This window comes from Mesorhizobium sp. C395A (genome assembly GCF_030323205.1).
In the GTDB taxonomy this organism is placed as follows: Bacteria; Pseudomonadota; Alphaproteobacteria; order Rhizobiales; family Rhizobiaceae; genus Mesorhizobium.
On sequence record NZ_CP100473.1, the window covers coordinates 4359681 to 4416719 of the forward strand.

Sequence of the window (57039 nt, forward strand, 5' to 3'; positions counted from 1 at the left end):
CGCCGGCAGATCCTTTTCGGGGCTTTCGCGCCAGATGGCGCCCAGCATCTCGCAAAATTGGTAGGGCGCGCCTTCAACGCCGGTGTAGTGCGGGTGCGGATAGAAGGCGCCGGCGACTTCCCTCAGCACCTTGACGTCCTTGAGCACCGGGTCCGCGGCCGCCACCGTGGCCAGCCAGCGCGACAGATCGGCGCCGATCGCCATGTATTTGCCCGGCACGCCGCGCCACGCTGAGGTGTTGAGGACGGTCAGCGGCAGCTTGACGTGCAGCGCCTCGGGCCGTGCCACATTGGCAAGCGTGCGCAGCGACTGCAAGGGCAGGAACGGATCGCCGAACTGGCCAAGCGGCACCAGCCGGCCGGCGGCGATCTCGCTACCATATTGCGAGGCGATCATCGCCTGCCACTGCCAGGGGTGGACCGGCAGCAGCCTATGCGTCGATCGCGAGATCCCGGCGGCGCTGAAAGCCGCTTCGAGCCTTGCGCGCTCGTAGTCGCCGAGTGCGGCCTGCAGCAGCGCCTCTTCGTCGAGCCCGCAGTCAAGCGCCAGCAGGCAGCGATCGCTGGCGGCGGCAAGCCAGAAGAGCTGGAATGCGGTGGCCGATTCTGGCGCGTAGCGCTCGAAGTCGTCCCGTCCCCAGCCAAGCCGTCCCTTGTTGGCAGGGGCCTTCGGATGGCCGTCGAGCAATGCCTGCAACTCGGTATCCGGCAGCGCGGCTAGATCGGCGGCCGGTCGATTGCCGCGTGCCTTGGCGATCCGCATGTCGGCCATCAGCGTGTTGTAAAGCTCCTTCGCATAGGTGCAGAATGTTGCCGGCGACATGCCGAGCGTCTCGCGCGCGTCGGCGAAGAAGGCGACCGCATCGTCGACCGGCAGCTCGATGCCGGCGTCGCGAGTCAGCGTCTCCGGACGGACGGCGATCTGGCCCCACAGGCGCCGCGTCGCGGCAAAGCGATAGGTCACGCCGGGGCCGGGCGTCAGCTCCCATCGGCCGGGCGAAAGCTCGCGCGGCGACAGGCACTCCTCGAAGGTCAGTTCGGAAATGGCCTTGGCGACGGCGTCGCGGTTGATCGCGGCCCAGCGTGTCGCCTCCCCCGCTTTGGCAATCGGTTGCTGCACCGTCACAGCGGCACCTCGCGGAAGAAGCGCTCGCGTTCGCAGCAGACCAGCGCCGCGCGCTTGTGCGGGAAGTCGAACTCCTTGACTTTGTCGTAGGCGGCGCCGGCGCAATAGCTCAGCATCTTCTGGTGCGCGGCGCGTGGCTCGCCGACGACGCGCTGCGTGCGCGGCTCGTCGAGGAACAGATAGTGGGTGACGGAGCGGAACAGTGACAGCGTCTTCGGCCGGCCGAGATGGCGCATATTGCCGATCAGCCCATGCCAGCCGCGGTCCCAGTCGTGCGGCTCATAATAGGGCCCGAGCCGGTCCTCCTTGGCCCAGTAGAACTCGAAATAGCCGGTCGGCTCGCCGTCGAAGCTGGCGATGACGCCGAAAATATGCGGATCGCTTTCCTGCTCGGCGAGATATTTGTCGAGATCCTCATGGCTCTGGGCAAGTTCCCAGAAGAAGGCGACGCGGCCATCGTTCATCCAGCGATGGAAGAGGTCGAGATCGGTCCGGCGGTCGATCGGCCGCAGCGACACGGTGAGGCCGATTTCCGGAATCCAGCGTTCGTACATCGGGCCGCAGGGGCGCGGTTGGCGCAATGGCGGCAGCCGGTCTTCCGGGCCGATAGCGGTCGTCAATGCCGGATAGGTGACATGCGAGGCCTGGCTGCGCCACAGCAGCGGCAGCTGGCGCAGGACCGAGCGATGAATGACGGCGCGCTCCGGTTCGCCTGCGGCCGTCTCGGTGGCCAGCGCCGAAACCGGCCACAGCGTCTTGGCCGCCGGCAGGAAGGCGCGGTCGAAGGTAGGATGCAGGCACAGTGCCGCGTCGACGAGGCCCGCCAGGACCTGCGGCTGATCGAGACGGCCTCCCGTGAACGCGACGTCATCGATGAGCAGGCGGCCATCCGCGATGGAGATGCGGGCCTGTCCCACCGCTGTTCCCTCAGCGTTGACCAGGCTGACATGGCCATCGCCGGCACAAATGGCGAGCGGCTCCGCGGCCGAGGCCAGATGCTGCCATCCTTCGTTGCCGGCGACGGTGGCGGGTGACCAGTTTTTCGCAGCCTCGATGTTCATGCGTATTCTCTCACATACAGGGGGTTGGGAAGCTCGACGTAACCGGCCAGCGGATCGGTCACCTCGGTGTTCTCATTGATGTCGCGCAGCGCGATCAGGAAATTGCCCTTGGCAGCCAGCGTCGGCGCGTTGAGCAAATAGTCGACGCAGGACCGGTCAGCCATCGGCGTGGCGGCCAGCCGCTCGAGCGAGCGGCGGAATATCGCCAGCAGATCGTCTTCGTTGGTGAGGCCAGCGGCGGCAAGGGCTGCGACGGCGGCGAAAGCGCCATTGACGACCAGATAGTAGCCGAACAGCTTCGCGGCCGCTTCCGCTGGGAAGACATGATCGCCCGCCTGACCGGCCTCGGGCAGGAATTCGCGCAGCCTGGGCAGGAATTCCTCGACATAACCGGTGCCCTGGCAGTCGCGAAAATAGAGCGCATTCGGCCAGCCGCCGGCGAGACCGACGACGAGGTTCTGCTGATGGGCGCCGAACAGCAGGCCGAATTCCGAGAAGGCAACGATAAACGGCTCGATGGCAGCATGAAGGAAACGCTCGAACCACAAACGCGCCGTTTCCTCGACAGGTCGCTTCTCGTCGCGGGCGATACGGTGGACCAGGTCGGACAGATGGCTTTCGGTACGGCCGGGATGGCGCTCGCAAAGCGCGCCGAGAACGGCAGCCGACGGATTGCCCGTGCCGCGAAACGGATTTTCGCGAAACGAGACGATGGTATCCGTCATCAGCCGGCCGTCTTCGTCACGCAGGCCGAACCAGGCGGGCTCACCCAGCACCGTCATGGTCGGGCAGCGCCGCTGCAAGGCATAGCCGAGCTTGCCCTTGACCAGCCGGTGCACCGAAAGGCCGCGCCGGCACTCATGCTCCTCGACGATGCGCCTGGAATTGGTCAGGCGCAGGCTGAGCGAGAATTTCAGCATCCACTCGGCTTCAGCTGAATGAACCGTGCGCAGCGAGGTCGTGGCCCGCCACGCTGGTCCGCCGAGCCCAACATCAACGATACGGCCGGCGCGAAACAGGCGCTCGACGGGGTCTTCCAGCACGAGCCGTACGGCCTGCCACGGATGCATCGGAACGAGAACCTTGCCCTGTTGCTTGCCAGCCCGAGCAAGCAGCTGCGGATCGCTGGCGGCAAGCCCGCGGACCATCTCGGTGACATCTAGCGGCTCGACGCTGCCTCCAGTGAGGATGGTCGGGTCGACGGCCCACCAGCGCAGTTTGAACGCATTGCAGTATTCATGCCCGAAGCGCGCGGAATCCGTGTGCGTGAACTCTTCGCGACTCATCGGCGCCGGATGCACGGCATGGCCGAAGCGCAGGGCGCTTTCGGCATCGATGAAATCAGGATCGCCTTCGGAGAAGGGCCGCGACGATCCACGCGCCGCAGTCGCGTCAGCGATTGCGGCGATGCTGGCCAGGCTGCGGCGCAGGAAGGTCAGTCGGCTTTTCGCTGTCGCCCGGCCGGCAATGTCGGGATCCGCCAGGATCAGCGCCAAAAGGCTGAAAAGGTCGATCTCGGTCGCTTCGCCATCGGCCCCCTCGTTACTAATATCGAGGCGCCAGAGCGGCATCGCTAAATCGTGGTAACCGACCTTCGAGCGATGCCGCGCTTCGACGAGCACCGCCGCGCGCGAGGCAGGGAAATTCAGACGCAGCACGGCTGCCTGCGGCCGAAACAGCGCGGTTTGCCTGGCGTCGACGAATTCCCAGCCATTCCATTCCCGCAGCAACGCGTTGAGTAACGGGCTTAATGCAGAGGAAGATTCTGGTCCTACTTGTTCCATGTGCATCTCGATAAATCCTAATAATACTGCAGATTACATCTATAAGTCGTCGTCTTTAAACATTTATGTTGATTAACTATTATAAACAAGAAATAAGCTTGGTCTTATGACGACCGGTATGAAAAATCGATCTTCGCTTCTGCGCCGCCTGGCGATCGCGGTCTCGGCAATCGGCTTCGGCCAGTCGGCCTTCGTATCGCTCGTTCCCCTGGTGATGGAGCGGCTGAGGCTCGACACGTTTGCCATCGGCGCGGCAACTGCTGTCGGCGCGGCGGCCTTTCTGGTCGGCTCGCCGCTGTGGGGTCGCATGGGCGAGCGGCTTGGCCATGCCAGGCTGCTGCGCTTGCTCGGCCTCGCCATGCTGGCCGGCCAGGCGGTGTTCGCCATTCTGCTGATAGCCGGCACGGGAGCCGCGCTGGGCATCGCTTTGCTGATGCTTTCGCGAACCGTGTACGGTTTTGCCGCGTCCGGCGTCATGCCGACGGCGCAGGTCTGGGCCAGCCGCTCGGTTGCCGATGACAGGCGACAGGCCGCGCTGGGACTGCTTGGCGCCGGCGTCAGCATGGGGCGGCTGGCCGGCGCGCTGGCGGCAACGGCTGCCGTCCTGTCGCCGCTGCTGCCGCCCATCCTGTTCCTGTTCAGCCCGCTGTTGCTGTGGCTCGCGCCGGGCAAAGGGGAAGCCGGCGGACGGAGCGACGGCAAGGCAGCCGACGTCGGCCGTGGAATATCGCCCTTCGATCGCCGCGCTCTGCCTTGCCTGGCGATGGGCTTGTGCCTGACGCTCGGCTTCGGACAGGTGCAGATGATGCTCGGCCCGATGGCCCAGCAGCGTTTTGGCCTTGGTGCGACGCAGGCCACGACGGTGACCGGCCTGGCCCTGATGCTGGTCGCCATCGTCATGGTTTTGGTCCAGGGACTGCTCATGGCGCGCCTGCGGCTGGCGGAGCGCAACAGCGTCGTCGTCGGCTGTCTCATGGTTTGCGTCGGCATGACGGCGCTGGCCGTCACGGCCAGCCATGTTGCCTCGGCAGCGTCTCTGGTGGTGGCGGCGGCCGGCATTGCCCTGGCGACACCCGGCTACACCGCCTGGCTGATGAAGCGCCTGGAGCCCGGCGAGCAGGGCGCGGCGGCCGGCTGGCTCACCAGCACCCATGTACTCGGCCAGAGCATCGGCGCATTGGCCGGCGGCTTTGCCTTCACGCTCTGGCCCTTTGCGCCGCTGGCCGACTGCGCGGCGCTGGCGCTGGCCGCTGCCTGTCTCGCTGCCATGGTTCGCAAGCACTAGCCAAACCGCGCTCATTCGGCGACCTCCGGCAGCGGCTGCATCGGAGTACCCGGCTGGGCTTTTGCGGCATCGGCGAAATGGGCATTCAGCATGCGATAGGTCGCCACCACGGCGACGCCCGACAGCACTGTCGCCAGGGTGAACAGCGCGGAGTAGCCGAGCATGTCGGCGAGGCGGCCGGCCAGCATGGAGCCGACGAGATAGACGATAAGCTGGGCGCAGGACAGGATGGTGAAATCGGTGCCGGGTTGGTCCGACGACGTGACGGACATGAACAGGCTGTAGAGCGCCACGATCTCCATGTAGCGCACCAGCGTCTGCAGGAACGAGGCGCCGAAGATCGGCCAGAAGCCGGCGATAGCGCCGAAAGCGTGCAGCGCGAAGATCAGGAAGCAGATGGTGCGCAGCGCGCCGAGCAGGCCGAGCACCGAGGCGGCGCCGCGCTTGTGCAGCAGCCACGCCGCCAACGCCGAGCCGCCAAGCCCGACGGTGAGCGCAGCACCCCCCGAGAGATAACCGATGATGTCGAGCGGCACGCCGGCATCGACGAGATAGGAGCCTTCCATCGACTTCACCAGCCCCTCGCTGGCGCGGTAGATGAGCGCGATCCACAGGATCTGGCGTGCCTCGGGCCGGCGCAGGAAACGCATGATCGAGGGGCGGTCGATGGCCGCCTGCAGCGCGCTGGCGACGGGATCGGTCTCGCGCATGGCGAAGGCGGCGACCAGCGGGATGATGGACAGCGCGGCCACCATGGCCACCATGGTTTGCCAGCCGGCATGATGATAAGCCAACAGGCCGAGCGTGCCGCCGAGAACGACGCCGAGCGCGACGGCGCCGCCCTGGATCGCATTGCCGATCGGCCTGTCCTTCGGGTCGAGATATTTGGCCGCGTAGCCGTCGGTGGCGATGTCCTGGGTCGACATCAACAGGCTCACGACAAGGCCGACGGCAAAGATACCGGCGACATCGGTCGGCTCGATCCAAAGCATGGCGGCGATGCCGGCGATGACGCCGATCTGGGTGATGATGACCCAGCCGGCGCGATGGGCGCGGGCCATTGGCCGAAAGCGGTCGACCAGCGGCGCCCATAGGAATTTCAGCACCAGCGGCAGCATCAGCAGCGCCATCATGCCGATGGCGGTGCGCGACACGCCTTGCTCGCGCAGGATCGGCGGGATCGCCGCGGCAAACAGATAGCTCGGGATGGCCTGCGCCAGATAAAGGCAGGCGAGAACGACGAAAAGCCGCAGGCGCGAAAGCCCGGCGGGCGCCGGCCGGTCTGCGTCGGCGCTCATTTGACATAGTCCTTCGGTGCGTAACCGTTCAGGAAGGCGCCGGCCTCCGCCCGGCTGCGGGTGACGAGCACTGGAAAGCCGAACAGGCTTTGCCAGACGCGCTGCATGTTCTCGTCGGCGGCGGGGCGCACCAGCGCACAGGCGCGGCAGGCTTTTTCGAGCTGCTCGCGTTCCGCCTTGTACCAGAGGTTTTGCGCCTTGCGCTGGGCGTCGCTCAGCGCGATCTCGATGCGGATATCGACCAGGAGCACGAACGGCTCCCGTTCCTGCGAAAGGCGGCCGAGCGCCTCGATATAGCGCGCGCCATCCGCCGGATCGGCTGGCGCTTCTGCCAGCAGCGAGACCAATGCACCGTTTCGTTGGAGAGACACCGCCACCGCCGCCCCTCAGAATGTGATCTGGTAGGACCACGCAACCGAACGTCCCAGACCCGGAACGTCGGCGCCGCGGGTCGCCGATGCGGAAGGGTTGATGTAGTAGGTGTCGAACACATTGCGCACGGCAAGGTTCAGCACGCTTTCATTGCCGAACGTCTTCGAGACGGCGAGATTGACCAGTGCTGCACCGTCCAGTTCCTGGGTGGCGATGCGGTCGCGTCCGGAAAACAGCTCCAACTCGCTGCGCAGGGTCAGCTCGTTCTCGAAACGGGTGGTGAGATAGACCAGGCCCTTGTAGGTCGAGGGGACACGGTTGTTCGGCAGATACTCGTTCGCTTCGATGTGGCCGTCGCGATCCGCGTCGTATTTGCCTTCGACATAGCCGACCGATCCGCCCAGCGTGAACATGCCGCTGAGGTCTGCCTCGAGATTGGCTTCGACGCCCCAGATACGTTCCTTCTGCTGCGATACCCGGTTGTTGACGATGTCGTAGCTGACGCCGTTGTCCGAGGTCGACAGATAGGTGCTGACGCCGCCGCGATAGTCGCCCCAATCGCCGCGCAGACCGGCTTCCCAGGTGTTCACCAGCTGGGGTTCAGGCGCGATATCGGCATAGCTGATCGCGTAATCCGGCGCGTTGGTGCACGGCAGCAGCGGCCGGATGGCGGTGCCATAGGCGTCGCAGGTTTCGGCGTTGGAGTTCAACCCGGCCCGGCGGGTGAAGCCGCCAATGTCGGTCAGGCTGTAGCCTTGCGAGAAATTGCCGAAAAGCTGCATCCTTTCGGTCAGATCGTAGACGGCGCCGGCGTTGAAGGTGACGGCGTCGTAGTCGAACGAGCCGCCGGTCACCTGGATCGCCGGCAGGCCGATAATGTTCCGGCCTAGCAGAACGGCAGCGGCAGGCCGGGTGAAGTCTTCAACGTTGAGATAAAACTGGTCGTAGCGCGCGCCGCCGCTGATGCGAAAGCGATCCGTCACCGGAATTTCGCCCTGCGCAAACAAGGCGACCGAGTTCTGGGTCGTGGGCGAGATGGCCTCCTGACCGTTGGTCAGCTGCTGATCGGTGGCATCGAAGACGTAGTCGGCGCCCCAGGTCAGCGTGCTGCCCTGAGTGATAAAGTCCATCGGCGTGTTGACGGTCAGGTTGACGCCGCTGCGCCGCGATTGCAGCGCCGTCTGGTTGAAGTCGGCGGTCGGGTCCGTACCCGGCGGCAGGATCACCGGCCGCGTCGGGTTCGTCGGTAAATACACCTGGCTGTTGACGGCCGAGAATTTGGTAAAGGGCGACTGCTTGAAGATGTCGTTGTAGAACGCCTTGACCTCGAGGTTTCCGAGCGCGAAGTCGCTGTCGGTGTATTTGGCGGTCAGATATTTCGAATCTTCCTTCAGCGGCTTGCCTTCATAGGGATCGCCGAAATCCGGGGAGACGGGATTGGTCGTGTAATCGGTGAACCAGTCCGGCTTCTGGTTGGCATAGGTCCAGTCGACGCTGGCCTCGAAGCGCCTGGAATCGAACTGGTAGCCGGCCACGCCGAAGAGATTGCCCGTGCCGGTGCGGTCGCCGCCGCCTTGCCCAAGCATGGCGTCCGAAGCCATCTCGTTGCCGTGGCCGTCATAGGTGCGGCGCGACAGATCACCGGACGCCGAGAAGAAATAGTCGAAATCGCCTTTCTTGCCCTCGACCGAGACACTGGTGCTTGGCCCGGCCGACTTGCCGGGGTTTTCGGTGAAGGCGGTGACGCCGGTGCGCACCGTCACCTTCGGCTTGTCGCTGTCGCCGCGCTTGGTGATGAAGTTGATCGTGCCGCCGGTGGCGCCGGCGCCATAAAGGCTGGACGCGCCATTGATGACTTCGATGCGCTCGACCGAATTCAGGTCGATCATCGACAGGATGCGTGAGACGTCCCGCAGCGGTGTGTTGCGCGGCACACCGTCGACCATGATGAGAAGACTGCGCCCGCGGAAGGTTTCCGAAGCGCCGGAAATGGTCTGGTTGCGTGGCGCGTAGCCGGGGACGATGCGGCTGATCAGGGTCGCGGCGTCGATATTTTCCTGCGCGGCTTCCTCGACCTGTTCCTGTTCCACGACCTGGACAGACTGAGCGACGCTGGAAATCGACCTTTCATTGCGGCCGGTGACCAGTATCTGATCGAGCACGGTGGCTCCCTGCTGGTCCGTCGGAGCGGCTTCCTGGGCAAACGCCGCGCCTGCCATAATCGACGAACCCAAAGCCGATGACCAAAGAAGCGTACTGAAAAATCTGCGCATGCTGCCCCCATCCATGCCCTGGTCCCCAGTGCCAGAGCGGAAAGGCCCAGTTATAATTCATGACAAAAGGAGACAACATTTATTTCATGAGTTCTTTGATCAGGATTGTTCCGCAACGGACGGGGGCTGTGCATATGAGCAGAACGTATTTTAGCGGGCGCTAAGATGTTGAGCTTTCTTGACAAAACGGCATAGGGCAGCCGGCGGCGTCGTCAGCCTTTGTGCTTACAAGAAGCTCTGCGGATCGATGTCGACCTGCACGCGAACCGAGCCGCGCTGCTTCGGCCCTTCGGCCAGCATGGTGCGGATGAAGCCTTGGATGTCGGCGCGCTTTTCACCCTGGATCAGCAAGCGGAAACGATGGCGCCCACCAAGCAGCGACAGCGGCGCCTCGGCCGGGCCGAGCACGAACAGGTCGCTGGCCTGGGGTGCTGCACGGCGCAGGCCGCGCGCGTGGCCTTCGGCCTCGGCCCGCGTCACCGCACTGACGATGACGCCGGCAAGCCTGCCGAAGGGCGGCAGGGCTGCCCGTTCGCGCTCAGTGATCTCGCGTTCGTAAAAGGCCTCGGGATCGCCCGAGACGATCGCCCGCATCACCGGATGGTCCGGCTGGAAAGTCTGCAGCAGGCCGAGGCTCTTCTTGCCGGTGCGGCCGGCGCGTCCAGTCACCTGGCTGAGCAATTGGAAGGTCCGTTCGGCGGCGCGCGGATCGCCATTGGCGAGGCCGAGATCGGCATCGACGACACCGACCAGCGTCATGTTGGGAAAGTTATGGCCCTTGGCGACCAGCTGGGTGCCGATGACGATGTCGGCCTCGCCATTGGCAATGGCCTCGAGCTCCAGACGCAGCCGGCGCACTCCACCCATCAAATCGGACGACAGGACGATCGTGCGCGCGTCGGGGAAATGCGCCACGACTTCTTCAGCTATCCGCTCGACGCCAGGCCCGCAGGCGACCAGATGGTCGAGCGTGCCGCATTCCGGACAAGCCTCCGGCCGCTTCTCATTGTGCCCGCAATGATGGCAGACGAGTTGGCCGCGAAAGCGGTGCTCAACCAGCCAGGCCGAACAGACCGGGCAGCCGAAGCGGTGGCCGCAGACACGGCACAGCGTCAGCGGCGCATAGCCGCGCCGGTTGAGGAACAGCAGCGACTGCTCCTTCTTCTCCAGCGTACGTTGCATCTGGTCGATCAGCAGCGGCGACAGAAAGCCGCCCCGGGCCGGCGGCGCGCGCCGCAGGTCGATCGTCTTGAGATCGGGAAGCGCGGCTTCGGCAAAGCGCGCCGACAGCACCGCCCTGCTGTAGCGGCCCTGCTGCGCATTGACCCGGCTTTCGACCGATGGCGTCGCCGACGCCAGCACCACCGGGAAGCCGCTGATATGGCCGCGCACCACCGCCATGTCGCGCGCATTGTAGAAGACGCGATCCTCCTGCTTGTAGGCGGGGTCGTGCTCCTCGTCGACGACGATCAGCCCGAGCTCGCGGAACGGCAGGAACAGCGCCGAACGCGCCCCGGCAACGACGCGCACGCCGCCTTCCGCCACCTGCCGCCAGACCTTTTCGCGCATTCGGGGCGGCAGGTCGGAATGCCATTCCGCCGGCTTGGCGCCGAAGCGCTGCTGGAAGCGTTCGAGGAAGGCATGCGTCAGCGCGATCTCCGGCAAAAGGATCAGCACCTGCCTGCCCTGGTCCAGGGCTGCCGCCACCGCTTCGAAATAAACTTCCGTCTTGCCCGAGCCGGTGACGCCGTCGAGCAGCGTGACGTTGAAAGCAGCGGCCGTGACATTGGCGCGCAGCATGGCGGCCGCGTCTGCCTGGTCCGGCATCAGCTCCGGCATGGCGTAGGAGGGATCGGGCGCGGCGACCACCGGTCGAGGCGGGATCATCACTGTCTCGAACACGCCTTGCGCCTTGAGCCCCTCGACCACCGTCGACGACACGCCCGCCGCGTGCGCCAGGCCGGATCGCGTCCAGGCAAGCCCCCCTTCCGCCGTCTCCAGCACGCGCGTCCTGGCATCCGTCATCCGGTCGGGCATGACGAGGGTCCGCTGCAGGCCCTCGATCCATGGTTCGGGATCGAACGCCTCCGGCGCGCGCAACAGCATGCGCGCCACCATGCCGGGCGGCGACAGCGTGTACTGCGCCAGCCAGTCGACAAAGCGGCGCATGCCGCGGTCGATCGGCGGGCAGTCGAAGACCTGTTCGATCGGGCGCAGCTTTTTGGCGTCGATATTCTCGACCGCACCATCCCAGACGATGCCGGCAACCTGGCGCGGACCGAGCGGCACGCGCACGATCGAGCCCGGCACCACGCGCACGCCGGCAGGCAAAGCGTAGGTGTAGGGCCGTTCGGCCGGCATCGGCACCAGCACCGGCGCGGCTGCGACAAAGGGCGAATCTTCGATCATCGGGCGTGACCTTGCCCCGACTTTGGTCTAGATCAAAGGGCAACCCCGAATGTGCATGGCATGCACATGGAAATCTTTCAGGAGACCCCCATGAAATTTTTTGTCGACACCGCTGACATCAAGGACATCAAGGAACTGAACGACCTGGGGCTGCTCGACGGCGTGACCACCAATCCCTCGCTGATCCTGAAATCCGGCGGCAAGATCGCCGAGGTCACCAAGCAGATCTGCGACATCGTCAAGGGCCCGGTTTCGGCCGAGGTCGTTGCGGTCGAATACAAGGACATGATGGCCGAGGCCAACATCCTGGCCAAGATCGCCGACAATGTCTGCATCAAGGTGCCGCTGACGCTCGACGGCCTGCGCGCCTGCAAGACGATCCGCACCGAGATGAACCGCATGGTCAATGTAACGCTGTGCTTCTCGGCCAACCAGGCGCTGCTGGCGGCCAAGGCCGGCGCCTCGTTCATCTCGCCCTTCGTCGGCCGCGTCGACGATACCGGCGCGGACGGCATGGAGCTGATCCAGGAGATCCGGCAGATCTACGACAATTACGATTTCGACACCGAGATCCTCGTCGCTTCGGTTCGCACCGTGAACCACGTCAAGCAGGCAGCCCTGATCGGCGCCGATGTCGTTACCGCGCCGGCCGCGACGCTGAAGGCGCTGGTCAAGCACCCGTTGACCGACAAGGGCCTGGATCAGTTCGCTGCCGACTGGGCCAAGACCGGCCAGAAGATCGGCTGAGATCGGGTTCGCTACAAAAAGGCCGGGAAACCGGCCTTTTTATTGCGGACTGCTAAAGTCGAGTTGGCAAGGCTAGGAAACGCTCAGGCCTTCTTGCCGTGCCTGACCAAGTCCTGGGCGACCGACAGGCTCACCATTTCAGCCAGTTCGCGTGCGGCGCGGTTCTCGGCGTCGAGCTGCGCCCGGTAGGAGGCGAACTCCTGCGTCGGCTTGTCGAAGGATGATGGGATCGACCGCTTGCCGGTGGCGATCACCACGCCGGTCCTGGCATCGGTCAGCACATAGTTTGCGGTCAGCGTCACCGTGCCTGCCGTCGGCTCGTCTTCGTCGGTCTGAATCTGCACCACCGCGGCCGATTCGACCAGTTCGGTGACACCGAGATCGAGCATGTAGACCGGTGCCGTCGTCTCGCCGGCACCCTGGCCGAAGGCGAAGATCAGATTGTTGCGGACCTGCTGGGCATAGCGGGTCTTGACCGGCTTGACCGCGATCGAGGCGAGCTCCGCCGACGCGCTGACAGTCGAGCCTGCCGTCAGCGGCGCGCTCGAATAGAGCGGCCTGACAGTGCAGGCCGAAACCAGCGTCATCGAGGCCACCAGCCCGCAGAGCGCGGTGCGGCGCAGCACATGCGTCGTCTTTCCGAAGTCAAGCCCCGTCTTTTTGAAATCAGGCAACGACATTGACGATCCTCTGCGGCACGATGATCACCTTGCGGGGCGCCTTACCTTCCAGCGCTTTCTGCACGAAGTCGAGAGCCAGAACCGCTTTTTCGACCGCACCTTGGTCCGCGTCGCGGGCAATTGTCAAATCGCCGCGCTTCTTGCCGTTGACCTGAACCGGCAGCACGATCTCGTTGTCGACCACCAGCGCCGGGTCGTAGACCGGCCATGGCCGTTCGGCGACCAGATCGGTGCCGCCGAGCGTGTGCCAGCACTCTTCGGCCAGATGCGGCATGACCGGCGCGACCACATGCACAAGGATCTCCACCGCCTCGCGGCAGGCGCCTTTCAGCGCCGCATCGGCCTTGCCCTCGGCAACGTCGTTGAGCGGCGTGTTCAAGGCATTGGCAAGTTCGTAGATGCGGGCGATGGCTCGGTTGAAGCCGAGCTTCTCGATATCCTCGCCGATCGCTTTCAGGATCTTGTGCGCGGCCTTGGAAACGGCACCGGCCTCGCCATCCTGCGCCGCCTGTGGCTTGACGCCATCGAGCGTCTCGGCGGCGATCGACACCAGGCGCCAGACACGCTGGATGAAACGGTGCGCGCCGGCGGCGCCATCGTCCGTCCACTCGACGTCGCGCTCGGGCGGCGAATCCGACAGCATGAACCAGCGTGCGGTGTCGGCGCCGTAGCCGTCGGTGATGTCTTCCGGGCTTACCGTATTCTTCTTCGACTTCGACATCTTTTCGAGTGAGCCGATCGCCGCCTCTTCGCCGGTGGCGATCTCGATGGCGCGGCGCTTGCCGCCGACATCCTCGATCCTGACCTCAGCCGGCGACAGCCAGCGGCCATTGTTCGACGCACCGCCGACGCGGTAGGTCTCATGCACCACCATGCCTTGCGTGAACAGGCCCTTGAATGGCTCGGCCAGGTCGAGATGCCCGGTCGCGCGCATGGCGCGGGTGAAGAAGCGCGAATAGAGCAGATGGAGGATCGCGTGCTCGATGCCGCCAATATACTGGTCGACGGCCAGCCAGTCATCGGCAGCCTTGGGCTCCGTCGGCTCATTGGCCCAGGGCGCGGTGAAGCGCGCGAAATACCAGGACGAATCGACGAACGTGTCCATCGTGTCGGTCTCGCGGCGCGCATCCTTGCCGCATTGCGGGCACTTCACATGCCGCCAGGTCGGGTGGCGGTCGAGCGGATTGCCGGGACGGTCGAACTCGATGTCGTCGGGCAGCTTGACCGGCAGATCGGCCTTCGGCACCGGCACGACGCCGCAATCCTCGCAATGGATCATCGGGATCGGGCAGCCCCAGTAGCGCTGACGCGAAATGCCCCAGTCGCGCAAGCGGAAGTTCACCTTGCGCTCCGCCATTGGCCGCCCGCCTATGGTCTTCTGCTCCAGGAGCTTTGCCACCTCGTCGAACGCCTGCTCCGGCTTCATGCCGTCGAGAAAGCGCGAATTGATCATCACGCCGTCATCGACATAGGCCTCTTCCGTGACCTGGAAGGTCTTGGCGTCGGCATCTTCCGGCATCACCACCGCGATCACCGGCAGGCCGTATCTGTTGGCGAAGTCGAGGTCGCGCTGGTCGCCCGACGGACAGCCGAATATGGCGCCGGTGCCGTATTCCATCAAAACGAAATTCGCGACGTAGACCGGCAGGGTCCACGAGTCGTCGAACGGATGCACGACGCGGATGCCGGTGTCGAAACCTTTCTTCTCGGCCGTCTCCAGTGCGGCCACCGACGTGCCCATATGCCTGATTTCGTCGATGAACTTGGCCAGATCGAGATTGGTCTCGGCGGCCTTCCTGGCCAGCGGATGGTCGGCGGCAACCGCCATGAACGACGCGCCGAAAATGGTGTCGGGCCTGGTCGTGTAGACCTCCAGTTCCTTCGCATCGCCAACCGGAGCGGCCAGCGGCCAGCGGATCAGCAGCCCTTCCGAGCGGCCGATCCAGTTCTGCTGCATCAGCTTGACCTTTTCCGGCCACTCGCCGAGACCATTCAGCGAGTCCAGCAGGTCCTGCGCGTAGTCGGTGATCTTGAAGAACCACTGCGTCAGCTCGCGCTGTTCGACCAGCGCGCCCGAGCGCCAGCCACGGCCGTCGATGACCTGCTCGTTGGCGAGCACCGTCATGTCCTCCGGGTCCCAGTTGACCTTGGAGGATTTGCGCGTCACCAGCCCCTTTTCGACGAAATCGAGGAACAGCATCTGCTGGCGGTGGTAATAGTCGACGTCGCAGGTGGCGAACTCACGCGCCCAGTCCAGCGACAGGCCCATCATCTTGAGCTGCTCGCGCATGGCGGCGATGTTGGCGTAGGTCCATTCCTTGGGATGGACCTTGTTCTGCATCGCCGCGTTTTCGGCCGGCATGCCGAAAGCGTCCCAGCCCATCGGGTGCAGCACGTTGAAGCCCTTGGCCCGCTTGTAGCGCGCCACCACATCACCCATCGTGTAGTTGCGGGTGTGGCCGATATGGATCTTCCCCGAGGGATAGGGGAACATCTCCAGCACGTAGTATTTCGGCTTTGGATCGTTGTTATGCGCTTCGAACAGCTTCTTTTCGGCCCAGGCCTTCTGCCATTTGGGCTCTGACGCGCGCGGATTGTATCGTTCGGTTGCCATCGGATGATTTTCACTTAAAAGCAGGCGCAGACCGCCGGACAAGGCCCGGTGGCCAAGGTAAATGTCGTCGCGGTGTTCACCATGGATTGCCGGACCCGTCAACTGCGGCGAGCCGGCCAAGATGATTAAAGAAAGGCAGGATATGGACATGGCCAGCGCCGTCGAACAGTTTTTCGCCGTCAAGACGAGGATCGCTGCCGCCGAGCGCGAGGCCGGCCGCGACGCCGGTTCGGTGACGCTGGTTGCGGTGTCGAAGACTTTTGAGGCCGACGTCATCCGCCCGGTCATCGAGGCTGGCCAGCGCGTCTTCGGCGAAAACCGCGTGCAGGAAGCGCAAGGCAAATGGCCGGCCTTGAAAGCGGAATTCCCTAATATCGAACTGCATCTGATCGGCCCGCTGCAGTCGAACAAGGCGAGGGAAGCCGTCGCTCTCGCCGACGTCATCGAGACCGTCGACCGCGAAAAGATCGCCACCGAACTCGCCAAGGAAATCGTGCGCCAGGGCCGCACGCCGAAACTCTACGTCCAGGTCAATACCGGCTCGGAGCCGCAAAAGGCCGGCATCGAGCCGCGCGACGCCGTCGCCTTCGTCGCCCGCTGCCGCGATGTCCATGGCCTCGCCATCGAAGGCCTGATGTGCATCCCGCCGGCCGACGAAAACCCCGGCCCGCATTTCGCCTTGCTGGAAAAGCTCGGCAAAGAGGCCGGGGTCGCAAAACTGTCGATGGGCATGTCCGGCGACTTCGAGACCGCCATAGCCTTCGGCGCCACCAGCGTCCGCGTCGGCTCGGCGATTTTTGGCGGCCGATAACCTCGGTGATCTCGCGGCCCTAACAGTAGCATTTGTTGCTGCATCGCTGCAGCGATGCTATATCTAGCCAAGCTAGCTAGGTATCTTCCATGAACTGGCATCTGCAGGACGCAAAAAACAATCTCTCGAAGCTGGTTCAGCAGGCTCGTGAAAAGGGCCCGCAGACCATCACCTTGCGTGGAAAGCCCGCTGCTGTCGTGTTGGCCGCTGAAGAATACGAAAGGCTCGTCGGCTCTAAGCCCTCACTTGCGGAATACCTTCTTTCCGGTCCCGAGTGGGACGACGACTTCGTCGAAGAGGTCAATCGCCGCTCCAAGGGGCCCGGCAGAGACGTGGACCTCTGATGTTTCTTCTGGACACGAACGTCGTGTCGGGTGCGCGAAAGCGAGAGGGGCCAGTGGCGGATTGGATAATCAAGCAAGAGCGCCAGTCTCTGTTTCTAAGCGTCATCACGCTCGGTGAAATCGCACGCGGAATCGAAATGAAGCGGCGAAACGACCCCGACACTGCAAACCATTTAGCAGCGTGGTTCCACGGTCTGCGCCACAGCTACGAAAACCGAATTCTCGGCATAGACGAGAGCATCGCTGCCCAATGGGGTCGCATCTCCGCGATCCGCACGCGCGGCGACGCAGATGGGCTTATAGCCGCGACGGCGCTCTTCCACGACCTCATACTGGTCACACGCAACGTCGCCGATTTTGACGATACTGGCGTCACAATGTTCAACCCTTGGGAAGCCTGACCCGCCTGTGTTGATCCGGTGTTGGGGTCGGCCGCAGGTTGAGCCAGAGCCGGCCCATCATTGCGCCACGACTGGAAACGAAACGCGCCGTTCCTATTTGCTTGGCGTCATCACCAATCTGCTGGAGCCACCATGCGCTACAATCAACTTGGAAATACGGGGATGTTCGTCTCGGAACTCTGCCTCGGCACCATGACCTTCGGCGCCGCGGGCGAGAATGCCCAATGGGGCCTGATTGCCAGCCTCGACCAGAAGGGCGTCAACGACATCGTTGCCCGTTCCATCGCCGCCGGCGTTAATTTCTTCGACACGGCCGACGTCTATTCATTCGGCCAGTCCGAACGCCTGCTTGGCCAGTCGCTCAAGGATCTTGGCGTCAAGCGCTCGGACGTCGTCATTGCGACCAAGGTGCATGGCGCCATGGGCCAGGGCCCGAACGAGCGCGGCTCTTCGCGCGGCCACATCATGGATTCGGTCGAGGGCAGCCTGGAGCGGCTGCAGCTCGACCATATCGATCTCTACCAGCTGCACGGCACCGACACGGTGACCCCCATCGACGAGACGCTGCGGGCGCTCGACGATCTCGTTGCCAGCGGTAAGGTCCGCTATGTCGGCGTCTCCAACTGGGCGGCTTGGCGCATCTCTAAGGCCCTCGGCATAGCCGAGCGCAAGGGGTTTTCCCGCTTTGAGACCATCCAGTCCTATTACTCGATCGCCGGCCGCGACCTCGAGCGCGAGATCGTGCCGCTGATCAACGAGGAAAAGCTCGGCCTGATGGTCTGGTCGCCAATGGCCGGCGGCCTGCTGTCGGGCAAATACGGCCCCGGCGCGCCCGGCAATGGCGAAGGCCGCCGCGCCGCCTTCAACTTCCCGCCGGTCGATGAGGACCGCGCCTGGGCGGCTGTCGCCGTGATGCGCGAGATCGCCCAGAAGCACGGCGTCAGCGTCGCCACGGTGGCGCTCGGCTATGTCCTGGCCAAACCTTTCGTCATGAGCGTCATCATCGGCGCCAGCCGCATGGAGCAGCTCGAGCAGAACCTAGCCGCGGCCGAGGTGAAGCTCGACGCCGACGATCTCGCCAAACTTGATGAGGTCAGCGCGCTGCCGGCCGAATATCCCGGCTGGATGCTGGAGCGCCAGGCCGCCGGTCGCCGCCCGGCGCCGTTCACGCCGAAGAAGTAGTCGCCGCCGGTTGGATGCTGGGGAGCCAAAGGGGCTCCCCAAAATCGTTCAGGCTCTGTTTTTGTTGAGCATGATCTTTTCCGAAAACCGGATTCCCCCTTTCGGGATCATGCTCCCATCCGAACGCTCTCGACCAGAAAGTCGAGAAAGGCCCGCACCCGTGCCGGCAGATGCCGGCCCTGGCCGACATAGACGGCGTGGGTAGGCTCCTCGTCGCCCGGATCGAAATCCTCCAGCAGCGCCGTCAGCCGGCCCGCCGCGATGTCATCGGCCACATGCCAGTGCGCCAGCCGGGCGATGCCGGCGCCGCCGACCGCCATCAACCGCATCGACTCGCCATCGCCGACCAGCGTGTTTCCCACGGTGGGAACCGTGATGGCATTGTCAGCTGCGTCGACAAACTGCCAGCCATCGACATGCCGGACAAAGCCGAAAGCCATGCGATTGTGCCGGCTGAGATCGGCTGGAATCAGCGGTGTGCCATGTGTCTTGAGATAGGACGGTGCGGCAACGACCGTCATCCGGGTTTGCCCGAGCTTGCGCGCCACCAGCCGCGATTCGCCGAGCGGCCCGGCGCGGATGGCGACGTCGGCACGCTCAGCCATCAAATCGATGACGCTGTCGGTCAGCACCAGATCGACCGATATCTCGGGATAGCGTTCGAGGAAATCAGGCAGCAGCGGGATCAGCCGATGCACCCCAAAGGGCACATAGGAGTTGACGCGCAGCCGTCCGCGCGGCGCGGCACCCACGGCCGCCTCGCGCTCGGCCGCCGCCATATCGGCCAGGATGCGCACCCCGCTGTCATAGAACGCCGTCCCTTCCGGCGTCAGCTGCAGCTTGCGCGTCGAGCGGGTGACCAGCCGCGCGCCGAGCCTTGCCTCCAGTCGCGCGATCAGCTTGCTCACCGCCGACGGTGTCATACGCAGCGAACGAGCCGCAGCCGAGAAGCTGCTCGCCTCGACGACGCGTACGAACACTTCGATCTCGCCGGAACGGTTGATATCGGGTCTGGCCATCTGTGAATCTATTTCACAGGAAATATGCCCGAGGCAAGTCTGGTTCACAAGGCATGGCAACACGATCTCTGCGGTCGGGGCGCGGGTCTGGACAGCGCGCTCATTCGAGTTCGAACTGGAAACCGCCATGCCTCTTGCTCTCTACGCCCTCGCTGCCGGCGCCTTCGGCATCGGTGTCACCGAATTCGTCATCATGGGGCTGCTGATTGATGTCGGCAAAGATCTCGGAGTCTCGATCTCGGCCGCCGGCCAGTTGATTTCGGGCTACGCGTTGGGCGTCGTCATCGGCGCGCCGCTTTTGACCATTGCCACCGGCAACTGGCCCCGCAAGACCGTCCTTCTGGCCCTTATGGCGATCTTCACGCTCGGCAACCTCGCCTGTGCGATCGCCCCCGACTACTGGACGCTGATGGGCGCCCGCATCATCACCGCCTTTGCCCATGGCACTTTCTTTGGCGTCGGCTCGGTGGTCGCCACCGGCCTGGTCGCACCCAACAAGAAAGCCTCGGCGATCGCGCTGATGTTCACCGGCCTGACTATCGCCAACATCCTCGGCGTGCCCTTCGGCACTTGGCTCGGCCAGACCTTCGGCTGGCGCGCCACCTTCTGGGCTGTAACCCTGGTCGGCTTGGCAGCCTTTGCCGTCATCCTGCTTCTGGTGCCGCGCAGCAAGGAAGCGCCCGAGAAGACCAATCTGCGCGCAGACCTCGCAGTGCTGCGCCGCACGCCGGTGCTGCTCGGCCTCGCCACCACCGTGCTCGGCTATGCCGGCGTCTTCGCCGTCTTCACCTACATCGCCCCGCTGCTCACCGAGATCACCGGCTTCAGGGAGGCCGCGGTGTCGCCGATCCTGCTCGTCTTCGGCGGCGGCCTCATCGCCGGCAATCTGCTTGGCGGCAAGGTCGCCGACCGCTGGTTGGTGCCGGCGGTGCTCGGCAGCCTCGTGGTGCTGGCGTTGGTGCTGGCCACAATGACCTTCGCCGTCCACAGCCAAATCCTGGCCGTCATCTATGTCGGCCTGCTTGGTGCCGCCGCCTTCGCCACCGTGGCGCCGCTGCAGATGTGGGTGCTGGAAAAGGCGCAAGGCGCGGGCCAGAGCCTCGCCTCGTCCTTCAACATCGCCGCCTTCAACCTCGGCAATGCCGCCGGCGCTTGGCTTGGCGGCGCGGTGATTGCCCATGGCCTCGGCCTCGGCTCACTAACCTGGATCGCCGCTTTGCTGCCGGTCGCGGCTCTTGGCGTCGCTGCCCTGGCGCTGCGCCTCGATCGCGCCCCCACAATCGGGGCGCCGGTCTGCGCCCAGTCATGAGCATCACGCGCAATCCTTCTTCGACATCATCAAGGAGCATAAAATGGATTATCGACGTCTCGGCGCATCGGGCCTGAAAGTGCCCGCACTCTCTTTCGGCGCCGGCACTTTCGGCGGCTCCGGGCCGCTGTTCGGGGCCTGGGGCAACAGCGACGCCAAGGAAGCGCGGCGGCTGATCGACATCTGCCTCGAGGCCGGCGTCAATCTGTTCGACACCGCCGATGTCTATTCGAACGGCGCCTCCGAGGAAGTGCTTGGCGAAGCCATCAAAGGCCGCCGCGACGCGGTGCTGATCTCGACTAAGACTTCGCTGCCGATGGGCGACAGACCGGCCGACTACGGCTCGTCGCGCTCGCGGCTGATCAAGGCCGTCGACGCGTCCCTGAAGCGCATGGGCACCGATTACATCGACCTGCTGCAGCTGCACGCGTTTGATGCCGGCACGCCGATCGAGGAGGTGTTGTCGACGCTGGACGATCTCGTGCGCGCCGGCAAGCTGCGCTATGTCGGCGTCTCCAACTTCTCCGGCTGGCAACTGATGAAGTCGCTGGCCGAGGCCGACAAGCATGGCTACCCGCGTTATGCCGTACACCAGGTCTACTATTCGCTGGTCGGCCGCGACTATGAGTGGGAGCTGATGCCGCTCAGCCTCGACCAGGGCATCGGCGCGCTGGTGTGGAGTCCGCTCGGCTGGGGCCGCCTGACCGGCAAGATCCGCCGCGGCCAGCCCCTGCCGGAAAAGAGCCGGCTGCACGACACCGCCGATTTCGGCCCGCCGGTCGCGGACAAACATCTCTACCGGGTCATGGATGCGCTTGATGCGATGGCTGAAGAGACCGGCAAGACCGTGCCGCAGATCGCCATCAACTGGCTGTTGCGGCGCCCGACCGTGTCCTCGGTCATCATCGGCGCCCGCAACGAGGAACAGCTGCGCCAGAACCTCGGCGCCGTCGGCTGGGCGTTGACGCCGGAGCAGGTCAAAAAGCTCGACAAGGCAAGCGAAGTGGCCGCGCCCTACCCGTACTTCCCCTATCACCGCCAGGAAGGTTTCGCCCGGCTGAACCCGCCTGCGGTGTGATCGCCGACGCTGCCAAATCTCCCCCCTCGAGGGGGAGATGTCGCCGAAGGCGACAGAGGGGGTCGCCGCGCGTGGAGCGCTAGCCCCCATCTGCCGCAGGAGGGTCGCGTCCGGTCGAACCGAACCCCTCTGGCCGCTTTGCGGCCATCTCCCCCTCAAGGGGGGAAATCAAGCGCGCCGCTCAGTGCAGCACGAACTCCCCATCCACCTTCCGCCATTCGTTCGGCGCGATCAGCTTCTGGTGCGTGTAGCTGATCGAATGCAGCGGCCCGTCGAGCCTGGCCTTCCAGAACTCGATGAACTTGATCAGCACCGGAAACTTCGGCGCCAGATCGTAATCCTGCCAGATGAAGCTCTGCAGCAGATGCGGGTGGTCGGGAAAATGGTATAGAATCTTGGCCGTGGTCAGGCCATACCCCTTGAGCATCAGGTCCATTTCGGAATGATCGCGCATGACAGCCCCTTGGCCTAGTTGATTCTCCATTCCTCCCAACACCGAATTGTGCGCGCCGTTCCTTAACTGTCTATGATTTTCCTGATCCCAGTCGGGTTTTATGCACGAAAACATGCAGTTAGCAGCGACCGCTGCCGAGTGCTGATACAACCGAAACGGGAGCTGCGGCATCCCGCCACGCGAATCCAACGTCTAATGTTGCCGTCAGCGCGGAACTGTTAATAATGCCGCCGAATTCGCGGCTGCGTCGCCGTGATCCTGGCTGTGGTCAAGCCGGCGGGGTGGTTTGGGAGGAAAGTGAAGACATGTCCGAGGTGAAGATCTACCGCGTCCAGCCGGCGTGGAAGAAGAATGCGCTGATCGACAATGACACCTACCTCAAATGGTATGCTGACAGCGTGAAGAATCCGGACAGGTTCTGGGGCAAGCACGGCAAGCGCATCGACTGGTTCAAGCCGTTCAGCAAGGTCAAGAACACCTCCTTCGAGGGCAAGGTCTCGATCAAATGGTTCGAGGACGGCGAAACCAACGTCTCCTACAACTGCATCGACCGCCATTTGAAGAAGCGCGGCAACCAGACAGCCATCATCTGGGAAGGCGACAATCCCTACGACGACAAGAAGATCACCTATAACGAGCTCTACGAGCATGTCTGCCGGCTCGCCAATGTGATGAAGAAGCACGGCGTCAGGAAGGGCGACCGCGTCACCATCTACATGCCGATGATCCCGGAAGCGGCCTACGCGATGCTGGCTTGCACCCGCATCGGCGCCATCCACTCGATCGTCTTCGGCGGCTTTTCACCGGACGCGCTGGCCGGCCGCATCGATGACTGCAAGTCGACCTTCGTCATCACCGCCGATGAGGGCCTGCGCGGCGGCAAGCCGATCCCGCTGAAGGAAAACACCGACAGAGCGATCGAAATCGCCGCCAAGGCCGGCACCAAGGTCGAAAAAGTGGTCGTCGTGCGCCGCACTGGCGGCAAGACCGGCTGGGTTCAGGGACGCGACATCTGGTACCATGACGAGATCGCCACGGTGAAGGGCGACTGCAAGCCGGAGAAGATGAAGGCCGAGGATCCGCTGTTCATCCTCTACACCTCAGGCTCGACCGGCAAGCCGAAGGGCGTGCTGCACACCACTGCCGGCTACCTCGTCTATGTCTCGATGACCCACCAATATGTCTTCGACTACCATGACGGCGATATCTACTGGTGCACCGCCGATGTCGGTTGGGTCACCGGCCACAGCTACATCGTCTATGGCCCGCTCGCCAACGGCGCCACCACGCTGATGTTCGAGGGCGTGCCGAACTACCCCTCGCAGTCGCGCTTCTGGGAAGTCATCGACAAGCACAAGGTCAACATCTTCTACACTGCGCCGACGGCACTGCGCGCGCTGATGGGCGCCGGCGACGAACCGGTGAAGAAGACCTCGCGCAAGTCGCTGCGCGTGCTGGGCTCGGTCGGCGAACCGATCAATCCGGAAGCTTGGGAGTGGTATTTCAACATCGTCGGCAACGGCAAGGTGCCGATCGTCGACACCTGGTGGCAGACCGAGACCGGCGGCATCCTGATCACGCCGCTGCCCGGCGCCACCGACCTCAAGGCTGGTTCGGCGACGCGGCCCTTCTTCGGCATCAGGCCGCAGCTGGTCGACGGCGAAGGTAGGGTGCTGGAAGGGGCGGCCGACGGCAATCTCTGCATCGCCGATTCCTGGCCCGGCCAGATGCGCACGGTCTATGGCGATCATGACCGCTTCGTGCAGACCTATTTCTCCACCTACAAGGGCAAATACTTCACCGGTGACGGCTGTCGCCGCGACGCCGACGGCTATTACTGGATCACCGGCCGCGTCGACGACGTCATCAACGTTTCCGGCCACCGCATGGGAACGGCCGAGGTCGAATCGGCGCTCGTCAGCCATGAGAAGGTGTCGGAAGCAGCTGTCGTCGGCTATCCCCACGACATCAAGGGCCAGGGCATCTACAGCTACGTTACCTTGATGAAAGGCGTGGAGCCGAGCGAGGAACTGCGCAAGGAGCTCGTGGCCCATGTCCGCAAGGAGATCGGCGCCATCGCCTCGCCCGACAAGCTGCAATTCGCGCCCGGACTGCCGAAAACCCGCTCCGGCAAGATCATGCGCCGTATCCTGCGCAAGATCGCCGAGGACGATTTTTCCGCGCTCGGCGATACCTCGACACTGGCCGATCCGGCCGTGGTCGATGATCTGATCGCCAACCGCCAGAACAAGAAGGGCTGAGGGGATTTGATGGCTGCACTGGGCGCAGTCACGGAGCTCTGGCGTTACCCTGCAAGTTCGCTTGCCGGCGAACGCCAGGACGCCATTTCGGTCGGCCTTGAAACCATCGACGGCGACCGGCTGTTCGGCCTTGTCGATGTCTCGGACAATGAGATCGCGCGGCCCGACCGCGACGCCAAGTGGCACAAGGTGCCGCGCATCCGCACCCGGCTGAGCATGGACCGCAAGCTGGAGATCGCCGTTCCCGACGGCGACTGGCTGGTAGCGCCGGGCGCTGAATGCGACAGCGCCGTCTCGACCTATCTCGGCTTCGCCGCCTCGATCCGGCCGTTCAGCCAGGACAACGCCCCCGGCTACACCGGCCCGCTCACCGCGGCGCGCTACCGCAAAGCGCCGATCCATCTCTTGACCACCGCATCGCTGGCGCGGCTCAAGGCGCTGCACCCTGAAGGCATTCCCGATCCGCGCCGCTTCCGCCCCAACATAGTCGTCGACATGGCGGCGGTCGAAGGCTCGTTTCCCGAGACCGAATGGATTGGCCGCAAGCTCGCCATCGGCGATCTGCTGGTGACCGTCTCGGAGCCGTGCCGCCGCTGCGGCTTCACCATCATCAGCCAGGACGGCTTCGACCACGATCCCGGCATCCTGCGCAATCTGGTCCGCCACAACGCGCACAATCTTGGCGTCTATTGCACTGTGTACAGGCCGGCGCGCGTCGAGATCGGCGCGCCGATGCGGTTCGTGTAGGCCCCTACCGCGAGGCAGCGAATCGCAGACCTTGGAAAGCGTGGGGTTCGGCCCCGAATCCTATCCCTACCGATACAGATCCGCCCGTGTCGGCGGTAGCCCGCTCGGGCCGCGTGCGCGTTTGGTGACGACGGTCTGAAAAATCTGCGCCGAGGCGCGCTCGAAGGTGATCGAGCAGCCGGTGAGATAAAGCAGCCACAGCCGTGCCTTGGCCTCGCCGACTTCGGCGACCGCCTCGTCGAAGCGAGCCTGCAGCCGCTCGGCCCACAGCCGGCAGGTGCGCGCATAGTGCTCGCGCAGATTCTCGACGTCGTAGACCAGGAAACCATGCGCCTCCAGATTGCCCAGCGTCATGCCGATCGTGTCGAGTTCGCCGCCTGGGAAAATGTATTTGAGCAGCGCCTTGAACTCCGGCCCCTTGCGCAAGGTTTTCTTCAAGTCGCCCTTGCTGCGCCTGGTGATGGCGTGGTGCAGATAGATGCCGCCGGGCTTCAGCAAGCGATCGATGGTCTTGAAATAGGTGGCGTGGTTGGCGAGGCCGAGATGCTCGAACATGCCGATCGACGATATCTTGTCGAAGGAGCCTTTGAGTTCCGCATAGGATTTGATCTCGATGGTGATGCGGTCCTGCAGCCCTTCGGCGCGGATGCGCTCGCGGGCGAGATCGGTCTGCGCCTGCGACAGCGACACGCCATGGCCGACGACGCCATAATTTTTGGCCGCATGGATCAGCATGGCGCCCCAGCCGCAGCCGATGTCGAGCAGCTTTTCGCCCGGCTTCAGCCGCAGCTTGCGGCAGATATGGTCGAGCTTGTCGGCCTGCGCCTGGTCGATGCCATCGGCGAAATCCTTAAAGTAGCCGCAGCTGTAGACCATGCGCTCGTCGAGGAAGAGCCGGTAAAAGGCGTTCGAAATGTCGTAGTGATGCTGGATCGCCTCTTGGCTCGACCCGCTGACATAGGGGTTGCGACCCGACAGATCGGTGCGTGCACTCATCTGCTTGCGTGACAGGAGCACCGCCGGCAGGTCGCGCAGGATCGCCAGCTTCGGCAGCGACTTGAGCTTGGTCCTGAGCTTGCCTTGCGACGGCAGTGCATAAAAATCGAAAATCGTCCCGTCTTCGATGTCTATCGTCTTGGAAATCCACATCTCGATCAGCGTCGACAGTGATGGCCGCTTTACCACCTGCCAGACGATGTCCTGGTCGTTGATGGTGAGCACGGGCCCGGTGGCGGGACCGATCCGCTCGCCGGTCCACAGCTTGACCGCAAAACCCGGCTTCAGCGTTTCGATCACCGTTCGCACGATGCGCGCGGCCTTCTCGGCTGCCTCCATGGCCATCCTCCCGAGTCCTGACAATCCACCTTGCATGGATTTTGCCCGCCCTCGCGGCTCTTCGCAACCCGGCGCAAAAGGCGGCTCGCCAGCTATTTCAAATCGGCATCTTGTTTTTTGCTGCAACGCACCCCATCATCTGTACGTGTTCAACAAATCGAAAGGAGGTGATCCGATGTCGAGTGATTTCGTTTTCCAGAACGTGGCCTCAGCGGATTGCACTTTCGGGAAGCAGTCTTCCCGTTAAGGCGCGATAAGCGCGGCGGGTGACCTCGGTCGCCGCCATTGGCCGCGCCACGGACGGAAACACGGAAGGCCGCCGGCTTCGTCAAGAAGCGGCGGCCTTTTCCATTTCCGGATTGTGTGTCGAAGCGGATCAGAATCCGGTCACGCCAGCATCCGCGCGCTCACCGTCTTGTCGACGCCGTGATAGGGCGGGTTGAACAGATTGCCTTCCTGCTCGTAGGTCCAGACCTTGAACAGCGAAAGTTGGTGCGGGCCGAAGCTGTGCAGCAGCGGGACATCCGTGGCATCACGACCGCGCGCGATGACCACGCGGCCTATCCTCGGACGATTATGACGCGGGTCGAACGTGTACCATTTGCCGTCGAGGAACACTTCCATCCAGGCCGAAAAATCCATCGGCGCCGGGTCGGCCGGTACGCCGATGTCGCCGAGATAACCGTTCACATAGCGGGCCGGGATGTTCATGCAGCGGCAGAGCGTGATCGCCAGATGGGCGAAGTCGCGGCATACACCAACCTGCTCCTCATGCGCTTGGGCTGCGGTGCGCGTCGACCGCGCATAGCCATAGCCGAAGGACAGCCGGTTGTGGACATAGTCGACGATCGCCTGCACCCGCGCCCAGCCGGAGGGAACATGGCCGAAAAGCTGCCAGGCCAGACTGCTCAGATGATCGGTCTCGCAATAGCGGCTGCCGAGGAGGTAGCCGAGCACATCGTCCGGCAGTTCCGCCACCGGCACTTCCCTGGCCAGCGTGTTGACCGCGTCAGGCTCCCCGCTGTCCTCGACGGCTGCGTCATAGAGAATGCGGAAACTGCCGGCGGGTGCGGTGAAGCGGCGGCAGGTATTGCCGAACAGATCGTGATAAACCTTGCTCGGCACTGAAGGCGACGTCAGCACGCGCGTCTGCCGTTTGATGTCGGCCTGACGATCCCTGTGGATATCAAGCAGCGAGATGACCGGCGTGGCGCCGACGCATTCAATGGCGATTTCGTAGCCGAGCCGGATCAGCACAATGATTGCCCCTTCGATCCCGTGGAAAACAGTATGCTCAAAACGCCAGAGGCGGGACCATGGTTCCCTGGAACTATCGAAAAGGCTCTCCCGCGGCTTCCCAGGCAGCCGTGGCGACGTTACGGTCGCACGACATGTTTCGACCCTCCCGAAACGATCCCTAACCCCGTGGAAAATCTGATGTTTGCAGGCAGAAAATTCGCCGCGTTCCTGTTCGATATGGATGGCACGGTGCTCAATTCGATCGCCTCGGCCGAGCGCGTCTGGGCGGCGTGGGCGCTTAAGCACGGTCTCGACGTCGAAGCCTTCCTGCCGACGATCCATGGCGTGCGGGCGGTCGAGACCATCACCAGGCTGGCGCTTCCCGGCGTCGACCCGGTGCATGAGGCGTTTGTGCTGTTGCAGGCGGAGTCGGACGATGTCGAAGGCGTGCTGCCGATCGCCGGCGCCGTGCCGTTCCTCAACGCTTTGCCGCCAGAGCGCTGGGCGATCGTCACCTCGGCGCCGCGCCCGTTGGCGCTGCTGCGCATGCGGGCCGCCGGCATCCCGGTTCCCGCCTTGGTGGTCGCGGCCGAGGATGTGTCGCACGGCAAGCCGGCGCCCGACTGTTTCCTGCTGGCGGCAAAACGGCTCGGCGTCGATATCGGCGACTGTCTGGTCTTCGAGGACGCACCGGCCGGTATCGCGGCGGCGGAAGCAGCGGGCGCGTCGGTGATGGTGATCAGCGCCACTCACCAGCATCCAATGACGACTCAGCACAACTCGATTGGCGGCTACGAAACCGTCTCCATCGCCATCGATGACAGCGGCTGGATGACGCTGGGGGCACAGCGCAGCGCGGCCTGAGGAACTGGAGGACTGGAGGACTGGAGGACTGGAGGACTGGAGGACTGCTATGCGCCTTTTTCTTCAACTCTTCAGTTCACCAGTTCCCCAGTTCTTCCGTTCCTGAACCCCTAGAAATCGCTAGCCAGTCCCTTCACTTCCCAGTCGCCGTAGCGGCCGGGTTCCTTGCCGCCGCGGCCGCCGATTTCCTTCGGCAACGCAGCTTCCTTCTGGCGATACGCTTCACGGCGCGCCTCGGCTTCAGCCAGCGCCCGGCTGGCCGCCGGCGTCAGGTCCTTCTCCCGGTCGGCATCAGCTTTGCTGGGTTGGTCGGTCATGCGATAGTCCGGGCGGATTGAAACGAAGGGCGGCGTTTCCCATCATATAGCCATGAGTTCACCCCGATCGACCTTTTTTTGCCACGGCCGCACAGGGAGCAGATGATGAGCACGCTACGCACCACCATGCTCCTGGCCGCGATGACGGCGCTGTTCATGGGCGTCGGTTTTCTGATCGGCGGCACCGGCGGCATGATGATCGCCTTCCTGGTCGCCGCGGGCACCAATCTGTTCAGCTACTGGAATGCCGACAAGATGGTGCTGTCGATGAACCGCGCCGTCGAGGTCGATGCCAGGAACGCACCCGAATTCCACGCCATCGTCGAGGCGCTGGCCAAGCAGGCCGGCCTGCCGATGCCCAAGACCTATCTGATCGACAATCCGCAGCCGAACGCCTTCGCCACCGGCCGCAATCCAGAGAACGCCGCGGTCGCGGCCTCGACCGGGCTGCTGGAGCGCCTTTCGCATGAGGAGGTGGCGGCAGTCATGGCGCATGAGCTGGCCCACATCCAGCATCGCGACACGCTGACCATGACCATTGTCGCGACACTCGCCGGCGCCATCTCGATGCTCGGCAATTTCGCCTTCTTCTTCGGCGGCAGCCGCGACAACAACAACCCGTTCGGCTTTGTCGGCGTGCTGGTGGCGATGCTTGTCGCGCCCTTCGCCGCCATGATCGTGCAGATGGCGGTCAGCCGCACCCGCGAATACGAGGCCGACCGGCGCGGCGCCGAAATCGTTGGAAATCCGCTTTGGCTGGCATCGGCGCTTGACAAGATCGCCCGCGGCGCCGAACGCATCCGCAACCCGGATGCCGAACGCAATCCCGCGACCGCGCATCTCTTCATCATCAATCCTCTTCACGGCGAGCGCATGGACAGCCTGTTTTCGACCCACCCGAACACCGACAACCGCATCGCCGCGCTGCAGGCGATGGCGCGCGACATGGCAGGCCGCCAGCCGGCGCCGCGCCAGGCGCCGACGCCAGAGCCGATCGAAGAATTGCCGGCCGATGCCGAGCAAGGTCCGTGGGGCAAGGCAGCACGGCCCACGCCGCCGACCAAACCGGCCAAGCCGAAAGCCAATCCGTGGGGCCGCAACCCGACCGGACCCAAAGGTCCGTGGTCGTGAGCGGCGCCAAACCCCGGCTCGCACATTCAGGCGTTCGCGAAAACAGCTCGGACGAATTCGTCGCCGGCCTCGCCGCGCGCAAGGCAGCGGCGCGGCTCCTGTCCGCCGTTATCGACGCCAAAACGCCGCTCGACGGGCTGACGGACCACGAGAACGGCCATCCGCAATACAAGGTGCTCGACCTGCGCGACCGCGGCCTGGTGCGCGCCATACTGGTGACCGCGCTGCGCTACCGCATGACCATTGCCGGGCTCCTCGCCCGCCGCCTTGAAAAGCCGCTGCCGCCCAACGCCACAGCGCTGTCGCACATCCTGCATGTTGCGGCGGCGCAGATCCTGTTCCTCGACATCCCCGACAGCGCCGCCGTCGATTTGGCTGTGACCCACGCCAAGTCGGACCCACGCACGCAGCGCTTTTCCGGCCTCGTTAACGGCGTGCTGCGCACTTTGGTGCGCGCCAAGGAGACCGAACTGCCGGCAGCTCTTGCCGCCACCGACGAGGCGCCAAAATGGTTCTCCGACCGGCTGAAGGCCGCCTATGGCCCTGAGATGACCAGACAGATCCTGGCGGCGCATCGCGTTGAGGCGCCGGTGGATTTCACGGTCAAGGCCGATCCCGAACTGTGGGCCGAAAAGCTCGGCGGCATCGTGCTGCCGACCGGCACGGTGCGAGTGGAAAAGCTCAACGCCTCCGTCACCGAACTGCCGGGCTTCAGCGAAGGCGCATGGTGGGTCCAGGACGCCGCCGCCAGTTTTCCGGCGCGGCTGTTCGGCGATGTCAAAGGATTACGCGTCGCCGACCTCTGCGCCGCCCCCGGCGGCAAGACCGCTCAGCTGATCCTTGCCGGCGCCAAAGTCACCGCCGTGGACACCTCGAAGAACCGGCTGGCGCGGCTGACGCAGAACCTCGAACGGCTCGGGCTGTCCGCCGAGATCGTGCAGGCCGATCTGCTGAAATACCAGCCGGCGGAGCTTTTCGACGCCGTCCTGCTCGACGCGCCCTGCTCTTCCACAGGCACGGTTCGGCGCCACCCCGACGTGCCATGGACCAAGACGGCAGCCGACGTCGAAAAGCTAGCCGATCTGCAAGCAAAGCTGCTCCCCCGCGCCGTCACTTTGGTCAAACCGGGCGGTCGGATTGTTTTTTCCAACTGTTCGCTGGACCCGATCGAAGGCGAGGATCTGTATCGCGTCTTTCTGGCCGGCAACAAAACCGTCGCCGACGATCCACTGCAGCCCGGCGAAATCGCCGGCATCGACGCCTTCCTGACCCCGCAAGGCACGCTGCGCACCACACCCGCCGATCTTGACCGTGGTTCGCCAGGGGTTTCCGGCCTGGACGGCTTCTTTGCCGCCCGCATGCGACGTCTGGCCTGACTCCGACGCGACGACATGCCTAAAGCATGTCGTCCAAGGACCAGTGCTTCCCCCACCTTGCATCGATCTCATCATCGACATTCTGGTAGCGGATATCGGTGGAGAGCCGGATACGCCCCTCCGCACTCTGGTTGGTTGTCGAGGCGTGGATCATGTAGGGCGAGTGGAGGACGACATCGCCGGCCTCGAAATCCGCGATCAGCCAGCGTGTATCGAACCGCTCCGCCATGTCGGGCAGGTCCTTCGACACCCAGCCGCCCTCGCTCATGTTCCGGTTGTAGGCGCTGATGCGCTCCTGCGGGCTCAGCCCGGCATTGTCCCTAGCGAACCGGGCCTCCATGTCGAGGCCGATGGCGTGCGATCCCTCGAGATAGACCAGGCCGCCCATGTCGACGGGAACGTCGCCGATCGGGATCCAGGCAGTGACGATGCGGCTGGTGCCGCCGCGCAGATAGACGAGATCGTAATGCGCCGGCGTCGCCACTGTGGTGCCCGGTTGGGTGAAACGCATGATCTTGCGCTTGTGCAAATAGGACAGCCCGCCGACGAACGCATCCATCAGCCGCGCCATCAGGGGCTGTGCGCAGAACCCTTCATAGGCGGTGGAGCGAACCAGCGCCATCAACCGGCGATCGGCGAGCTGACGGTCGAACGTGCCGGCGGCCGCCGCCAGGCCAAGCGCGGGATCGGACCCGGGCTGCAGCAAGCCGGTGTCGGCCAGATATGAAAACACCCAGCCGCGAAAATCGATGACGTCGCGGCGCGGCAGCATACTTTTCAGCCAGACATAGCCTTGCTCGGCAAGGAGGCCGCGAATGGCATCGATGCCGACCCCGGCGTCGGTTGGCACGAGATGACCCAACCGGTTCGGCGCCATCGATAATGTCTTGCCGTTGGCGTTCAGATCGATTGACGCAACAGGAATCCGTCGTTGCGTGCCACCTGTTGAGCTTGACATTTCAGCCACCTGCGATTTTCCATCCTTAGCTGGAAATGTCATACTGTTCGCACACTCGCCCATGGACAGAACGAAGCCATGGACTTTTCGCTCATGAACGATCTCTCTTACGCACTCTACAGATCCGCACCGGCCGCGGCCGGCGGCCTGTCGGTTACAGGGATTGGTCGGCATCGCGTCACTCAGGCGATCCAAGCGCGCAAATTGCCGGAATTCGCCGTGGTGCTGATTGAGAACGGTCAAGGCTGGCTTGAAACCAGGACTGCCGGCATGCAGACGATCCAAGCGCCGGCCCTGTTCTGGCTGCTTCCCGGGAGAATGCATTCCTACGGGCCGGACGCATCGGGCTGGCTCGAACGCTGGGCGCTCTTCGACGGGGCCTTGATACGCGATTTCACCCGGCTGCGGCTGATCGCCGAGGACGCCCCTGTCGTCCCCTTGCGCGACCTCGGCAAAATGCAGCGGCTGTTCGACAGGCTGCACGGTGAGCTGTCGCTCGATACGATGCTGAGCCAGGCAGAAGCCGCCGCCACGATGCATCGCATCGTCGTGCGTGCTGCCCGCCAGGCAATGGATTGGAACAACCGTCAACGAAATCCCGGCTTCCAGCATGCCGACATGCAGCCCATCATCGACGAATTGCGCCGCTGCGCGTGCGACCCGGTGGATCTCGATGCCTTCGCCGCGAAATTCTCGATGTCGCCGGCAACCTTGCGGCGCAGATTTGCGCGGGCAGCCGGCATGTCGCCCAAGGCCTTCCAACTGCGCACGAGGCTCGACCGCGCCAAACAGATGCTGGCCGCCTCCGATTCGCCCATCGAGTCCATTGCGGCCGCCGTCGGCATCCACGACGCCTTCTATTTCTCCCGTCTGTTTCGCGACCGCGAAAACTGTTCGCCCAGCGAATTTCGGTCTCGCCACAACCGCAAGTGAGTGCCGGATTGCCGGGCTTAAGCCCGCGAAGCGCTTGACTTTTTTCGGGGTGGGTCGGTGGCCGGCAGCGTGAGGCGCTTCACGTCGGCGGAATTCGACTTCGCATAAGTTCTTGAATCATATAAGCTTGTGCTGGGGTACCGGAACATGATGCCGAAACCTGCGACGCGGTTTTCGGACGACAGCATGCTCTAGCTCCAGGCGACGAGGAGGGGTTTTGGCACTGGCTGCCGGCAGCACGACACGTCTGTGGACGCTTGTCGCTAAGGAGTTTTGGCGCAAGACGCGCCGGCGCCTTCGCGCAGGGCCAGTCTATCGCTGGCGCTATTCCGGGCGCACGCCCGAACGCGTCCTGATCGCACCGCCCGACCTCAGGCTCGCCGATCCGCAGATCGCGCTCGAGATTTATTATGGCCGCTATCCGCTGTCGGGACATCTGGTCGAGACCGGCGGCAAGTCACCATTCCAGATCGACGTCGCCAACCGCGGCTGGGTGAAGACGCTGCACGGTTTCCGTTGGCTGCGCCATATGCGCGCCGCCGGCACCGAGCTGGCCGCCGCCAATGCACGCGCGCTTGTCTCCGACTGGATCGCCATGCATGGCAACCAGATTTCCGGCATAGCCTGGGAGCCCGGCACCACCGCCAAGCGAGTCATTGCCTGGTTGCAACACTCCTCGGTTGTCCTACAAGGGGCCGAATTTCCGTTCTATCGCGCCTTCCTGAAATCGCTCGCCGTGCAGATCCGCTATCTCCGCTCGATGGCGCGCGAGATGCCGGACGGCAAGGACAGGCTGCGCGCTCGTATCGCGCTTGCCTTCGCCGCGCTGTCGCTGCCGGCGCCGGCCTCGGCACTGCGCGGCGCCACCCGCAGCCTGGCGGAAGAACTCGACCGCCAGATCCTTCCCGATGGCGGCCATATTTCGCGCAACCCGATGGCGGTGCTCGAATTGCTCGCCGATCTCCTGCCGCTGCGTCAGACCTATGCCAATCAGGCAGAAACGCCACCGGCCGCCCTGATGGGCGCCATCGACCGCATGCTGCCGGCGCTGCGCTTCTTCCGCCATCAGGATGGCAGCCTCGCCCGCTTCAACGGCATGGGCGCCACCATCCACGACCGTATAGCCACCATCTTGCGCCACGACGACACCGCCGGCGCGCCGCTGCTGCACGCGCCGCATTCCGGCTATGAGCGCCTGTCGATGGGCGGCGTGACGGTGATTGCCGATACCGGCCCGTCGCCGGCCGTCGATGTGTCCAACGCCGCGCATGCCGGGTGCCTGGCCTTCGAACTCTCGTCCGGTCGCCAGCATTATATCGTCAATGCCGGCATCGACACCTATGGCGCCGCCGAGTTCCGGCCGCTGGCCCGTGCCACCGCGGCGCATTCGACCGCCACCATCAACGACACCTCGTCGGCGCGGTTTTCCCATTCGCTGCGCGTCAACGACCTGCTCGGCTCACCCTTGCTCGGCGGCCCGCAGCATGTGCCTTGCAAGCGCATCGACCAGAAGGGCACGCAAGGCTTCATCGCCCGCCATGACGGCTATATGCAGCGCTTTGGCTTCCTGCATGAGCGCGAGCTGAAACTGTCGAGCGAGGCCAATGTGCTCGCCGGCAGGGATCGCTTCCTCCGCCCGGGCGGTGCGGCGATCCGCAACAATGGCCGCGACTTCGTCGTGGTGCGCTTCCACATCCACCCTGATATCAACCTTTTGCAAGACGAGCATGACCGCCTGGTGCTGACCGCCGACCAGGCCGACACCTGGGTGTTCACCTGCACCGAAGTGGTGCCGGAGGTCGAGGAATCGATCTATTTCGCCGGCCTTGGCGGCCCGCGCCGCAGCCGCCAGATCGTGCTCGCCTTCAAGGCCTCGGAGATCGCCGAGGTGCATTGGCAGCTGACACGCACCGGCATCGCCGGCTATCCCGAGAACAGCTGAGCGTCGTTGCCGGGCTTGATCAAGCTTCCGGCTTGATTTCCTGACCTCATGTGCTACGGCCCGGCAACGCTCTCCAATCAGCCCTGAAAGGCCGCCAGCCCATGGCCGTCGCCGCCAAGAACATTCCGGCACCCGACCTCGTTCCGGTCCGCCGCGCCCTGCTTTCGGTCTTCGACAAGACCGGCCTGATCGACTTCGCCAAAGGGCTGGTCGCGGCCGGCGTCGAGCTGGTGTCGACCGGAGGCACGGCAAAGGCGATCGCCGAAGCTGGCCTTGCCGTGCGCGACGTTTCCGAACTGACCGGCTTTCCCGAGATCATGGACGGCCGCGTCAAGACGCTGCACCCGTCGGTGCACGGCGCGCTGCTCGGCGTGCGCGACGATCCCGAACACGCCAAGGCGATGCACGATCACGGTATCGAGCCGATCGATCTGCTCGTCTCCAATCTCTACCCGTTCGAGGAGGTCCGCCGCTCCGGCGCCAACTATGCCGCTGTTGTCGAGAACATCGACATCGGCGGCCCGGCGATGATCCGCGCCTCGGCCAAGAACCACGCCTATGTCGCCATCGTCACCGATCCCGGCGATTATGCCTCGGTGCTGAACGCGCTGGAGATGAACATCGGCTCGCTGTCGCTGGATTTCCGCCAGAAGCTGGCGGCCAAGGCCTTTGCCCGCACCGCCAGCTACGACGCGGCGATCTCCGGCTGGTTCGCCGAAACGCTTGAGATCGAGCACCCGACCTGGCGCGCCTTCGGCGGCAGGCTGGAAAGCGTCATGCGCTATGGCGAGAACCCGCATCAGAGCGCCGGCTTCTATGTCAATGGCGACAAGCGGCCGGGGGTCGCCACGGCTCGCCAGTTGCAGGGCAAGCAGCTGTCCTACAACAACATCAACGACACCGATGCCGCCTTCGAGCTGGTCGGCGAGTTCGACCCCAACCGCTGCGCCGCCGTTGCCATCATCAAGCACGCCAACCCGTGCGGCGTCGCCGAGGACGCTTCGCTGGCTGCTGCCTATGCGAGAGCGCTGGCCTGCGACCCGGTTTCGGCCTTTGGCGGTATCGTCGCCATGAACCGCATCCTCGATGCCGAAGCGGCGCAGGAGATCGTAAAAACCTTCACCGAGGTGATCATCGCGCCGAACGCGTCGGAGGACGCTGTCCGCATCGTCGCCGCCAAAAAGAATTTGCGCCTGCTGGTCACCGGCGGTCTCCCCGATCCGCACGCCGGCGGCATCACTGTGAAATCCGTCGCCGGCGGCATGCTCGTCCAGGGCCGCGACAACGCGGTGGTCGACGATCTCGAACTGAAGGTGGTGACCAGGCGCGCACCGACGGCGGCCGAGATGGCCGACCTCAAATTCGCTTTCCGCATCGCCAAGCACGTCAAGTCGAACGCCATCGTTTACGCCAAGGACGGCGCCACGGTTGGCATCGGCGCCGGCCAGATGAGCCGCGTCGATTCCTCGCGCATCGCCGCCCGCAAGGCGCTCGACGCGGCGGAAGCAGCTGGCCTCGCGGAGCCGTTGACCAAGGGCTCGGTGGTCGCCTCCGACGCTTTCTTCCCTTTCGCCGACGGGCTCATATCCGCGATCGAAGCCGGCGCCACGGCGGTGATCCAGCCCGGCGGCTCGATGCGCGACGACGACGTTATCGCCGCTGCCGACGCGCATGGCATCGCCATGGTGTTTACCGGCGTGAGGCATTTCAGGCATTGAGCGCCTCTGCCTTTTCCCACAAGGGGAGAAGGAAAAGTGCGGCGCTATTCCACCGGCTGATCCGCCGGGTACGGCGTCCAGATCAATATCGCGATCCCAACGCCCAGGAACAGCACGATGGCCGCCATGCCGAGCCGCGCCGAGCCGCTGGCGAGCGTGATCGACGCCACCATGAACGGCGCCAGGAAACTCGTCGCCCGTCCGGCCAGCGCATAGATGCCGAAATAGCGGCCGGACTCGGCTGCGGTGACGCTGCGCGCCATGTAGGAGCGTGACGACGCCTGCACCGGTCCGAACGCCAGCCCTATCAGCAGGCCATAGAAAATGTAGGCCTTTTCCGCCGCCGTGCCGAACAGGCCGCCACTATCGGCTCCCGGCATCATCCAGGCGCCGAACAACGTGTAGCCTGGCCCGGTCGAAACGATGCCGATGGTGGCGATGCTGAGCAGGACGAGCGAAATCATCACGATGGTCTTGGAGCCAAGCGCGGTGTCCAGCCATGCGGCAACCAGGCAGCCGACGATGGCGACGACGTTGAGGATAATGCCGAACATGCCGATCTCAGTGATCGACCAGTGGAACATCGCTGCCGCAAAGGTGCCGCCCAAAGCGAGCAGCGCATTGACGCCGTCCTGATAAATCATGCGGGCGACAAGGAAGCGGAAGATGCCTTTGCGCCGGCGCACTTCAGTCAGCGTCGACTTCAGTTCCGACAGCCCCTCGCGCACCGCGGGCCCGATCGGAATCCCCTTGATGGCGTCCGGCGTAAAGAAGAACATCGGCAGGATGAACAGGAAATACCAGCCGGCCGACAGCGGCCCGGTGGCGCGCGCGTCCTCGCCGAGTTTCGGGTCGAGCCCAAAGAGCGGGTCGATGCCGATGATCGTCTTGCCGGTCTCCGGCGAACCCGCAAGACAGGCGACAACAAAGATCAGCGCGATCATGCCGCCGAGATAACCAAGTCCCCAGGCAATGTTGGAGACGTGGCCGATCTCGCTCTTCGGCACCAGGCGCGGCATCATCGAATCGTTGAACACGGTCGAGAATTCCGCCGCGACCGAGGCGAGAGAAAAGAACAGCACCACCAGGAAAAGGTTCGAGCCGGGAGCGGCGAACCATAGCAGGCAAAGGCTGATGATCTTGATCGAGGCGAAGAAGGCGATCCATGGTTTGCGAGGCCCGGTCTGGTCGGCAATCGAGCCGAGGATGGGAGACAGCACGGCAATAACCAGGCCCGCAACAGCGATGCCGTAGCCCCAGGCCGCCTGACCCGAAACCGGATCGTTGGCCATGCGCGAGACGAAATAAGGGCCGAAGATGAAGGTGGTGACGACGGTGAAAAACGGCTGCGCCGCCCAGTCGAAGAACATCCACCCCCAGATGCCACGCCCGGATGCCCGCTGCGCTGTTTCTACTGCCGCCATGATGATTCCCCCGGCACCGCCCGTGTCGGGCGCCATGTCTGCATGTTTCGAATGCTCATGCAAACCGCCAAAGATTCGCGCTGCCCCTCACCTGGATGTCGCCGCTGTCTACCTGCAAAGAGACGCGAAGAAAGGCGCCGCGCCCCTACCTCCCACTTGTGGGGGTCGGACCGAAGGTCCGGGTGGGGGTCGGTGCCGCACCCCCACCCCGCTGCTTCGCAGCGACCCTTCCCACAAGGGAGGGTAAAGTCCCGAGCCTCACATCCCCGTCAGATCGCTCATCAGCCCCGAAGCCACCGACAGCCTGGACACGGTGATATCCCCGCCTTCGGTCAGCGCTTGCAGACGCTCGCGAATGCGCGCCACTCGCTCGCCGCCGGCTTCCAGCCAGGCCGCCACAGGATCCGCCGTCCCGGCATGGCCGGCGAGAGCCGCCACCGCGATGCCGCGCCGCGCCGCGCCGATCGTGTCGGTGGCGCGCGACAACGCCAGCTGGTCGTAATAGTCCGACGGCGTGATAGAACGCGCCGCCTCTTCGACGCGCGGAATGCGGAAGGCATCGCTGACGGCGAAGAACGCCTTGGCCGAGGCGACGACGTCGGCATTGGCCGTGCGCGCCGTCAGTGCGATGTCGGGGATCAGTCCCGCCACATCGGCCATTGCCAGCTGCCCGGCGAGCTTTTCGGGGGCGCCGGCCTTGAACAGGCCATACCGCCTCTCCTCGACCCGCTCGCGCGAGAAGGCCGGTAGCAGCGAGAGCAGCTTCGGCTCCAGCGCCATGCGCGCCTCTTGCAGTTCGGCAATGCGCTGGCCGAGCGCTGCGGTGCCGGCATCGTTCTTCAGATACCAGCCGCTGGTCACGAAGATAAGCCGGCTGACGGACTGGTAGAGATCGAGCTGCGCCTGGCCGTCGATGTGGCTGTCCAGCGCATCGATCTCCTGATAGAGCGCCGGCAACGCGAAGCCGTCGCGCACCACGGCGAAGGTGCGCACCACGTCGGCCGCGCTGCGCCCCGTGGCTTCCTGCAGCCGGTTGACGAATGACGGTCCGCCGCGATTGACGAGATCGTTGGCGACGACGCGGGCGATGATTTCGCGGCGCAGCCGGTGGCCATGGATCTCGGCCGCATATTTCTTCGCCATCCGGTCAGGGAAATAGCCCATCAGATCGCGGTCGAAATGCGCGTCGTCAGGCACGTCGCTGGCGACGATGTCGGAAAACAGCACGATCTTGGCATAGGCGAGCAGCACGCCAAGCTCCGCCCGGGTCAGCGGCTCGCCACGCGCCTCGCGCTCGGCAAGGGCGGCCGGCGACGGCAGCGTCTCGACAGCGCGGTCGAGCAGGCCCCGAGCCTCCAGCGCCGCCATGAACCGGCTCTGGTGCGCGATGTCGGCAAGGCCGCGCTTGCGGGCGATGGAGAGCGCGAGCGTCTGTTCGTAATTGTTGGACAGCACGAGGCCAGCGACCTCGTCGGTCATCTCGGCCAGCAGCTTGTTGCGCGCCGGCCGGGTCAGCGATCCCTTGCGCATGGCGGACGCCAGCGCGATCTTGATGTTGACCTCGACGTCGGAGCAGTTGACGCCGCCGGAATTGTCGATGGCATCGGAGTTGCAGCGACCGCCATTCATGCCGAATTCGATGCGGGCACGCTGCGTGACGCCGAGATTGGCGCCCTCACCGATCACTTTGGCCCGCACATCGAGCGCGGTGATGCGGATGGCGTCATTGGCGCGGTCGCCGACTTCGGCATTGGTTTCGCCCGAGGCCCGTAAATACGTGCCGATGCCGCCGAACCACAACAGGTCGACATTCGCCTTGAGGATGGCGGTCATGATCTCGGCCGGTGTCGCGGTGGTCTTGGCGAGGCCAATCGCCGCCGCCGCTGCCGCAGGCAGCGTGATCGACTTCTGGCTGCGCGAGACGATGACGCCGCCTTCCGACAGTTTGGTCTTGTCGTAGTCCTGCCAGGACGAACGCGGCAGCGCGAACATGCGCTCGCGCTCGGCCATCGACGCCACTCTGTCTGGATCGGGATCGATGAAGATGTCGCGATGGTCGAAGGCGGCGATCAGCCTGGTCTGCGGCGACAAGAGCATGCCGTTGCCGAACACGTCGCCCGACATGTCGCCGACGCCGACGACGGTGAAGGGGGTGGCCTGGATGTCGCGGTTGATCTCGCGGAAATGCCGCTTGACCGCTTCCCAGGCGCCCTTGGCGGTGATGCCCATCTTCTTGTGGTCGTAACCGGCCGAGCCGCCGCTGGCGAAGGCATCGTCGAGCCAGAAACCGTGTTTCTCCGAAATGGCATTGGCGGTGTCGGAGAAGGTTGCCGTGCCCTTGTCGGCGGCGACGACAAAGTAGGGGTCGTCAGGATCGCGCCTGACGACGCCGGCTGGGGGTATGACGCCATCGAGGCCGATATTGTCGGTGATCGACAGCAGGCTGGAAACGAAATTCTTGTAGGCCGAGGTGCCGGCCTCGAAGATGGCGTCGCGGCCGGCGCTCATCGGCAGCTTCTTCGGATAGAAGCCGCCCTTGGCGCCGACCGGCACGATGACGGCGTTCTTGGCCTGCTGCGCCTTGACCAGGCCGAGCACCTCGGTGCGGTAATCCTGGGCTCGGTCCGACCAGCGCAGGCCGCCGCGCGCAACCGGGCCGAAGCGCAGATGCACGCCTTCGACCTCGGAACCATAGACGAAGATCTCGCGCCACGGCCGCGGCGCTGGCAATCCTTCGACCGCCTGCGAGTCCAGCTTGATCGCCAGCGACTGGCCCCGCGCCTTCGTTCCCGCAACGAAATGGTTGGTGCGCAACGAGGCTTCGATCAGGTTGAGATAGCGGCGGATGATCGTGTCGTCATCGATGTTGGGGACTTCCTCCAGCGCGTCCTTGATCTTGGCCTTGAGGTGCTTGGCGGCGATCACGCCTTCCGTCTCGGCGGTCGGGCCGAGACGAGCGACGAACAGCGCATGCAGGCCGCGCGCAATGTCGGGATAGCGGTTGAGCGCGGCCGCGATGAAATCCTGGCTCTGCGGAATACCGGCTTGCTGCAGGTAGCGGCCATAGGCGCGCAGAATGCTGACTTCGCCCGACCACAGCCCGGCGGTCTGGGCAAGCCCGTTATAGCTGTCATTGTCGATGTCGCCGCGCCAGACCGACAGGAACGCGTCCTCGAACAGCGCGCCGCCATCGCTGAGGTCGATCGGCTTGCCGTAGCTGTTCTCCAGCTCCATGTCGTGGACGAAGACGGTGTCGCCGCCGTCCTCGCCAACCTCGAAGGTGCGCTCGCTGATGACGCGGAAGCCGATGTTTTCCAGCACCGGCACGCGACGCGACAGCGCTACCGGGCTGCCGTGGTGGTAGATCTTCAGCGCTGCCTGATGCGGTTTCTGCTCGGCATGGCGGTAATAGTCGATGGCGATCGGGTTGGCGGTGCTGATGCCGGCGATGCGCCCCGCATCCTTCAGCGCGACGGCCGCGCTGAAGGAATCGCGATAGCTCTCAGGCAGACGCGCGGCGATCGCCTTCAGCGATGGATCGCCGCCGACGGCTTCCGCAGCTTCGGCCAGCGCGTCGTCCCAGGTTCGCACGATGTCGCGGATCGCCGCTTCGATCACCGCCTGCTCGACCTTCGGCGTCTTGCCGCCCGAGCGGCCGATGATGAAATGCACACGCGCCAGCCCGCCCTCGGGGAAAGCCGGATAGTAAGCCGACAAACGGCCTTCGAAGACGGTCTTGAGATAGGTGCCGATCTTCTCGCGCACGACGCTGTCATAGCGGTCGCGCGGCACGAAGACGAGGATCGAGACGAAGCGGTCGAACTGGTCGGCGCGCACCAGCGCCCGCACCCGCGGCCGCTCGACCAGGCCGAGAATGGCCGCGGCGTGCTTCTTCAGGATCGGCACCGGCACCTGGAACAGTTCGTCGCGCGGATAGCTCTCCAGAACGTTGATCAGTGCCTTGCCGGAATGGTCGTGCCGGTCGAAGCCGGACTTGGCGATGATGGTCTCGGCCTTTGACCTCAGATACGGGATTTTCATCACCGAGCGCGTGTAGGCAGTCGAGGTGAACAGGCCGACCATGCGCAACTCGCCGGCAAGCGTGCCCTTGGCGGTGTAGGTTTTGACGCCGATATAATCGAGATAAATGCGGCGGTGCACCAGCGACTTGGCGTTGGCCTTGGTAACGATCAGCGGCTCCGGCCCATGCAGGAAGGCGCGGATTTCGGGCGTCGTCGTCACCGCCTCGGTGCCGCGCCGGAGCACCAGCACATCCGGGTCGGCGAGGATGCCGAGACCGGGCTTGTCGGCGCGCTCCAGATTGCCGCTCTCCGTGCCGCCGGAATATTTGAACTCGCGCATGCCAAGGAAAGTGAAATTGTCGTCGCGCAGCCATTCAAGGAAGGCGATGGCCTCGGCAACGCTCTTCTTGTCGAGCGGCACGGCGGAATAGCGGAATTCGGAAATCGCCTGGTCGAGACGGGCGAGCATCGGCTTCCAGTCGCTGACGGCGGCGCGCACCTGGTTGAGCATCTTGCGCAGGCGGTCGGCCAGCGCGTCGGCCTGCTCCGCCGTCAGGCGCGGAATATGGACATGGACAACGCTCAGGCGGTCGTGATTGCCATCGTCCTTGAGGGCGCTGCCGTCGCCGAGGATCTCGTCGACGCCGGCCTTGCCGTGGCGCACGACGATGACCGGATGGGTGACCAAAGTCGGTTCGCCGGCAGTTTCTGTGATCTCGCCGAGGATCGAATCGAACAGGAACGGCATGTTGTCGTTGACGACGGTGATGATCGTCATCGGGCGGCCCTCGCGGGAGACGCCCGACTCGGCATCGACGGCGACGACACTTTGGCCCTTCTTGTGGGCGGCGACCGCACGTCCTGCCAGGTCGGCGGCGCGCTCCAGGTCGGCGGCGTCATAGGCGGCAATGTCTTCGGCCGGCGCGCGGGCCAGCAGATAGTCGGCGAGCCTGGCCGGCTTCCCGTCGGGTTTCACCCCGGCAGTGGCTGTTTTCTTCGGCTTAGCTGCGGATTTCACGCTCGCCATGTTGTCCTCCCGTCACATGCTTTTACGACTATGGTAGCAGATGACCGCTGTTTGGCGACAAAGGTTTGACGGCTCGATAAGAATTACAGGAATTCGACAGTCAGGCGGCGGTGAACGAAGAGGGAGACCCCATGTCCGGCAAAATCAGCGCACTTGACCTCGGTATCGCGGAACTGAGCGAGGCGACAAAAGCCTATTTCGCCAAATGCGAGGAAAAGCTCGGCCTGGTTCCCAACGTGCTTCTTGCCTATGCCTTCGACGAGAAGAAGCTGCGCGCCTTTACCGACACCTACAATGATCTGATGCTGGGTGAATCCGGCCTGTCGAAGCTGGAACGGGAGATGATCGCGGCCGTCGTTTCCTCGATCAATCACTGCTATTATTGCCTGACCGCGCATGGCGCGGCGGTGCGCCAGCTCTCCGGCGATCCGGCTTTCGGCGAGATGATGGTGATGAACTTCCGCGCTGCCAATCTTTCACCGAAACAGACGGCGATGCTCGAATTCGCCGTCAAGCTGACGGAAGAGCCGGCAAAGATCGTCGAGGCGGACAGGGAAACACTGCGCAACGCCGGCTTCACCAACCGCGACATCTGGGACATCGCCTCGACCGCCGCCTTCTTCAACATGTCGAACCGCGTGGCGGCGGCCATCGACATGCGGCCGAACGACGAATACCACGCCATGGCGAGGTGAAAGTTTCCTTCTCCTCGTAGGAGAGGTCAACGCGCCGCGATGGCCGCGGCGGCGCCGGCCATCGTCGTGGCGCTGATGCGGTTGGCGATCTTCATGGCGCGCTTGCTCTTCAACAGCTTGCGCGCCTGCGACGCCGCGACCACCCAGGCGAGATCGATGGCGATGAGAACCACCGCCATCGTCGCCGTCAGCTCGACCCAGCCGATGACGCTGACCGAAGCCAGGTCGATGATCGTCGGCAGCAGGGCCAGATAGAACATCATGATCTTGGGGTTGCCGAGCGTCACCGCCATGCCGGCGAAGAAGAGCTTGAGCGGCGAATCCTCACGCGGCATCTCGCCTTCCCTGGCCTCGACCGGCGCCGTCCACATCTTCCAGGCGAGGTAAGCGAGGTAGGCGACGCCCACCCATTTCACGACGACGAAGGCGAAATGAAACGTCTGCGCCACGACCGCCAGCCCGAACACCGCCAGCGACAACCAGATGCCCTCGCCGATCCACATGGCAAGCAGGAACGGGAACACGTCGCGAAAGCCCTTCGAGATGACGCGGGCGACAAGGGCTGCGATCGACGGTCCGGGCGAACCGGCGGCGACGAACAAAGCGGCGGCGAAGATCAGGAGCGAGGTGAGGTGCATGACGGAGCCTTCGAGCGTTGGATGGCGAAGAATATCCGATCGGTGGCGATTTGGCACCTTCAGCCTGATGGGCCAGCGAACGCGACAATTTCAGCGGCCGGACCTTGCCCGCGCTGGTGGTTTGAGAAAGGATCGCGGCCATGAAATCAATCGTCATCCACGCGGCAAAAGACCTCCGCATCGAAGAGACCGATCCCGGCGCGCCTGGCGCCGGACAGGTCGAAATATCGGTCGAGGCCGGCGGCATCTGCGGCTCGGACCTGCACTACTACAATCATGGCGGCTTCGGCGTGGTGCGCCTGCGCGAGCCGATGATCCTGGGACATGAGGTCGCCGGCACGGTGAAGGCGCTTGGCGCCGGCGTCTCCAGCCTCGCCGTCGGCGACCGCGTCGCTATTTCGCCCAGCCGGCCCTGCAATGCGTGCCGGTACTGCCTGCAGGGCGTGCAGAACCAATGCCTCAACATGCGATTCTACGGCAGCGCCATGCCGATGCCGCACATACAGGGGGCCTTCCGCCAGCGCCTCGTCGCCGAGGCTTGGCAGTGCCACAAGATCGCCGACTATGTCTCCATCAACGAAGCCGCCTTTGCCGAGCCGTTCGCGGTAACGCTGCATGCCGTCAACCGCGCCGGCTCGCTGCTCGGCAAGCGGGTCTTGGTCACGGGCTGCGGGCCGATCGGTGCGCTCAGCATCCTTGCCGCACGTGTCCACGGCGCGCGTGAGATCGTCGTCACCGATGTCATGGACGCGGTTCTGGCCAAGGCCAACGAGATCGGCGCCGACCGCACCATCAATGTCGCCACAGATGCCGACAAGCTCGCTGGCTACAATGTCGAGAAGGGCAGTTTCGACGTCATGTTCGAATGCTCCGGCAATGAGCGCGCGGTGCGAGCCGGGCTCGATGTGCTGAAGCCGCGCGGGGTGCTCGTGCAGCTCGGCCTAGGCGGCGACATGTCGCTGCCTCAGAATCTCATCGTCGCCAAGGAGATCGAAATGCGCGGCTCCTTCCGTTTCCACGACGAGTTCGCGCTGGCCGTCGATCTGATCAACAACCGTCGCGTCGACGTCAAGCCGCTGCTGACCGGCATCTATCCGATGGACGAGGCGGTTGCGGCCTTCGAGATCGCCGGCGACCGCAACAAATCGATGAAGGTACAGATCGCCTTCGCCTGAGCATGGCGAGACACCCGCTATTAACCTTGCCCGCTCGGCATCTTGCCGCTAGAAGAGCCGTCCCGACATCCATTTCGAGCTTCATTTTGCCTCAGTAACCGCCGGTCTCGCCAACTCCCCTGATCACGCTTGGCAGGGCGCCGCATTAAGCGGTGCCTGCTCCATTTCACGTGTTCCTCAGGCGGCGGTTCGAGACCGGTTTGGCACTGCTGAACCGTTGTCGCGCGCTTTGCCGCCCGTGACAGCTGATTTCCGACATAGCTAGCTCTCGCCACGCCGTGCCCGCATGGGCATCTCGCCATTGCCGACCTGAAGAACTTCCACACTGGAAGGTCTTCCGGCTTGTCCCAACATCTCGCTATCCACTGGGCAATCGCGCCCGAAATCGCACCTCGACCCCTGATCCACTGCAACCGCTGCGGCGCCGTGAAAGCCTATCGCTGCAGCGACAAATTCCGCGTCAACGCCAATGGCAAACGCATTGATGTCTGGCTGATCTATCGCTGCATCGACTGCGACAATTCGTGGAATTTCGGCATTTTCGAACGCTGCAACCGCCGCGACATCGAACCCGCGCTGCTGGCAGCGCTCGAAAGCAACGATCCGGCCCTCGCCCGCCGCCATGCCTTCGATGTCGTGGCTTTGCGAAACCGGGTCGGCCGCGTCGAGGAGTTTCCCGATGTCGCCGTTCACAAACACCGGCTCGGCGGCGAAGGCCGACCCGCAGCCGCGCTTGAAATCAGGCTTGGGCTGGAAATGCCGACATCGCTGCGGCTCGACCGTCTGCTCGCCGGCGAACTCGGCATCTCGCGGTCGCGGCTTCAGGCACTGGAGGAGAAACGATTGCTGGTTGTCGTTCCCGAAGGCGCCAGGGCTTTGCACAAGCCGGCCCGCGACGGCACGGCGATTCGCATTGACCTGGCCGACGAGCCGGATCGTGAAGCCATCATTTCGGCTGCCGTGGGTGAATGACAAGAGGGGCGAAGCACCGGTGCTTCGCCCCTCTTGAATCTAGACAATCAGACGATTACGCCGCGCCCACAACCTTGGCCGACTTCTCGAAGCGCTTGCGCTCGTTCGGGTCGAGATAGAGCTTGCGCAGGCGGATGGTCTTCGGCGTCACCTCGACCAGCTCGTCGTCCTGGATCCAGGCCAGCGCGCGCTCCAGCGTCATGCGGATCGGCGGCGTCAGCTTCACCGCCTCGTCCTTGCCGGCGGCGCGGATGTTGGTCAGCTTCTTGCCCTTCAGCACGTTCACTTCGAGGTCGTTGTCACGGCTATGGATGCCGATGATCATGCCCTGATAGACCTTGACGCCCGGGTCGATGACCATCGGGCCGCGGTCTTCGAGGTTCCACATGGCATAGGCCACTGCCTCGCCCTGTTCGTTGGAGATCAGCACGCCGTTGGTGCGGCCCGGCAGTTCGCCCTTGTAGGGCTGGTAGGCGTGGAACAGCCGGTTCATCACGGCGGTGCCGCGCGTGTCGGTCAACAGTTCCGACTGGTAGCCGATCAGTCCGCGCGTCGGCGCGTGGAAGACGATGCGCTGACGGTTGCCGCCCGAAGGCCGCAGCTCGACCATCTCGGCCTTGCGCTCCGACATCTTCTGCACGACGATGCCGGCGTGCTCCTCGTCGACGTCGATGACGACTTCCTCGACCGGCTCCAGCAATTCACCGTTCTCGCCCTTCTGCATGACGACGCGCGGACGCGACACGGCGATTTCAAAGCCTTCGCGGCGCATCGTCTCGATCAGCACGGCCAGCTGCAATTCGCCGCGGCCGGAAACGAAGAACGAATCCTTGTCGGGCGATTCCTCGATCTTGAGCGCGACATTGCCTTCGGCTTCGCGCAGCAGGCGGTCGCGGATGACGCGGCTGGTCACCTTGTCGCCTTCAGTGCCGGCGAGCGGCGAATCGTTGACCAGGAAAGACATGGTCACGGTTGGCGGATCGATCGGTTGCGCATGCAACGCCTCGGTCACCGCCAGGTCGCAGAACGTGTCGGCGACGGTGCCTTTGGACAGGCCGGCAATGGCGACGATGTCACCCGCCTGCGCCTCTTCGATCGGCTGGCGCTCAAGGCCACGGAACGCGAGGATCTTGGAGATGCGCCCGGTTTCTATCTGCGTGCCGTCATGGTGGAGCACCTTGACCGCCTGGTTGGACTTCAGCGTGCCGCTCTCGATACGGCCGGTAATGATGCGGCCGAGGAAGGGATTGGCTTCCAGGATGGTGCCGATCATGCGGAACGGGCCGGGATGAACGGTCGGCTCCGGCACATGCTTGATGACGAGGTCGAACAGCGGCGCCAGGCCCTGGTCCTTCGGGCCTTCCGGATTTTCCGAGACCCAGCCATCGCGGCCAGAACCGTAGAGGATCGGGAAGTCGAGCTGCTCGTCGGTGGCGTCAAGCGCTGCAAACAGGTCGAACACCTCGTTGACCACCTCGACGTGGCGGGCGTCCGGACGGTCGATCTTGTTGATGACGACGATCGGCTTCAGGCCGACCTTGAGCGCCTTGCCGACGACGAACTTGGTCTGCGGCATCGGGCCTTCGGCGGCGTCGACCAGCACGATCGCCGAATCCACCATCGACAGGATGCGCTCGACCTCACCGCCGAAATCGGCGTGGCCGGGTGTATCGACGATGTTGATGCGGGTGTCCTTCCAGTCGACCGAGGTCGCCTTGGCCAGGATGGTGATGCCGCGTTCCTTTTCGAGGTCGTTGGAATCCATGGCGCGCTCGGCGACGCGCTGATTGTCGCGGAAGGAACCGGATTGCCGCAGCAATTGGTCGACGAGGGTGGTTTTTCCATGGTCGACGTGCGCGATGATCGCGATATTACGAATTTTCATTTTGTGGTCTCGGGAGCGTTGCAGGCAGCAGGCCAAAAGGCGCCGCCTCTTTCGGTTGCGCGGCTCATACAGGGTTTTTCGCAATTGCGAAAGAGGAGGCGCACCACCAAATACTCATCAAATCTTAAGCATCTCGGTGTGAGATGGTTTTGTTAACCAAGGCGGGAACCTTTCTGGGCCAGGGTAGTTCGAAATTCATGACCGACAAACTCAACCGATTTTGGCCCCTCATCGCTTCGGTCGCATTCGCTGCCGTGCTGGCGGCCAATGCCGCTCAATCGGCCGCCACGGTGAAGGAAGCCAATCCGGCTTCGTCGTCCGACCGGACGGCCGAGCAGATGTTTGCCGACGCCCCTGATGGCGTCGACCCCGTGGTCACCGGCCCGGTCAGCGCCTCTTTCAAGCAGAGGCAGCAGGTTGCAGGCTGCGACAGCGCGGTGTGGCCGAAGATTCCGACGGTTTGCTACCCGGACTGACGGCTGCCCATTCCAGGCATAGCGATCCTTCGCACCGACCCAAAGGCTTACGCCGACCGCACCGGATCGAGCGTCACCAGGGGGAGATTAGTACCGCGCCCTACGCCGCTTGCGGCTCCGGATCGAAAGCCGGCCTGCTCGTATTGATCAGCAGCGACAGACACGCAGCCACGATCGCCGTCATGCCGGCGATCAGGAAAGCCAGTTCGTAATTGCCCTGCAATTCGCGCATGGTGCCGCCGAAGGCGGCGGCGGTGGCGGCGCCGACTTGGTGGCCGGCTACGATCCAGCCGAACACGATCGGGCCGCTGCGGTCACCGAAGGCCTCGTTGGCGAGCCTGAGCGTCGGCGGCACGGTGGCGATCCAGTCGAGACCGTAGAGCACCGCGAAGATGATCAGGCTGGTCGCCGAGAAGCCGGAATAGGGCAGATAGATCAGCGCCAGGCCGCGAATGCCGTAGTAGACGCCGAGCAGCTTGCGCGGGTCGAAACGGTCGGTGAGCCAGCCCGAGAGCGTCGTCCCGATCAGGTCGAAAATGCCCATAAGCGACAGCAGGCCCGCGGCCTGTACCTCGGGGATGCCCATGTCGCCGCAGAAGGAGATCAGATGCGTGCCGACCAGCCCGTTGGTGGTGAAGCCGCAGATGAAGAACGTGGCGAACAGATACCAGAAGACGCGGGTGCGGGCAGCGCGGCGTAGCGTGTTCAGCGTATGCGCCAGGAAATTGCCTTGCGATGCCGGCGATACCGGCGGCACGTCATCGGCCCCGGCGCCATAGCGCACCATGCCGATCGAAGCGGGACGCTCCGGAACCAACAGCCAGACCAGCGGCAGAAGACAGGCGGTGGCGATCGAGACGGCGGTAGCGACGGGCTGCCAGCCGCCCGACTGGGCGAGCGATGCCAGCAGCGGCAGGAACACCAAGAGGCCGGTGGCGCTGGAGGCCGACATCAGCCCCATCACCAAGCCGCGATTGGTCTTGAACCAGCGGTTGACGATGGTGGCGCCGAGCACGGTGGCGACCGCGCCGGAGCCGATGCCGGAAAACACGCCCCAGGTGAGGAACAGGTGCCAGGGCTCGGTCATCAGTAGGCTGAGCGCGGTCGAGCCCGACATGATCACAAGCGAGGCAAGCAGCGTGCGGCGCAAGCCGATACGCTCCATCAATGCGGCGGCAAACGGCCCGGTCAGGCCGTAAAGGAAGATGCCGATCGCAGCGGCAATCGAAACCGTATCGCGCCCCCAGCCGAAGCTTTTATCCAACGGCAGCATCATCACCGAGGGTGCGGAACGAAGCCCGGCCGCGATCAACAGGCAAAGGAAGATGACGCCAACCACGACGAAAGCGTAGCGCTGGCCAAAGGGACGGGATTGAGCTATCATGTTACTGACCGGTACGTTGCAGGGTGAGGACATGTATACGTACCGATCGGTAACACGTCAATCGAGTCATACCATGCCAACGGACAAAAATATTGAACTGACCATCAAGGACGGTCATGCAGCCGCACCGCCCAAGGCTGCCAAGAAAATCCTCGACGTGGCCTACGACCTGTTCTACCGCCGCGGCATCCGGGCGATCGGCGTCGACGAGATCGTCAAGCGCGCCGGCGTCACCAAGCCCAGCCTCTACCGCAGCTTTCCCTCCAAGGACGAGCTCGCCGCTTCCTATCTCAGGCAATATGACCGTGAGTATTGGGAGCGTTTCGACGAAGCCGTGGCTGCCCATCCCGGCGACCCACGGGCACAGCTCAGGGCTTTCCTAACTCGCGTCGGCAAGCGCACGCAAAGGCCGGACTATCGCGGCTGCGGCATGACCAACGCGGCGGTGGAATATCCCGAACATGGCCATCCGGCGCGCGTCGTCAGCGAGGCCAACAAGCAGGAGTTGCGCCACCGCCTGCGCGCGATGGCCGCAGCGATGGGCGCTAAAGACCCTGACACGCTCGGCGACGGCCTGCTGCTGTTGATCGAAGGCGCCTATATCAGTGGCCAGCTCTTCGGCCTCGGAGGCCCGGCGGCAGCGGTCGCCCGCAACGCCGACCTGCTGATCGAGGCGAGCTTGAAGAAATAACATTTCGAGCGTTGGCGCCGCCCCTCACCTGGCGGCATCCTTTCCCGGAAATGGGGCGAGGAACGCTCTCATCACGATTTCGCCAATTGCCAGCGTTGCAAGGTTGTCGCCAGCGGCGCAGCCGGCCACTTTCTCCCGTTCAGGGGAGAATTGCCCGGCAGGGCGATTTGGGCGGCGCCAACGTTGAGATTGGCACGCTAGGCCGGCCGCAGATTTGGCGATAGGCTGGGGCGAACTTCACGGGAGACGTCCGCATGCGAACCCTGCTGCTTGTTCCATTCGCCCTCGCCGCCCTATCCCAAACCGCCCATGCCGACGGAATATCCAGCGTCTACACCGACCCGACTCGCAAAAGGATTGCGTCACCTATGCGCAGGCCGAGGAAGGTGACGGCGACTGGGCCGAACTCGCCTGCTCCGGCTATCGCGGCTATCCCGTGCTGATCGCCTACGACGATGCGCGTGAATCGCTATTCTACGGGTTTCCGCCCGGCGGCGAGATGACCTCGGTCTGGGAGAGCTTTTCCGGCTTCAACTCGTCCGGCGCCAAGGTCGAATGGCGCATCGAGACCAAGGGCGACGTTGCCGTTCCCTTCGCGGTGATCCACCGCCGCTCGATCAGCAATCCCGAGGATGAGAACAAGCCGACCGAAGTGCTGCTCGTCGCCAAGGTCGCCCAGATGGAAGCCCGCGACGGCTGCACCATCGGCCTCGTGCTCGCCACCGGCAACCCTCAGGCCAACGACCAGGCGCGCAAGCTGGCGGACGAAAAGGCGAAGAGTTTCGCCTGTGGCAAGGACAAGCACACCGTCATCGGCAACGTGCCGGCGTTTGGTCGGGTGGATAACTAGCCACGTGGGTGCAAGGCACCCCCCTCTGCCCTGCCGGGCAGAGGGGGGTGCCTCGCGGTGGCGTTTGCCGCTTACTTGAACGAGACGCAGGCCTCTCTCGGCGCTACTTTGCCGCCTTCGCCCGTGCGATCGCGTCGACGATCATCTTCTTGGCGTATTTGGAATCGTGCCAGCCTTCGATCTTGACCCATTTGCCGGGCTCGAGATCCTTGTAGTGCTCGAAAAAGTGCTGGACCTGGTCGCGGGTGATCTCGGGCAGCTGCGTGTATTCGGTGACGTTTTCGTAGCGCAGCGTCAGCTTCGGCGACGGCACGGCAATGACCTTCTCGTCCTGGCCGGCATTGTCTTCCATCACCAGCACGCCGATCGGTCGCACATTGATGACGCAGCCCGGCACCAGCGCGCGCGTGTTGCAGACCAGCACGTCGATCGGGTCGCCGTCGCCCGACAGCGTGTGCGGCACGAAACCGTAATTGCCGGGGTAGCGCATCGACGTATGTAGGAAACGGTCGACGAACAGCGTGCCGGCCTCCTTGTCCATCTCGTACTTGATCGGCTCGCCGCCGATCGGCACCTCGATGATGACGTTGATGTCCTCGGGCGGGTTCTTTCCGATGGCTATGGCTTCGATTCGCATGGCTTAAATCCCTCTCTCGATGTCCAAGATCGATAGCGGGCGGCGCGGCATGGTGCAATGCGGCGATTGGTGCGAAGCGCAAACGGAAGCGCACGGTTTATGATGATTTGTAACCGAGGCCGGTCATTCCCAGACGAAGGCGACCTTCTTGAGCGCCCTCTGCTCGAAAATCTCGACGCCTTCGGCGACGTCACGGCCACCCGCGCCGGCATAGAAGGAAAGTGCGTTCTGGTTGTCTTCCAGCGCCCACACCACCATTCCCTTCAGCCCGTGGTCGGCAAGCCGCGCCCGCGCCGCCTTGAACAGCCGGCTGCCGAGCCCGATGCCTTGATATTCCGGACGCAGGTAAAGTTCGTAGATTTCGCCCTGTTGCTTCAGCTCGCGGGCGCGGTTCTTGCCGATCGTGGCATAGCCGGCGATGGTGCCGCCGATCTCGACCACCAGAACGGTGGCGGCGCGGCGGATGGCGTTGGCCCACCAGTCGGCGCCGCGGCGGTTGATCATGGAGGTCAGCGAGCGATGCGGGATGATGCCGGAATAGGCGCCCTCCCAAGCCTGCTGGTGCACGTCCGCAATGGCGCCAGCGTCGCGCGGTTCGGCTTTCCTGATGTCGATGCTCAGCGTATTCATGATTTGTTAACCATAAACCCGGATCGGCCATTTGCAAGAGTCGAGGTCAGCCCGCCGACCGCTTTCTCACAGCCGATCGCGACACTGCTGACAATGGGCAAAGCCTGCCTGATAACGCGCTCAGCCGAGGCGAATGGCGTGGGTTTTCGAGAACCGGAGCGGAGCGTACTTTTTGTACGTGAGCACCGGAAGCGCAGAAAACCCGCGTCAGGCGTCCGGCTGAGTAGCTTTGCAGGCAGGCTTTTCAGATCTCGACGAGATGATCGTCCAGTTCATTGGCGTCGCCCGACGTCACCGGGAAATGCTCGGCCAGCACCGCGCCGACCTGCCCGATCGCCTTGACGAAGCCGTCGGCGAGTTGGTCGTCGCCGGCATGCTGCAGGAGATCGCGCACCACGCCGTCCCAGACATGCTGGCCGACCTTGCTGTCGATGCCCGAATCGGCGACCACTTCGGCATAACGCTCGGCGATCGACACGAAGACCAACACGCCGGTGCGCGCCGTGGTGCGGTGGACATTGCGGGCGAGGAACTGCCTGAGCGCATTGTCATGTGCCGCCTGGTAACGCTGCCGGCGCGGCACCAGATGGATGCGCAAGCCGGGCAGCGCCCACAAAAGCACCAACACCGAGGCCAGTGCCAGCAGTTGGACAATGACGAAATGCGGCAGCCGGATCGACAGCCACCAGGCTTCCAGCCCATAGGCGACGGCGAGGCTGGCAATCAGCATGCCTGATGTCGCCATGAAGGCGGCGGGAAAGAAATAGCCGTCGCTGGCATGCGCAACGACGCAGTAGATCTCGCCGTCGGTTTTGGCCTCGGCCGCGCGGATCGCGGTGGCGATGCGCTCATGGTCCTGTGGGCTGATCGGTCGTGTTGCCATCTTCTCTCACCAGCTCCCTGAAGACCCGCCACCGCCGGACGAACCGCCGCCGCCAGAAAACCCGCCGCCGCTGCTTGAGCCCGAAGCCCAGCTGCTGCCCGAACTTCCCGATGACCATCCGCTGCCCGACGACGAACTTGTTGTCCAACTGCTGGAGCCCGAGGACGATCCGCTCGGCCCCTGGCCGTAGCGAAAGGTCATGCCCAGCCATTTATACACGCCCGGCGACAGCTTGGTGCCGAAGATCGGCGGCAGGAAGGCCATCGCCAGGCCGCCGAAGAACATCGCCGCCCACAGGATCAGGAAGACCGCGACTATAGGATCGACGGGCGTGCTGTGGTCGGCCGGGTTGCGCTTGCCGCGCGCCTCCAGCTCTTCCGGGTTGCCTTCCAGCACCATGACCATGTCGTCGACGGCCTTGGAAATGCCGCCGGAGAAATCACCGGCGCGGAACGCCGGCACCATGTCATTTTCGATGATCAGTTTGGTGTGCAGGTCGGTCAGCGTGCCTTCCAGCCCGTAGCCGACCTCGATGCGCATCTTGTGGTCGTTCTTGGCCACCAGCAGAAGCACGCCGTTGTTTTCGCCGGCCTGGCCGAGTTTCCAGAAGCGGAACAGCCGGTTGGCGTAGGGTTCGATCTCCTCGCCGTCCAGGCTGGGGATGGTGGCGACGACGATCTGGTCGGAGCCTTTGGTCTCGAAATCCGCGAGCTTCTGCGTTAGTGCCGCCTTGGTCGCGGCGTCGATAATACCGGCATTGTCGACCACCCGCCCGGTGAGTGCCGGCAGGTCTGCCGCCAAGGCTACGAACAGCATGGCGAGCATCGTCAACAAGGCGATGCCGATCGTCGCGGCTGCGCGGCCAGGTTTTGGCGGATTGAAGACGCGTACTGTCATGCCGTCACCAGCTCCCCTCAACCACCATGACCGTCCTCGATCACCATGATCATGTCGTCGACCGCTTTGGAAATACCGCCGGAGAAATCCCCGGCGCGGAAGGCCGGCACCATGCCTTCAATGATCCGTGTGGCGTGCTGGTTGGTGAGCGTGGCTTCCAGCCCGTAGCCGACCTCGATGCGCATCTTGCGGTCGTTCACGGCCACCAGCAGAAGCACGCCATTGTTCTTGGCCTTCTGGCCGAGCTTCCAGGCGTTGAACAGCCGGGTGGCGTAAGGCTCGATCTCCTCGCCGTCGAGGCTGGGAACCGTCGCGACGACGATCTGGTCGGAGCCTTTGGTCTCGAAATCGGCCAGCTTCTGCGTCAGCGCCGCCTCGGTCGCAGCGTCGATGATGCCTGCATTGTCGACGACACGACCGGTGAGGGCGGGCAGTTCCGCCGCCAGCGCCGCGAAGCTGACGAGCAAGACCAGCAAGGCAGCGCCGATCATCGTGGCGAAGCGGCCATGCCAGGGATTGGCGATGCGTGTTGTCATCTCGTCACCAGCTTCCCGAGGAGCCGCCGCCGCCGGACGAACCGCCGCCGCCGGAAAAGCCGCCACCACCGCTTGAACCCGACGACCAGCCGCCCCCGCCCGAAGACCAGCCGCCGCTGGACGACCGCCGGCCCGGCTCGAATGTCATGCCGAGCCAGCGATAGCGGCCGGGACCGAGTTTTTGGCCGAAGATCGGCGGCAGGATGGAGGCGGCCATGCTGCCGAAGAAGATGATTGCCCAGATGCTGATGAAGACGCCGAAGAACAGATTGTCGGTATTGATGGGCGGCTTCTGGTTGCGCTCGCCGCGCGCCTCCAATTCCTCCGGATTGCCTTCCAGCACCATCACCATGTCGTCGACGGCCTTGGAAATGCCCCCGGAGAAATCGCCGGCGCGGAACGCCGGCACCATGTCGTTTTCGATGATCAGCTTGGTGTGCAAATCGGTCAGCGTGCCTTCCAGCCCATAGCCGACCTCGATGCGCATCTTGCGGTCGTTCGGCGCCACCAGCAGCAGCACGCCGTTATTTTCCTTGGCCTGGCCGAGCTTCCAGAAGCGAAACAGCCGGTTGGCGTAAGGCTCGATCTCCTCGCCGTCGAGGCTGGGGATGGTGGCGACGACGATCTGGTCGGAGCCTTTTGTCTCGAAGTCGGCGAGTTTCTGGGTGAGCGCGGCTTTGGTTCCCGCGTCGATAATGCCGGCGTTATCGACGACGCGGCCGGTCAGCGCGGGGAGGTCGGCGGCGAAGGCGGTGAGGGGCAGGAAGACGGCCAGAAAGGCGAGAAGAACACCAAGGTTGGCGTTCCTTCGCGTCCCCCTCTGTCCTGCCGGACATCTCCCCCTCGAGGGGGGAGATTGGCAATCTCGCTGCCGACGCTCAGCCGGCAACGCTGATATTTGGCGCAAGGACAGAAGACAGCTGATCTCCCCCCTTGAGGGGGAGATGTCCGGCAGGACAGAGGGGGGTGTGAAGGAACGCAAGGCTGGCAAAGGCCAAGCAGACGTCATCACCCGCCCTGCTTCGTGCCGAAATCGACCTTCGGCGGCTGCATCTTGTCTTCTTCGACGGTGAAGTTGGCGAAGGGCTCGTTGCTGCGGAACCAGAAGGTTGCCCATAGCACCGACGGAAAGGTCCTCAGCGTCAGATTG

47 protein-coding genes and 2 pseudogenes (2 of these 49 running past the window's edge) are annotated in these 57039 nt (G+C 64.1%); 22 read left to right on the forward strand and 27 right to left on the reverse strand.

All coding sequences use genetic code 11. The features are described 5' to 3' along the window. The 3 genes in view from NLY37_RS21350 to NLY37_RS21360 are tightly spaced (each overlapping or abutting the next) and all read right to left on the reverse strand, a layout consistent with a single transcriptional unit that may run on beyond the window. Nucleotides 1-1125, reverse strand: the 5' portion of a protein-coding gene (locus NLY37_RS21350) for an IucA/IucC family protein (RefSeq protein WP_050588432.1). It extends 696 nt beyond the left edge of the window; 1125 of the gene's 1821 nt are visible here — the first part of the coding sequence; the start codon lies at nt 1123-1125; its stop codon lies beyond the left edge, outside the window. Beyond that, the gene (locus tag NLY37_RS21355) at nt 1122-2186 is read right to left on the reverse strand and encodes a GNAT family N-acetyltransferase (RefSeq protein WP_023726132.1); all 1065 of its coding nucleotides are present in this window, start codon (nt 2184-2186) and stop codon (nt 1122-1124) included. Before NLY37_RS21355 ends, NLY37_RS21350 begins: the two co-directional genes overlap by 4 nt. Further along, entirely contained in the window at nt 2183-3844 is a 1662-nt protein-coding gene (locus NLY37_RS21360; RefSeq protein WP_286440162.1) for an IucA/IucC family protein, read from the reverse strand. Before NLY37_RS21360 ends, NLY37_RS21355 begins: the two co-directional genes overlap by 4 nt. Before the next feature lie 244 nt (nt 3845-4088). On the opposite strand from NLY37_RS21360, the gene NLY37_RS21365 reads away from it, so the two are divergent. Continuing rightward, complete coding sequence (locus tag NLY37_RS21365; RefSeq protein WP_031246281.1) at nt 4089-5255, forward strand: MFS transporter; 1167 nt, start codon at nt 4089-4091, stop codon at nt 5253-5255. An 11-nt stretch (nt 5256-5266) separates the two neighbouring features. Here NLY37_RS21365 and NLY37_RS21370 read toward each other — a convergent pair whose 3' ends face one another. From NLY37_RS21370 to NLY37_RS21385, 4 genes are all read right to left on the reverse strand, one after another. Next, a complete protein-coding gene (locus tag NLY37_RS21370; protein ID WP_023742206.1) occupies nt 5267-6553 on the reverse strand; it encodes an MFS transporter in 1287 nt (428 codons plus the stop codon). After that, a complete protein-coding gene (locus tag NLY37_RS21375) occupies nt 6550-6924 on the reverse strand; it encodes a hypothetical protein (protein ID WP_155923829.1) in 375 nt (124 codons plus the stop codon). The genes NLY37_RS21370 and NLY37_RS21375 overlap by 4 nt, the downstream gene beginning before the upstream one ends. 15 nt (nt 6925-6939) lie before the next feature. After that, complete coding sequence (locus tag NLY37_RS21380) at nt 6940-9144, reverse strand: TonB-dependent receptor (protein ID WP_050588438.1); 2205 nt, start codon at nt 9142-9144, stop codon at nt 6940-6942. A 279-nt stretch (nt 9145-9423) separates the two neighbouring features. Next, entirely contained in the window at nt 9424-11607 is a 2184-nt protein-coding gene (locus NLY37_RS21385; RefSeq protein ID WP_023732964.1) for a primosomal protein N', read from the reverse strand. A 90-nt stretch (nt 11608-11697) separates the two neighbouring features. On the opposite strand from NLY37_RS21385, the gene fsa reads away from it, so the two are divergent. Beyond that, complete coding sequence (fsa, locus tag NLY37_RS21390; RefSeq protein WP_023688874.1) at nt 11698-12354, forward strand: fructose-6-phosphate aldolase; 657 nt, start codon at nt 11698-11700, stop codon at nt 12352-12354. A gap of 83 nt (nt 12355-12437) precedes the next feature. Here fsa and NLY37_RS21395 read toward each other — a convergent pair whose 3' ends face one another. After that, nucleotides 12438-13034, reverse strand: a complete 597-nt coding sequence (locus NLY37_RS21395; RefSeq protein WP_023698237.1) for an LPS assembly lipoprotein LptE — start codon at nt 13032-13034, stop codon at nt 12438-12440. Beyond that, the gene (leuS, locus tag NLY37_RS21400; RefSeq protein ID WP_023732963.1) at nt 13021-15648 is read right to left on the reverse strand and encodes a leucine--tRNA ligase; all 2628 of its coding nucleotides are present in this window, start codon (nt 15646-15648) and stop codon (nt 13021-13023) included. Before leuS ends, NLY37_RS21395 begins: the two co-directional genes overlap by 14 nt. A gap of 148 nt (nt 15649-15796) precedes the next feature. Here leuS and NLY37_RS21405 point away from each other — a divergent pair, with 148 nt between their 5' ends. The 4 genes from NLY37_RS21405 to NLY37_RS21420 all read left to right on the forward strand — a co-directional run bounded on the left by NLY37_RS21405 (nt 15797) and on the right by NLY37_RS21420 (nt 18386). Next, nucleotides 15797-16459 carry a YggS family pyridoxal phosphate-dependent enzyme gene (locus NLY37_RS21405; RefSeq protein ID WP_023742204.1) on the forward strand — a complete coding sequence of 221 codons (663 nt, stop codon included), beginning with the start codon at nt 15797-15799 and terminating at the stop codon, nt 16457-16459. A gap of 89 nt (nt 16460-16548) precedes the next feature. Beyond that, on the forward strand, nt 16549-16803 hold the full coding sequence (locus NLY37_RS21410; RefSeq protein WP_023684084.1) for a type II toxin-antitoxin system Phd/YefM family antitoxin: 255 nt from the start codon (nt 16549-16551) through the stop codon (nt 16801-16803). Continuing rightward, on the forward strand, nt 16803-17204 hold the full coding sequence (locus tag NLY37_RS21415; protein ID WP_023728699.1) for a type II toxin-antitoxin system VapC family toxin: 402 nt from the start codon (nt 16803-16805) through the stop codon (nt 17202-17204). The genes NLY37_RS21410 and NLY37_RS21415 overlap by 1 nt, the downstream gene beginning before the upstream one ends. A gap of 132 nt (nt 17205-17336) precedes the next feature. Further along, the gene (locus tag NLY37_RS21420; RefSeq protein WP_023732961.1) at nt 17337-18386 is read left to right on the forward strand and encodes an aldo/keto reductase; all 1050 of its coding nucleotides are present in this window, start codon (nt 17337-17339) and stop codon (nt 18384-18386) included. Nucleotides 18387-18493: 107 nt separating this feature from the next. Here NLY37_RS21420 and NLY37_RS21425 read toward each other — a convergent pair whose 3' ends face one another. Further along, complete coding sequence (locus NLY37_RS21425; RefSeq protein WP_023732960.1) at nt 18494-19405, reverse strand: LysR family transcriptional regulator; 912 nt, start codon at nt 19403-19405, stop codon at nt 18494-18496. Between the two features lie 127 nt (nt 19406-19532). On the opposite strand from NLY37_RS21425, the gene NLY37_RS21430 reads away from it, so the two are divergent. Then, on the forward strand, nt 19533-20714 hold the full coding sequence (locus NLY37_RS21430) for an MFS transporter (RefSeq protein WP_286440168.1): 1182 nt from the start codon (nt 19533-19535) through the stop codon (nt 20712-20714). Between the two features lie 43 nt (nt 20715-20757). Then, the gene (locus NLY37_RS21435; RefSeq protein ID WP_023742203.1) at nt 20758-21792 is read left to right on the forward strand and encodes an aldo/keto reductase; all 1035 of its coding nucleotides are present in this window, start codon (nt 20758-20760) and stop codon (nt 21790-21792) included. Nucleotides 21793-21973: 181 nt separating this feature from the next. Here NLY37_RS21435 and NLY37_RS21440 read toward each other — a convergent pair whose 3' ends face one another. Then, nucleotides 21974-22246: an usg protein gene (locus NLY37_RS21440; RefSeq protein WP_023668649.1), complete on the reverse strand. Its 273-nt coding sequence runs from the start codon at nt 22244-22246 to the stop codon at nt 21974-21976. Nucleotides 22247-22551: 305 nt separating this feature from the next. On the opposite strand from NLY37_RS21440, the gene acs reads away from it, so the two are divergent. Further along, nucleotides 22552-24507, forward strand: a complete 1956-nt coding sequence (acs, locus tag NLY37_RS21445) for an acetate--CoA ligase (protein ID WP_023742202.1) — start codon at nt 22552-22554, stop codon at nt 24505-24507. 9 nt (nt 24508-24516) lie between these two features. Beyond that, the gene (locus NLY37_RS21450; protein ID WP_023742201.1) at nt 24517-25254 is read left to right on the forward strand and encodes an MOSC domain-containing protein; all 738 of its coding nucleotides are present in this window, start codon (nt 24517-24519) and stop codon (nt 25252-25254) included. Nucleotides 25255-25320: 66 nt separating this feature from the next. Here the strand turns inward: NLY37_RS21450 and NLY37_RS21455 are convergent, their stop codons facing one another. After that, a complete protein-coding gene (locus NLY37_RS21455) occupies nt 25321-26589 on the reverse strand; it encodes a class I SAM-dependent methyltransferase (protein WP_023742200.1) in 1269 nt (422 codons plus the stop codon). A 387-nt stretch (nt 26590-26976) separates the two neighbouring features. Further along, on the reverse strand, nt 26977-27846 hold the full coding sequence (locus NLY37_RS21460) for a transglutaminase-like domain-containing protein (RefSeq protein ID WP_023693194.1): 870 nt from the start codon (nt 27844-27846) through the stop codon (nt 26977-26979). 180 nt (nt 27847-28026) lie between these two features. Between NLY37_RS21460 and NLY37_RS21465 the strand changes: the two genes are divergently transcribed. Beyond that, nucleotides 28027-28692: an HAD-IA family hydrolase gene (locus tag NLY37_RS21465; protein WP_023684076.1), complete on the forward strand. Its 666-nt coding sequence runs from the start codon at nt 28027-28029 to the stop codon at nt 28690-28692. Between the two features lie 110 nt (nt 28693-28802). Here the strand turns inward: NLY37_RS21465 and NLY37_RS21470 are convergent, their stop codons facing one another. Then, nucleotides 28803-29009 (reverse strand): DUF1674 domain-containing protein, encoded by a 207-nt coding sequence (locus tag NLY37_RS21470; protein ID WP_023688862.1) that lies wholly within the window; start codon nt 29007-29009, stop codon nt 28803-28805. Nucleotides 29010-29114: 105 nt separating this feature from the next. Between NLY37_RS21470 and htpX the strand changes: the two genes are divergently transcribed. After that, nucleotides 29115-30140 (forward strand): zinc metalloprotease HtpX, encoded by a 1026-nt coding sequence (gene htpX, locus NLY37_RS21475; protein WP_023704959.1) that lies wholly within the window; start codon nt 29115-29117, stop codon nt 30138-30140. Next, the gene (locus NLY37_RS21480; protein WP_023742199.1) at nt 30131-31516 is read left to right on the forward strand and encodes an RsmB/NOP family class I SAM-dependent RNA methyltransferase; all 1386 of its coding nucleotides are present in this window, start codon (nt 30131-30133) and stop codon (nt 31514-31516) included. Before htpX ends, NLY37_RS21480 begins: the two co-directional genes overlap by 10 nt. Nucleotides 31517-31535: 19 nt before the next feature. Here NLY37_RS21480 and NLY37_RS21485 read toward each other — a convergent pair whose 3' ends face one another. Then, nucleotides 31536-32474 carry a phytanoyl-CoA dioxygenase family protein gene (locus NLY37_RS21485; protein WP_023742198.1) on the reverse strand — a complete coding sequence of 313 codons (939 nt, stop codon included), beginning with the start codon at nt 32472-32474 and terminating at the stop codon, nt 31536-31538. A 78-nt stretch (nt 32475-32552) separates the two neighbouring features. On the opposite strand from NLY37_RS21485, the gene NLY37_RS21490 reads away from it, so the two are divergent. From NLY37_RS21490 to purH, 3 genes are all read left to right on the forward strand, one after another. Next, a complete protein-coding gene (locus tag NLY37_RS21490) occupies nt 32553-33407 on the forward strand; it encodes a helix-turn-helix transcriptional regulator (protein WP_023835206.1) in 855 nt (284 codons plus the stop codon). A 217-nt stretch (nt 33408-33624) separates the two neighbouring features. Further along, nucleotides 33625-35349, forward strand: coding sequence for a heparinase II/III family protein (locus NLY37_RS21495; RefSeq protein ID WP_023742197.1), 1725 nt, complete (start codon nt 33625-33627; stop codon nt 35347-35349). Nucleotides 35350-35450: 101 nt separating this feature from the next. Then, entirely contained in the window at nt 35451-37067 is a 1617-nt protein-coding gene (gene purH / locus NLY37_RS21500) for a bifunctional phosphoribosylaminoimidazolecarboxamide formyltransferase/IMP cyclohydrolase (RefSeq protein WP_023742196.1), read from the forward strand. A 44-nt stretch (nt 37068-37111) separates the two neighbouring features. Here the strand turns inward: purH and NLY37_RS21505 are convergent, their stop codons facing one another. Beyond that, on the reverse strand, nt 37112-38491 hold the full coding sequence (locus NLY37_RS21505) for an MFS transporter (protein ID WP_031246277.1): 1380 nt from the start codon (nt 38489-38491) through the stop codon (nt 37112-37114). A gap of 258 nt (nt 38492-38749) precedes the next feature. Beyond that, nucleotides 38750-43540: an NAD-glutamate dehydrogenase gene (locus NLY37_RS21510; RefSeq protein ID WP_023742194.1), complete on the reverse strand. Its 4791-nt coding sequence runs from the start codon at nt 43538-43540 to the stop codon at nt 38750-38752. Nucleotides 43541-43671: 131 nt separating this feature from the next. Between NLY37_RS21510 and NLY37_RS21515 the strand changes: the two genes are divergently transcribed. Beyond that, nucleotides 43672-44235: a peroxidase-related enzyme gene (locus tag NLY37_RS21515; RefSeq protein ID WP_023742193.1), complete on the forward strand. Its 564-nt coding sequence runs from the start codon at nt 43672-43674 to the stop codon at nt 44233-44235. Between the two features lie 26 nt (nt 44236-44261). Here the strand turns inward: NLY37_RS21515 and NLY37_RS21520 are convergent, their stop codons facing one another. Beyond that, nucleotides 44262-44873 (reverse strand): LysE family translocator, encoded by a 612-nt coding sequence (locus NLY37_RS21520; RefSeq protein ID WP_023742192.1) that lies wholly within the window; start codon nt 44871-44873, stop codon nt 44262-44264. A gap of 140 nt (nt 44874-45013) precedes the next feature. Between NLY37_RS21520 and NLY37_RS21525 the strand changes: the two genes are divergently transcribed. Together NLY37_RS21525 and NLY37_RS21530 are read left to right on the forward strand one after the other, a co-directional pair. Continuing rightward, a complete protein-coding gene (locus NLY37_RS21525; protein ID WP_023742191.1) occupies nt 45014-46048 on the forward strand; it encodes an L-idonate 5-dehydrogenase in 1035 nt (344 codons plus the stop codon). Nucleotides 46049-46390: 342 nt separating this feature from the next. Next, nucleotides 46391-47020 carry a DUF1062 domain-containing protein gene (locus NLY37_RS21530; RefSeq protein ID WP_023742190.1) on the forward strand — a complete coding sequence of 210 codons (630 nt, stop codon included), beginning with the start codon at nt 46391-46393 and terminating at the stop codon, nt 47018-47020. Nucleotides 47021-47075: 55 nt separating this feature from the next. Here the strand turns inward: NLY37_RS21530 and typA are convergent, their stop codons facing one another. Then, on the reverse strand, nt 47076-48905 hold the full coding sequence (typA, locus tag NLY37_RS21535; RefSeq protein ID WP_023681424.1) for a translational GTPase TypA: 1830 nt from the start codon (nt 48903-48905) through the stop codon (nt 47076-47078). A 197-nt stretch (nt 48906-49102) separates the two neighbouring features. Between typA and NLY37_RS21540 the strand changes: the two genes are divergently transcribed. Continuing rightward, a complete protein-coding gene (locus NLY37_RS21540; protein ID WP_023753187.1) occupies nt 49103-49381 on the forward strand; it encodes a hypothetical protein in 279 nt (92 codons plus the stop codon). 100 nt (nt 49382-49481) lie between these two features. Here NLY37_RS21540 and NLY37_RS21545 read toward each other — a convergent pair whose 3' ends face one another. Next, a complete protein-coding gene (locus tag NLY37_RS21545) occupies nt 49482-50765 on the reverse strand; it encodes an MFS transporter (RefSeq protein ID WP_031246275.1) in 1284 nt (427 codons plus the stop codon). A 73-nt stretch (nt 50766-50838) separates the two neighbouring features. On the opposite strand from NLY37_RS21545, the gene NLY37_RS21550 reads away from it, so the two are divergent. Then, entirely contained in the window at nt 50839-51456 is a 618-nt protein-coding gene (locus tag NLY37_RS21550) for a TetR/AcrR family transcriptional regulator (RefSeq protein ID WP_023698744.1), read from the forward strand. 254 nt (nt 51457-51710) lie between these two features. After that, nucleotides 51711-52306 (forward strand): annotated as a pseudogene (locus NLY37_RS21555) (hypothetical protein). 103 nt (nt 52307-52409) lie between these two features. Here the strand turns inward: NLY37_RS21555 and ppa are convergent. The 7 genes and pseudogenes from ppa to NLY37_RS21590 form a co-directional block, all read right to left on the reverse strand. Continuing rightward, complete coding sequence (ppa, locus tag NLY37_RS21560) at nt 52410-52943, reverse strand: inorganic diphosphatase (protein WP_023668623.1); 534 nt, start codon at nt 52941-52943, stop codon at nt 52410-52412. A 123-nt stretch (nt 52944-53066) separates the two neighbouring features. Next, on the reverse strand, nt 53067-53573 hold the full coding sequence (locus tag NLY37_RS21565) for a GNAT family N-acetyltransferase (protein ID WP_023668622.1): 507 nt from the start codon (nt 53571-53573) through the stop codon (nt 53067-53069). Between the two features lie 244 nt (nt 53574-53817). Next, nucleotides 53818-54456, reverse strand: coding sequence for a TPM domain-containing protein (locus NLY37_RS21570; RefSeq protein WP_023726102.1), 639 nt, complete (start codon nt 54454-54456; stop codon nt 53818-53820). Between the two features lie 6 nt (nt 54457-54462). Beyond that, nucleotides 54463-55353 (reverse strand): TPM domain-containing protein, encoded by an 891-nt coding sequence (locus NLY37_RS21575; RefSeq protein WP_023726101.1) that lies wholly within the window; start codon nt 55351-55353, stop codon nt 54463-54465. Nucleotides 55354-55388: 35 nt separating this feature from the next. Further along, a pseudogene (locus NLY37_RS21580) lies at nt 55389-55844 on the reverse strand (TPM domain-containing protein); the annotation flags it as partial. 49 nt (nt 55845-55893) lie between these two features. Beyond that, the gene (locus NLY37_RS21585; RefSeq protein ID WP_196813610.1) at nt 55894-56664 is read right to left on the reverse strand and encodes a TPM domain-containing protein; all 771 of its coding nucleotides are present in this window, start codon (nt 56662-56664) and stop codon (nt 55894-55896) included. Nucleotides 56665-56897: 233 nt separating this feature from the next. Beyond that, nucleotides 56898-57039, reverse strand: partial view of a LemA family protein gene (locus NLY37_RS21590; protein ID WP_023742186.1) — the final stretch only. 491 nt of this gene lie beyond the right edge of the window; the window shows 142 of its 633 coding nt (coding positions 492-633); its start codon lies beyond the right edge, outside the window — the gene reads right to left on this strand; the stop codon is at nt 56898-56900.

What these genes read in the sequence shown, in the direction of transcription:
- NLY37_RS21540 (WP_023753187.1), top strand. Translation starts at nt 49,103, where the DNA reads ATGACCGACAAACTCAACCGATTTTGGCCCCTCATCGCTTCGGTCGCA.
- typA (WP_023681424.1), bottom strand. Translation starts at nt 48,905, where the DNA reads ATGAAAATTCGTAATATCGCGATCATCGCGCACGTCGACCATGGAAAA.
- NLY37_RS21575 (WP_023726101.1), bottom strand. Translation starts at nt 55,353, where the DNA reads ATGACAGTACGCGTCTTCAATCCGCCAAAACCTGGCCGCGCAGCCGCG.
- NLY37_RS21355 (WP_023726132.1), bottom strand. Translation starts at nt 2,186, where the DNA reads ATGAACATCGAGGCTGCGAAAAACTGGTCACCCGCCACCGTCGCCGGC.
- NLY37_RS21395 (WP_023698237.1), bottom strand. Translation starts at nt 13,034, where the DNA reads ATGTCGTTGCCTGATTTCAAAAAGACGGGGCTTGACTTCGGAAAGACG.
- NLY37_RS21425 (WP_023732960.1), bottom strand. Translation starts at nt 19,405, where the DNA reads ATGGCCAGACCCGATATCAACCGTTCCGGCGAGATCGAAGTGTTCGTA.
- NLY37_RS21365 (WP_031246281.1), top strand. Translation starts at nt 4,089, where the DNA reads ATGAAAAATCGATCTTCGCTTCTGCGCCGCCTGGCGATCGCGGTCTCG.
- NLY37_RS21515 (WP_023742193.1), top strand. Translation starts at nt 43,672, where the DNA reads ATGTCCGGCAAAATCAGCGCACTTGACCTCGGTATCGCGGAACTGAGC.
- NLY37_RS21565 (WP_023668622.1), bottom strand. Translation starts at nt 53,573, where the DNA reads ATGAATACGCTGAGCATCGACATCAGGAAAGCCGAACCGCGCGACGCT.
- NLY37_RS21420 (WP_023732961.1), top strand. Translation starts at nt 17,337, where the DNA reads ATGCGCTACAATCAACTTGGAAATACGGGGATGTTCGTCTCGGAACTC.
- NLY37_RS21380 (WP_050588438.1), bottom strand. Translation starts at nt 9,144, where the DNA reads ATGGCAGGCGCGGCGTTTGCCCAGGAAGCCGCTCCGACGGACCAGCAG.
- fsa (WP_023688874.1), top strand. Translation starts at nt 11,698, where the DNA reads ATGAAATTTTTTGTCGACACCGCTGACATCAAGGACATCAAGGAACTG.
- NLY37_RS21430 (WP_286440168.1), top strand. Translation starts at nt 19,533, where the DNA reads ATGCCTCTTGCTCTCTACGCCCTCGCTGCCGGCGCCTTCGGCATCGGT.
- NLY37_RS21415 (WP_023728699.1), top strand. Translation starts at nt 16,803, where the DNA reads ATGTTTCTTCTGGACACGAACGTCGTGTCGGGTGCGCGAAAGCGAGAG.
- NLY37_RS21510 (WP_023742194.1), bottom strand. Translation starts at nt 43,540, where the DNA reads ATGGCGAGCGTGAAATCCGCAGCTAAGCCGAAGAAAACAGCCACTGCC.
- NLY37_RS21440 (WP_023668649.1), bottom strand. Translation starts at nt 22,246, where the DNA reads ATGCGCGATCATTCCGAAATGGACCTGATGCTCAAGGGGTATGGCCTG.
- NLY37_RS21455 (WP_023742200.1), bottom strand. Translation starts at nt 26,589, where the DNA reads ATGGAGGCAGCCGAGAAGGCCGCGCGCATCGTGCGAACGGTGATCGAA.
- acs (WP_023742202.1), top strand. Translation starts at nt 22,552, where the DNA reads ATGTCCGAGGTGAAGATCTACCGCGTCCAGCCGGCGTGGAAGAAGAAT.
- NLY37_RS21385 (WP_023732964.1), bottom strand. Translation starts at nt 11,607, where the DNA reads ATGATCGAAGATTCGCCCTTTGTCGCAGCCGCGCCGGTGCTGGTGCCG.
- NLY37_RS21410 (WP_023684084.1), top strand. Translation starts at nt 16,549, where the DNA reads ATGAACTGGCATCTGCAGGACGCAAAAAACAATCTCTCGAAGCTGGTT.
- htpX (WP_023704959.1), top strand. Translation starts at nt 29,115, where the DNA reads ATGAGCACGCTACGCACCACCATGCTCCTGGCCGCGATGACGGCGCTG.
- purH (WP_023742196.1), top strand. Translation starts at nt 35,451, where the DNA reads ATGGCCGTCGCCGCCAAGAACATTCCGGCACCCGACCTCGTTCCGGTC.
- leuS (WP_023732963.1), bottom strand. Translation starts at nt 15,648, where the DNA reads ATGGCAACCGAACGATACAATCCGCGCGCGTCAGAGCCCAAATGGCAG.
- NLY37_RS21435 (WP_023742203.1), top strand. Translation starts at nt 20,758, where the DNA reads ATGGATTATCGACGTCTCGGCGCATCGGGCCTGAAAGTGCCCGCACTC.
- NLY37_RS21470 (WP_023688862.1), bottom strand. Translation starts at nt 29,009, where the DNA reads ATGACCGACCAACCCAGCAAAGCTGATGCCGACCGGGAGAAGGACCTG.
- NLY37_RS21570 (WP_023726102.1), bottom strand. Translation starts at nt 54,456, where the DNA reads ATGGCAACACGACCGATCAGCCCACAGGACCATGAGCGCATCGCCACC.
- NLY37_RS21405 (WP_023742204.1), top strand. Translation starts at nt 15,797, where the DNA reads ATGGCCAGCGCCGTCGAACAGTTTTTCGCCGTCAAGACGAGGATCGCT.
- NLY37_RS21465 (WP_023684076.1), top strand. Translation starts at nt 28,027, where the DNA reads ATGTTTGCAGGCAGAAAATTCGCCGCGTTCCTGTTCGATATGGATGGC.
- ppa (WP_023668623.1), bottom strand. Translation starts at nt 52,943, where the DNA reads ATGCGAATCGAAGCCATAGCCATCGGAAAGAACCCGCCCGAGGACATC.
- NLY37_RS21505 (WP_031246277.1), bottom strand. Translation starts at nt 38,491, where the DNA reads ATGGCGGCAGTAGAAACAGCGCAGCGGGCATCCGGGCGTGGCATCTGG.
- NLY37_RS21550 (WP_023698744.1), top strand. Translation starts at nt 50,839, where the DNA reads ATGCCAACGGACAAAAATATTGAACTGACCATCAAGGACGGTCATGCA.
- NLY37_RS21525 (WP_023742191.1), top strand. Translation starts at nt 45,014, where the DNA reads ATGAAATCAATCGTCATCCACGCGGCAAAAGACCTCCGCATCGAAGAG.
- NLY37_RS21545 (WP_031246275.1), bottom strand. Translation starts at nt 50,765, where the DNA reads ATGATAGCTCAATCCCGTCCCTTTGGCCAGCGCTACGCTTTCGTCGTG.
- NLY37_RS21490 (WP_023835206.1), top strand. Translation starts at nt 32,553, where the DNA reads ATGGACTTTTCGCTCATGAACGATCTCTCTTACGCACTCTACAGATCC.
- NLY37_RS21370 (WP_023742206.1), bottom strand. Translation starts at nt 6,553, where the DNA reads ATGAGCGCCGACGCAGACCGGCCGGCGCCCGCCGGGCTTTCGCGCCTG.
- NLY37_RS21450 (WP_023742201.1), top strand. Translation starts at nt 24,517, where the DNA reads ATGGCTGCACTGGGCGCAGTCACGGAGCTCTGGCGTTACCCTGCAAGT.
- NLY37_RS21485 (WP_023742198.1), bottom strand. Translation starts at nt 32,474, where the DNA reads ATGTCAAGCTCAACAGGTGGCACGCAACGACGGATTCCTGTTGCGTCA.
- NLY37_RS21520 (WP_023742192.1), bottom strand. Translation starts at nt 44,873, where the DNA reads ATGCACCTCACCTCGCTCCTGATCTTCGCCGCCGCTTTGTTCGTCGCC.